The sequence below is a fragment of the Alloalcanivorax mobilis genome (assembly GCF_002864685.1).
GTDB lineage: Bacteria > Pseudomonadota > Gammaproteobacteria > Pseudomonadales > Alcanivoracaceae > Alloalcanivorax > Alloalcanivorax mobilis.
In genome coordinates this window covers 1-56,575 of the sequence record NZ_NMQZ01000017.1, presented here as the reverse complement: position 1 = coordinate 56,575, position 56,575 = coordinate 1, and the positions used below count along the sequence as shown (strand labels likewise).

The following is a 56,575-nucleotide window of genomic DNA, read 5'->3' as shown; positions in this document are numbered from 1 at the left end:
GGATAGAGGGTCAGAAACACCGCTTCCAGTTCATCGTGGTGCGCGTGAATTTCCTCCAGCATGCCCTGGAAACGGTTGGTGAAGCGGATGCGCGCGGCAATCCGGTCCAGCGCCCGGCCAATGCCTTCCAACTCGGCGTAGCGGTTGAACCAGTCGTGCTCGACCATGTGCCGGGTGGTGGCGCGCATGGCTTCCGGCATCAGCGGCGCGCCTGTTAGTAATAAGCGGTAGTTCTCGTCGATCGCCTCCTGCAACGGCCGCTCGTGGAAGCGCGACCAGTGGCGGATCAGAAAATGGTCGAACAGCACATCCAGAGCGACGCCGGCGAACCGCCGGCGCTGGTCGGAGAAGCGCCGCCGGCTGTCGATCACCAGCGGATGGTGGTCGGTAAAGCGGTCCACCAGGCGGTGGTTGTGCAAGCCTTGCCGCACCGGCTCCGGCAACGCCTCCGGCTGCACCCCGCGCATGAAATCCCCCATCAGATTGCCGACCTTGGAGGCGACCGTGGGCTGGGCAAGAGCGAGATGGGCGAAGTAGTTCATCGCCGTCTCAGCGCACGCCGCGCCGCAGCCGGAAATCCAGATTCTGGCGCACCGCCGGCCACTCCAGGTTGATGATCGAAAACACCACCGTGTCCCGATACAGGCCGTCCGCGCTCACCTGATGATTGCGCAGCACGCCGTCCTGCTTGGCGCCGAGGCGGGCAATCGCCGCCCGCGAGGCGCGGTTGTGCCAATGGGTGCGGAACTCCACGGCAATCGCATCCAGCGTTTCAAAGGCGTGGCCGAGCAACAGCCGCTTGCACTCGGTATTCACGGCGCTGCGTTGAAAACGTTCAGCGTACCAGGTGTAGCCGATCTCCAGGCGCCGGTTAGGCTCATCCACGTGGCAGTAACGGGTCGCGCCGATCACCGTGCCACTGGCGTTGTCACGCACCGCGAACGGCATTTCGCCGCCGTGCTCGCGGCCGTGCAGCGCGGTGTCGATGTAGTCGCCCACGGTCTCCGGGCCTGGCACGAAGGTGTACCAGAGCTGATGCAGGTCGCCGTCGACGCAGGCCTCGGCCAGGGCCTCGCGGTGCTGCGCGCCGAGCGGCTCCAGAGTGACGGTGTCGCCGCCCAGGGTGACGGGTTCGATCCAACGGGCCATGCTTGCTCCTGCTCGCCAATGCCGGTTCTTGAGCATACCGGAAAGAGGCCCCGTAACGTCAGCGCAGGCGCACCACATGGCCCTCCCGGGGTGCCCCGCCATCGTCATGCAAGGCGCGGATCACCTGCCCCGCCGCCGAGTAGCCGTGGTGTTCGATCAGCGTCATCCAGCCGTTTCGAGAGTCCGCCACGGCGGCGAGAAAACGCCGCTGGGCCGCGCCAAAGCGCTCCGCCAGTACCGCCGGCCCCCAATCGATGTTGCGCTTACGAATCTGTACCGGCGCGAAATACAGCTTCGGTTCCGGCTGGTAACGGTAACCGGTGGTGAGAAAATCGGTGTTGGTGGCGGAGCCAGCGTAGCAGTCGTAGGTCAGGGCGCTGGCGAAATGCGCGTGGATCTGGCGGCGCAGGGCGTCGTTGCCGGAAAAATCCACGTACAAGGTGGGGATATCGGCGGCCAGCGTATCCAGCTCATGGTAGTCGGCGATCCGGTCGTACAGGCCCAGCCCGCTCACGTAATCGCGGTGATGCCCGGAGGTGAGCGCGATCACGGTGGGCGCCGCGCCGTGCTCCCGCAGGGCGAAGGCGGTGCCGTAGGCGGTTTTGCTGGAGGCACTGGAAATGACGATCTGAGCGGCGCCGAAAAAGGCGTTGTCGGCAAGAAAGTCGGCCAGCATGTAGGAGGTAAAGAACAGCGGGCGCAGCAGCATCTGGAAATCCGCCAGTTCCGGCACGTAGGCGCCGTCGGTGGCGCAACGGGTGTATTGATTGTAGGGCGAAGGCAGCTCGCGGCGGTGCTCGGACATGTCGTAGAAGCCGCGTTCGCTGAGCCGGCCGGGCCGCACCCGCAACTGGCTGGCGATCGGGAAATAACCGTAAAACCGCTCGCCCGGCTCGATGCCGGCCACCGTGGAGGTGCTCACCGTGGCGAACCCCCACACCGGCATCTGCCCCCAGCCCGGCTGGCCGGTGGGAAAGAAATCCCAATAGCGCATGGCGTCACCGAATGCCGCGTAGGTAATGTTGTTGGTGGTCAGTGCGAAGGTGTCGACACGGAGAATGGCTTCGCCGCGCGCCGGCGCGGCGGGCAGTTCACACTGCTCGACGCGAGTATGGCCAAGGTCGTTCTTGTCGGTAAGCAAGCGGGTCAGAGAGACGGACTGGGACATGCTAAACTCCAAGGTTCGAGTGGATTCGTTATCGTCCCCACAAGTTAACAACCCGGGCGGCTGTCCGGGTTCGGATTCCGCCATGCGCACACCCGCTTCCCGCAAACCCCTGCCGCGCCCCCATAAGCGCCCCTCCCAGGCGCGGGCCCTGTTCACCGTGCAGGCGCTTTACGACGGTTTTGTTCGGATTTGGCGCCGCGACGGCCCGGCGGCGGCGACCACCCGCGCCATCGCCGAAGAGAGCGGCTACGCCGTGGGCACTCTGTACGATTATTTCCCCAATCGGGACGCCCTGCTGGCCGGCTACGTGCGCCATTGCCTGGAAGACTTGTGCCAACGACTGCACGAAGCGGACAGCGCGCCCGGGGCCTGGCGCGAACGGCTACGACGGCTGGTGGCGATCACCCTGGATCAGGACGGCCAGGCGCCCTATTTCGACGCCACCATGCTGGCCATGGAAGGCCAGATCGCCAACACCGGCCATCACCGTCGAGCGTTCCAATTGCTGTGCGAAGCGTGGACACAACGGCTGGCGGCCTGGCCGGATTTACCGGCGAGGAACGCGCAAGTGGTGCCGACGCTGGTGTGGACGGTATGGGGGGCGCGGCGCTACGCCGTGCTGCTGGAACGGGACGCGCCCAGCGATGAGGAGGTGGCTCGGATCTCCGTGATGCTCGAGGCGCTGTTGCTGCAACCCCACCCACGATAGACGCGACCGCCGCCTGCCGTGGGGTTATCCGCGCGCGCTATTGTTTGGGTGTTTGCGGGGCATCCAATTGTTTCTGCACCCGCTGCAAAGCGCCGGGAATCGAATCGCAGGCACTGCCGTCGGTGTCGCAGGCCACGCAGGCGACAGCGTCGTTGGCGGCCATGGTCAAATTGACCCGGTACGCCAGCACCGGCAGTTTGGCGGCACGTTCACGCAGGGTGCGCGCCTGCTCCGGCAGGTCGGCGTGTTTCTCCTGGCAGGTTTTCAGCTCGGCTTTTTTTGCCGGGTCCAGGTCCTTATGCAACGCGATCCCGGCGTCGTGCAACTCACGCAGCTCATCCATCATGCCGTGAATCACTTTCGGGTCCTTGGGCGGCACCGCCAGGGCCAGGCCGGCGAATGCGAGCAGGGGCAGAGCAAACACAATCCGCTTCATGGTGTTCTCCTTTTTTATTGTCATGGGGCCGGTGGCGGGAACCGACCGGCTGATGTAGAGAGTCATGGAATCGGCGGGAGTTCCCCGCCCGTCAACCGGCGGTGCCGCTGACGGCGCCAGCCGGGTGTCACGCCACTCAGCCGGGCGGCCAGGAGAATGGGCGGCCACCGAGCACATGCACGTGCAGGTGGAACACGGTCTGGCTGGCGCCGGCGCCGTTATTGACGTTCAGCCGGAAATCCTCAAGGCCTTCCTGGGCGGCGGTTTTATTGGCCACCAGCAGCAGGTGGCCGAGCAGCGCCTGATCGCCCTCGTCGGCGTCGGAGAGCTTGGCGATGGGCTTTTTCGGGATCACCAGAAAATGCACCGGCGCCTGGGCATTAATGTCGCGAAACGCCAGGCAGAGATCGTCCTCATAGATGATGTCCGCCGGGATTTCCCGGTCAATGATCTTGGAAAAAATGGTCTCGCTCATGGTGGCTTCTCGGGCGGCGAAAAATAGGGCGGCCAGGAACGACAAGGGCCCCCGGGCACGTTGTTTCAGGTAGCGCCAACCATAAAACAAGCCGGCCGGGGTTGCCAGACGGCCCTCGCCAGGCGGCGTGAAGATGGCGATAAAGCCGGCGCCACCCGTGCCCCGGTTCACACCTCGCGCAGGAAAGCGCCACAATAGCCGGCCCCGGGGTGAGACCTGAGCGTCCCCGGACTATAATGCCCCGATCTGGAGCAGCCGGCCGGCTCGGCCGGGCAGCGGCATCCACATTCACTTCACATCATAGGACGATATGGCCACCCTCTTTGTTGAAAACCTGACCGTGGTGGATTTTTCCTACCTGCACGCCAAACGCGGCATGGTGGGCGAATCCTGGATTGTGGATCTTGAACTCTCCGGCGACCTCGACGCCCAGGGCATGGTGTTCGATTTCGGTCATATCAAGAAAGGCGTGAAGCGCACCGTCGACGACGAGGTCGATCACCGCCTGCTGATCCCGGCGGACAGCGAGGTGCTGACACTGCGCCAGCGCGACAACGATCAGCACAGCCTGGAGTGGCGTTATCCGGGCGGCGAAATCCGTCTGCTGGCCCCGGCCAGCAGCCTGCTCGCCCTGCCGGGCCTGGAGATTTCCAAGGCCGGGGTCACCCGTTATCTGATCGAGAAGATCCGCGCCTTGCTGCCGGACAACGTCACCGACATTCAGGTGCGCCTGCGTGAAGAGGCCACCGGCACCGCGCCGTTCTATCACTACTCCCATGGCCTGAAAAAACACGACGGCAACTGCCAGCGCATCGCCCACGGCCACCGCTCCGGCATTCAGATTTTCGAGAACGACCGCCGCAGCCGCTACTGGGAAAAGCTCTGGGCGGACCGCTGGGAAGACATCTACATCGGTTCCCGGGACGACCTGGAAGGCACCTACTACGTGGATGAAGTGCCCCATCACCGCTTCCGTTACGACGCGCCGCAGGGCCACTTCGAACTGGTGATCCCCGAGGATCACTGCTACCTGGTGGACACCGACACCACCGTGGAACGGCTCGCCGAACACATCGCCGAGCAATTGGCCCGAGAAGCCCCCGGCAAACAATTTCGCGTGCGCGCCTTCGAAGGCGTCGGCAAAGGCGCCATCGCCAACGCCGGCGAAAACAACCCAGGCCGCAGCCAGGGTGGCTGGTTAACGGGAAATTCGGTGTTGAATTTATAAAAGCGTTGAAAGTTACAGGTTAAAAGTTGAAACGCGACCGGTCGCCTCGCGCGGTGCGAAGCCCTGCCCGCGTTGACAGGAACCGTGGTGTGCGCCGTGTTTTTAACTTTTAACTTTTAACTTTTAACTCTTTTTCAAGGATCTTCCGCCAGTATCCGTTCCGCTTCCTCTTGTATCAGACGGCGCAGCCAGCGGTGGGCGGCGTTGTGGTGCAGCAGCGGTGACCAGGCCATTTTCAATTCAAACTCGGGAATCTCGAACGGCGGCGATTTGATCACCAGGCGCGGGTTTTGCGCTTGCATGCGCGCCACCCGGCTGGGCAGGGTGGCGACCAGGTCGTTGTTCATTGCCAGCAACGCCGGCATTTGATAGTGGCGGGTAAAAATGCTGATTTTCCGGGTGCGCCCAAGTTGCTGAAGGGCGTGGTCGATCCAGCCCAGCCCGCCCAGTTTCTCCGGGTTCATGCCAAAGCCGACACCGAAACCGGTCTTCGACACCCAGATGTGTTGGGCGGACAAATAGCTGTCCAGGTCGAAGTTGATGGCGATGGGGTTGTCGCGATTGAGCAGGCAAGAGAACGCGTCGCGCCACAACGTCACCTGGTGGAACGAGCCGGGAATTTCGTTGAAGCGGTTCACCGCCATGTCCACCCGGCCCTGCTCCATGTCCGGGTAGCTGACGTCCGAGGGAGTCACGAAATCCAGCACCACGTCCGGCGCTTCCTCGCGCAACCGGCGCACGATGTGCGGCACCAGCGTGCCCTCGGCGTAATCGCTGGTCATGATGCGAAACACCCGGCGGCTCTCCGCCGGGCGGAATTCGTCTTCCGGGGTGAACAAGGATTCCGCCTGCGCCATCAACTGACGCACCAGGGGCTGCAACTCCATGGCGCGATCGGTGGCGGTCATGCCTTCGCTGGTGCGGATCAGCAACGGGTCGCCGAATAAATGCCGCAGCCGCTTCAGGCTGTTGCTCATCGCCGGCTGGGTAATGCCGAGCTGCTCGGCGGCCCGGGTGACGTTCTTCTCGCGCAGCAGAACGTCCAGATACTTAAGCAGGTTGAGATCCGCGCTGGCCAGGTTGTTCATCGCATCGTCGCCGGTCACAGGGTCCATGAATGCCGGCAGTATAGCAGCGCTTGGGAAACCGCAGGAAAACACCCTGATCGCCGCGGCTGCCGGTCGCCCGGCCCCGCCCATCCGGTCATGTCTTCAAGAGCAGCGAACCCGCCGTGGGTTTTGCGTGCCGCGTGCTGCGTGCCGCGTGAAAACGCCCCCCCGCTTGTTCTAGTTGTCCTGAACACCGTCGCCGACGCTGCGCCGATTTCAGGCCGATGCGGCGGCGCGTGCCCCAGCACGAGGCATACCGCGCCGCCGGCCGATTTCAGACGATCCTCCACTGATGTGTTGCCACCCCTTTAAAACAAGCGCCGGCGGGATTCTCCCCATCGCTGGTACGGCGCCTGCGTCTGTCTTCCCCGATTTATTCGCCGATTAAGACAACTTCGTGACGAGGAAGCGACCATGAAACACCCTGTTTTTTTACCCGGCCTGCTCGCCGGCCTGACGGCACTGAACGGCATCGCCGCCGCCGCGCCCGCCGAACAGGTGGATAACCTGCGGGACGCGTTCGAGAACGGCAGCGTCAGCGGCACCCTGCGCGCCTACCACAACGTCAAAGCGCCGGAACAGGGCGATACCCTGAACACCTTCGCCGTGGGCGCCAGCCTGCACGCCGAAACCGCGCCCTGGGCGGGCGTCTCCGCCGGCGGCACTTTCTATGCGTCCAACGGCCTGGGACTACAGAACGACGACCCCGCCAAGCGCAACGCCAACCTGCCGGAGAACGCCGATGTGCTTGGCGAGGCCTGGCTGCAATACGCCAACCGCGACAACCGCCTGCGCTTCGGGCGCCAGCAACTGGACACGCCGTTCGCCAACCCCTCGGATGGCTTTTTGATCCCGGTCACTTTCGAAGCACTGGCGTTCACCAACACCAGCGTCGAGGGTCTGACGCTCTCCGGTTACTACCTGCGGCGCATCAAAAGCCGGCCGGACGACGATTTCCAGCGTGTCAGCCAGTTTGCCCTGGACCGCTTCGGCGTTGCCGCCGACAGCGACCAGGGCGCCTGGATCGCCGGCGCCCGCTACCAGCCCGGGCGTACTGCCTGGCAGGGCTGGGCGTTTTCCATGCCGGATCTGTTCAACCTCTATTACGCTCAGGCGGATCGGCCGATCGGCGAGCTGCTCGGCTTCGCGCCCACCCTGGCCGCGCAACTGCTGTACGCCGAAGACAATGGCGACAATCTGCTCGACGACGTCAACGCCCGCGGCGCCGGCGTGAAACTGTCCGCCGCTCGCGGTCCATTCACCCTGGCCCTGGCCTGGAACCATTTCCTGGAAGACCGGGACAGCTACGGCGGTGGCGCCCTGCCCGCTCCCTTCAACTATTCCTCCGGACCGCTGTTCACCAACTCGATGACGCAGACCCTGGAAAACAGCGCCCCCGGCGACGCCTACAAAGTCACTCTGCAACGCCGCTTCGGCAGCCAATGGAGCACGCAGATCAGCTACGCTCAATACCAGCGCCTGGGCGCCGTGGACACCGACGAAACCGATCTGGACATTACCTACGCTTTCGCCGGCAATTTGAAAGGCCTGAGTTTCCGCCTCAGGATCGGCGTGATCGGCGCCGAACAGGCCGACGCCCGCTTCACCGAAATCCGCCCACAGATGCAGTATGTGTTTTGATGCTAGATGCTAGACGCCGGACGCCAGACGCCAGACGCTTAACCCTGTGCTGAGATGATCGGAGTGTTTCCTGCGGGCTCCCGGCATACCGACAGGAAACACTCCATATTCCGCCGTCTCGGGTTTAGCGTCCGGCGTCCGGCGGCCTCCCCTACTGCTCCACAAACGCCCGCTCAATCACATAATCACCGGTCTCGCCCTGATGTGGTGAGGCCTGGAAGCCACGCGCGTCGAGCATGGTGGTGAGTTCGTCGAGCATCGCCGGGCTGCCGCAGAGCATGACCCGGTCGGTGTCCGGGTTAAGGGGCGCCAGGCCCAGGTCATCGGTGAGCCGGTTGCTTTCGATCAGGGTGGTGATGCGGCCTTGATTGCGGAACGGTTCGCGGGTCACGGTGGGGTAGTAAATCAGCTTGTCGCGAATCAGATCACCGAGAAATTCGTGCTCGTGCAGCGCTTCACTGATGTAGTCGTGGTAAGCCAGCTCACTGACATAGCGCACGCCGTGCACCAACACGACCTTGTCAAAGCGCTCGTAGATTTCCGGGTCCTTGATGATGCTCATGAACGGCGCCAGGCCGGTGCCGGTGCCGAGCAGGAACAGGTTCCGGCCCGCGTTCAGATCGTGCACCACCAGCGTGCCCACCGGCTTGCGGCTGACGATCAGCGCATCGCCTTCTTTAAGATGTTGCAAGCGCGACGTGAGCGGACCATCCGGCACCTTGATGCTGAGAAATTCCAAATGCTCTTCGTGATTGGCGCTGGCGATGCTGTAGGCGCGCATCAGCGGTTTGCCTTCCAGCTCCAGCCCGATCATCACAAAGTGGCCGTTCTCGAAACGCAGGGCCTGATCACGGGTGGTGCGGAAGCTGAACAGAGTGTCGTTCCAGTGGTGCACGCTCAGTACGTTTTCCTTTCCTAGGGCTGCCATCGGTATTACCTCCAGTCTATCAACGCAAAAAAATCAGTTGGTTTGGCGGCGCCGCTCAGGCGATCACCGGCAGGGCCGCCACCAGCGCCATGGCGCTGGCCAGAAGCGCCAGGCTCAACCCCACCAGCAACGCCACCGGGCGCCACCCTTGGGCGGCCAGCTCACGCAACGAGGTGCGCGAACCGAGCGCCGCCATGGTCAGTAACAGGCACCAGAACGAAGCCTGGGCAATCAGCGCGCCGAGCGCCGCCGGCAGCAGGCCGGCGCTGTTGGCCATCATCAACGCGGCAAAGCCGAGCAAGAACAGCGGTGCCGGCATGCGCTCGCCGTCACCACGCCGGAACGCCCAGCCCACCGCCATCACCAGTGGCACCAGCAGGCTGACCCGTAGCAGCTTGGTCAGCGTGCTCAGGTGGCCGGCGTTCTCGGAAATCAGATACCCCGACGCCGCCGCCTGCCCGACATCGTGGATGGTGGCGCCCAGCAACACGCCGATCTGCCCATCGGCGAAGCCGAGCGCGCCGGCCAGCGCCGGGTAGACCAGCAGCGCCACCGTGCCCAGCGCCGGCACACTGACCACCACGCTGATCAGGCCGCGCGCCTCCAGCCGTTCACGCGGCAGCGCCGCCGCCACCGCCATCGCCGCGGCCACGCCGCAGATCGCCACCGAGGCGCCCACCACCAGACTCTGGGCGGCCGGCAAACCCAGCGCCCGACCGACGATGATCGCCAGCGCCAACACCAGGGGCACCGTCACCGCGACCACCGTTACCGGCTGTATCCACACGTTCTGGAATTCGCCGAGGCTGATGCGCGCGCCCAGCAGCGCCACACCGATTCGCAACAGCGGGCCGCAGCAAAAGGCGATGCCCGGTTCGGCGCGGCGCTCGCCGTGATGGGGAATAAACACAAAGCCCAGTAACAGCACGATCAACAGCGCCGGGCCACCGTAGTGCTCGGCGAGAAACTGGCCGGCCAGCGCGGTCAGCAAACACAGCGTCACTCCCGGGCCCAGTGCGCCCAGGCGCCGCGCCAGCGAGTGCGCGCCGGCGTCAGTCACCGCCGGCTCCGGACGGCTCGGCCAGATCGCGCAAATACCGCCATGGATAGCGGCCCCGGTTGTGACCATCGGAGAAAAACAACTGCAACGCGCCGACGCCGGCCAGCTCCGCGCCGGTCAGGGTGACACCGGTGCCGGCCACCGTTTCGCCGCGCTGGCGCAACGCCTGGCAGGCGGCGCAACCACAGGCGCCGCGCAGCACATCGCTGTCGATGCGGCTGCGCTGGCCGTGTTGCCAATGCAGTTCCAGCGCGGCGCCACCGCTCAGCAGATGCACTTCTTCCGGTGCCGCCATCGGATCGCTCATGGTGATCTCCCCGGCGCCGCGCCAGGGCCAGTGGCCGGGCGCGGCGCAGCTTGTTATGACAAGTTCATCGACGGGTCAGCGCTGCAGGTACTGCAGCTTGTCCTCCTGACCTTCCCACTGTTCCGCGTCGGGCAACGGCTCGCCGGCTTCGGCGAGCACCGGCCACACTCGCGACAACTCCGCGTTCAGGGCCACGAACGCTTGCTGGCCCTCGGGCACGTCGTTGTCCGCGTAGATCGCCCCGGCCGGACACTCCGGCACGCACAGGGCACAGTCGATGCAGACTTCCGGATCGATCACCAGGAAGTTGTCCCCTTCGTGAAAACAATCCACCGGGCACACTTCCACGCAATCGGTGTATTTGCAGCGAATACAGTTTTCAGTCACCACAAAGGTCATGTTGGTCTCCTTATTCCGGTTGGCCGTTCGGCGCCGCTCAGGCGGCGCTCAAACGGGATTGCGCCCAGCGCGCCAGCTTGCGCACGTCCGGGTCCGGATCGTCGAGGGCCGTTTCGATATAAGGCCGGCACTGCTCATCGGCGATCGCGCCAAGCGCGCCGATGGTGGCCTTGCGCACATTGCTCATCGGATCGCGGCAACACTCGCCCAGGGCGGGCACCCCTTCCACGCGCCGCAGCTTGCCGATCGCGTCGGCCGCCTTTTCGCGCACCTGCCAGGTGGTGTCCCGGCTGGCGGTGATCAGCAGATCCAGCCCCTGTTGATGGTCCAGTTTGCCGATGCTGTTGATCGCCTCGGCGCGCACCTGCCAGTGCTCGTCGGTGACAATGCCGTTGAGCGCCTCGGCCACCGCGGCGGCGTCGGCGTACACCAAAGCGCCCACCGCGGCGCGGCGCACTTCCGGGTCGACGTCGTCGCGGGCGCGCTCGATCAGCATCGGCAGGTTGGCGTCTTCCTTCAGCCAGCCGAGCACCGCCACCGCTTCGCGGCGCACGCGCGGGTCGGCGTGGTCCAGTCGCGCCCGGGCCGGCTCACGGGCGTCGGCATCACGCAGCGGCTTGAGCGCGCGCAGAATGCCGGCCACCACGAACGGGTCACGGCTTTCCTGCAGCGCCGCCAGCAGCGGCGCGGCGGCGGCCGGGTCCTTAAGATCGGAGAGCGCGTGGGCGGCGGCATTGCGCACCACTTCGTCGCTGTCATTGAGCGCGGCGATCAGCGCGTCGGCCATCTGCGCGGATTCGAATTCGTCGACCACCTTGGCGGCTTCCTGGCGCACCAGCGGGTCCGCGTCATTGAGCGCCTGGATCAACAACTCCACCGCTTCCGGCTCCGGGCAATCCACCAGGTCGAGCACCGCCACCCGGCGCAGGCCTGCGTCGTCGGAGGCGAGCCGTTCGGCGAGCTCCTGAAGTTCGGGGTCCTGATATTGCTTCATGGTCACCTCAGCGCAGCAGATAGGGGATGTTGACGGTTACCGCGTCGGTCGGGCAGTCCGCCTCGCAGGGCATGCAGTACCAGCACTCGTCGTATTTCATGTGCGCTTTGCCGGTGGTCTCGTCGATCCACAGCACGTCCAGAGGGCAGACGTCGATGCACACGGTGCAACCCTTGTCGGCGATGCATTTCTCTTCGTCGACCAGCACCGGAACGGAGGTGTGATGGTTGGCTAGGGGCATGGGAATTCTCCTCGCTATCGGGTTCAGGCGTTGGCGGCTTGCTTGACGCGCAACTGGTTGTAGGCGTCTTTCTCTTCGCCCAGGGAGACGATGTACGGCGCTACCGGGCGGGTGCCGTGGGCCATGTTGCCGTTATCGTCCTTGTACAGCCGGCTGTGGCAAAACCAGCGCTGTTCGTCGGTGTCGGGGTGATCGACTCGGTAGTGATACAGCCCCCAGCGCGATTCGGTGCGATACAGCGACGCGCGCGCCGCCATCTCCGCGCAGTCGACGATGGAGTGCACTTCCATGGCACGCATCAACTCATGGGCGTCGTTGGCTTTCAGCAGCTTGAGGTCTTCGCGCACCGCCAGAATCCGTTCCAGGCCGATCTCCATGCGCCGGGTGACCTTGGGCGGTTGCAGGTAGTCGTTGACCAGCCGGCGCACCTTGTACTCCATCTGTTCCGGGGGGATGCCGTCTTGACGTTCCAGCGGCGCGCGCAGGCGCACCAGTTCCTGATCGATGAGGTGACGATCCAGATTGATCTCGCCGCGTTCGCTGGCGAACGCGGCCGCGCTTTCGCCGCAAATCTGGCCGTACACGAACGCACCGAGCATGTAGTTGTGGGGCACCGAAGCCATGTCGCCGGCGCCGTACAGCCCTGGCACCGTGGTCGCGCCGGTTTCATCCACCCACACACCAGACGCGGAGTGGCCGCTGCAAAAGCCGATCTCGGAGATGTGCATCTCCACCATCTGCTGGCGGTAGTTGGTGTGCCGGCCGTCGTGGAAGCGGCCACGGCTGGGCCGCTCGTTGGTGTGCAAAACGGTTTCGATTTCCTGGATGGTTTCTTCCGCCAGGTGATCGAGTTTCAAGAACACCGGCCCTTTGCCGGATTCCAGTTCCTTGAAAAACTCGAGCATCATCTGGCCGGACCAGTAATCGCATTCGATAAAGCGTTCGCCGAACGCGTTGGAGGTGAAGCCACCCAGTGGCCCGGTCACATAGGCGCAGGCCGGGCCGTTGTAATCCTTAAGCAGCGGATTGACCTGATAACACTCCAGGTTGGCCAGGTCGGCGCCGGCGTGATACGCCATGGCGTGGCCATCACCGGAGTTGGCCGGGTTCTCGTAGGTGCCGAACAAGTAGCCCGAATGCGGCAGGCCGATGCGCCCGGCCGCCCCGGTGGCCATGATCACCGCCTTGGCGCGAATAATGATCGGCTCACCGGTGCGGGTGTTGACGCCGATCATGCCGGCGATGTTGCCCTCGGTATCCTTGAGCAACCGGGTGGCCTGATAGCGGTTTTCCACTTTTACCCGATGCCGGCGCAACCGCCGATAAAGAATTTTCTTGACGTTGTGGCCCTCCGGCATGGGCAGCACATAGGTACCCAGGTGGTGAACCTTCTTCATGTCGTAGTCGCCGGTTTCATCCTTCTGAAAATGCACGCCCCAGGCATCCAGTTTCTCGATCATCGGAAAGGAACGCTGGGCGTAGGCCATCAGCGCCGGCTGGTCGACGATGCCATCGTTGGCGATGGTGATTTCACGCACGTACTGTTCCGGCGTGGCGTGGCCGGGAACGATGGCGTTGTTGAGGCCGTCCATGCCCATGGAAATCGCGCCCGAGCGCTTCACATTGGCTTTCTCAAGCAGGATCACATCCAGCTTGGGGTTGTTTTCCTTAACCGTTACCGCCGCCATCGGCCCGGCGGTGCCGCCGCCGATAACCAGCACATCGGTGTCGATGATGGTCAGGTCCTCGATGTTCATAACGCCTCCTGTTTCCGATCCACTCGGAAGTGATATTTGAAAGAATCGCCCCGGAAACTCAGGTACTCGAAATCGATTGGCCGCCCCATTCTGTCGTGGGTCAGCCGTTCGACGCGCAGCACCGGCTCGCCGGGTTGAAGATTGAGATGGTGTTGGGTCTCCTTGTCGGAGAGCGCCGCTTCAATGCGGATGCTGGCTTCGCCCAACGGCGTGGCGAACAGGTTCTCCAGCATCGGAAAAATGTCGCCACTGAGATCCATGCCGAACATGCGCCGGCCGATGTCGAGCGGAAAATAGCTGTGTTCCAGAGACAACGCCTCGCGATTCAGAAAGCGGATTCGCGTCACCTCCACCGTCTCTTCACCGCTTTCCAGACGCAAAGCCGCGGCCACCGCCTTGGGCGCTTTCAATTGCTGAATGCTGAGCAGCCGCGCCGATGCCTCGTAACCCTGGGCACTCATCGCCTCGCCAAAACCCTGCAGGTTGCGCACGCTCTGCACCGCCTTGGGCTTGCTGACGAAAGTGCCCTTGCCCTGGGCGCTGAACACCAGACCTTCGTTGTGCAGATCGCGCAGCGCCTGGCGGATGGTGATGCGGCTGACGCCAAACGCATTCATCAGCTCGTTCTCCGAGGGCAACCGCTCATGGGGCCGGTAATCACCCTCCAGAATGCGGCGCCGCAACTGGTCCTTGATCTGCACGTAAAGCGGCTGCGGCGACCGGTTGGACAGCGGCTGGGTAATGGTCTTGGTCACGGTGTTGCCCCCTTGTTATGACACGTCATGGCATGTGGGAACCTGTGTGTGCGCGGCGCCTCCACGGTTCAGCGCCCGCCGCTGTTTTGCTGTTCGAACGCGCGCAACGTTTCCCGGCGAATCAGGTCCAGGCATTCGCGCTTGAGTTCGATAAAGTCCGGGCTGGTCAGCAGGTCCTGGGTACGCGGGCGCGGCAACGACACCTGGATGTCGGCGATGATGCGCCCCGGGCTGGCGCTCATGATCACGATGCGATCGGACAGAAACACCGCTTCGTCGATGTCGTGGGTCACGAACAACACGGTGTTGCCAAACTCACTCCAGATCTCCAGCAGGCTCTCTTGCATCATGATGCGCGTCTGCGCGTCGAGCGCGCCGAACGGCTCGTCCATCAACAGCACACTGGGATAATTGGCCAGCGCCCGGGCAATACCGACGCGCTGCTGCATGCCGCCAGATAACGTGGCCGGGTAAGCGCTGGCGTGGGCGGACAACCCCACCAGGGAAAGAAAGGTGCGCGCCAGGCTGAGTGCCTCGGTGCGGCCCATGCCCGCCATCAGCGGCCCAAAGGCAACGTTGTCGCGCACCGTTTTCCAGGGAAACAGGGAGTGCTGCTGGAACACCATGCCGCGATCCGGCCCCGGCGCGGTGACCGGCTGACCGTCCACCAGCAGCTCGCCACGGGTGGCGTTGACGAACCCGGCCACGGTGTTCAGCAGGGTCGATTTGCCGCAGCCGGAGGGGCCCAGCAAACAGACGAACTCACCGGGCTTGATCTCCAGATTGGCCCGCTTCACGGCCGCCATCCAATCGCCGTTGCGTTCAAATTCCACCGACACATCGCGGATCTGGATGTGCCCCCGGTCACGGGCTTTGCGAGTGCCGCCCCGTTGCGGGTGTGCTGGCGAGGTTCTCGAAATATCAAGCGCGGAAGTCATGTGATGCTCCTGGCGATACGATGCTGGGATTAAAAGGGGTGCTCAAAGATGCGTTCTTCATGCGTTCTTCCCCTGCGCCTGCCAGCGCAACAACGGCCGGCACGCCATCTTGATCATCAGGGTGCACAAGGTCCCCAGACCGCCGATCATCAACATGCCGATGATGATCTTCGGGTACTCGATCAGGGTGTAGGCGGACCAGGTGAAGTAACCGATGCCGTACTGGCCACTGATGATTTCCCCGGCCAGCAGGGAAAACCAGGCCACCCCCATGCCGATGGCCAACCCGGCGACGATGCTGGGCAAGGCACCGGGCAATACCACATGGCGCAGGATCGCGGCGTTGCTGGCGCCCAGACTGCGCGCCGCGCGCACCAACACCTTGGGGGTCTGCTCGACGCCGTGGACGGTATTGATCACGATCGGAAACAACGCGCCCAGAAAAGTGATGAAGATGATGCTCGACTCCTCGCTGGGCATCATCAGAATCGCCAGCGGAATCCACGCCACCGCCGGAATCGGGCGCAACAGTTCGATGTACGGCGCGATGATGTCCTCGGCCAGCCGCCAGCGGCCCATCAGCACACCCAGCGCCACGCCCAACACCACGGCGATGAGGTAGGCGATGCCGATACGCTGCAGGCTGTACAGAATGTGCACGTAAAAAGTCTTGCTGACGATCTCCTGCATCAGCGCGTTCCACACCACCAGTGGCCCGGGCACGTTTTCGAAATTGATGAACAGGTTAAAGCCGCTGGTCGATGCCCAGTGCCAGATCAGAATCGCCACGATCAGCGCGGTGGCGCGCACCAGGTATCGGTTCACCGCCTCCGGCAGGCGGCGCGCGCGACGCTTCACCGGCGCCGGCCCAGCCACCGCGGTGTCGGTGGCTGGGGTGTCGACCGGGTCGATCACCGGGCTGCCGATCTCGCTCTTTTCCAGACTCATGCTCTTTCTCCTTCCGGGATGGCCGCTATAAAGCCGCGACCGCCCCTTTCACGACCACGGCGGACTGCGCGGTGGCGGACGCTTTCAGGACCTGCTGATAGCTGTAAACGCTGCCTTCACCAGCGAACTCACGGGCATCATCGCGACGCATAAAGGCGGCGTATCCGGTGCCGTCGGCCACGTAAAAGGCGGTTTTGCCAAACAGTTTCAAGCCGCTGGACTTGTCGTAGACGTAGCTGACATTGATGTCATCGGCATCGTGGGTGCCCACCGCTTTGAGCATGGCGGCAATGCTGTCGTAGCTCTTGATGCCTTCGTCGGCGAACCAGATCTGCGCCGCTTCGAGGTGCGGATTATCCGGCGTCGGCTCGACCATGCTGTCCACCGCTTTCTGATAATCCAGGCCGGCGGCGGCATAGGCCTTTTTGATGTAGCTGTCGTCCACCCAGGCGTCGAAATCGAGATCCGGGATCTGCTTTTCTTTCTGCAGCAGTTGGTGGTCGTACTTCATGGCCTCCACCCACTCGGGCTTGACGCTGGCGTCCGTGGCGGTGATGCCGCCGTTGCTGAAGTACAGATACAACACTTCCCTATCGACACCGGTCCACTCGGCCACCTTGACCGCCGCGCGCATCGGGTCGTCACGAATCCATTTCTGCGCTTCCAGGGTGGCCTCAAGCACGGCTTGAACCACTTCCGGGTATTTCTTCGCGTAGTCCTCGCGCACCACGATGCCGTGGAACGTCGGCACGCCGGCCTGGCGACCGTCGTAGATTTTCCGGCCGGTACCACGGAATTCCATGATCTCGGACCAGGGGCAGAAATCCGCGTGCGCATCGATTTTTCCAGCGGCGATGTTGGCGGCACCCACCGGCGGCGATTGGTTGACGATGGTGATTTTGTCGAACAGACCTTCGTCGCGCAGGGCTTTAAGGGTCATGCCCCAGGCGGCGCTGCCCACCGGCGTGGAGATGGATTTTCCGGCCAGGTCCTGCAGGCTCTGCGCATCGGAATCCACCGGTACCACGATGCCGTTGCCAGTGCCTTCACGGTTGTAACCGGTAATCGCGATAAAGCGTGATTGCGCCCGGCCGCTCTGCTGAAACTTGGCGCCGTTGACGATCAGCGGATAATCTCCCATCACACCGAAGTCCAGCTTGCCGGCCATCATCTGGTTGGTGATCGGCGGCCCGGAATCGTAATCCTTGAACACAATGTCGTAGTCCGCGTCGGCGTACTTGCCATCCTTCGGCAGGTATTTCTCGATCAAACCCAGTTTTTCCAGCACCACACCACCAGAGACGGTGTTGGTCACCATGCTCTGGTGGCCAATGCCAATGCGAATATTCTCCGCCCAAGCGGGAGCGGTGATCAGGCTTAAAGCGGCACTCAGGCAGACCGCCAATCCGTATTTACCGTGATTCATGTCCGGCTTCCTCGTTGTGGATTTCACTTGTACTAACAAGACATCACCACTGCCTATAAAACGCATTTGCCGTGCCAGCTTTTTCGGGCAACAAGCTATCTCCATGTTTTTAAAAGGGTTATTTTTTTACGGTAGAAAAAGCTGGTTGAGTAAAACCGCGCGGTTTGCCCCCCGCTGGGGCAAACGCACCGTGCCCGCGCCCGCTCAACGGGCGCTGCCGTGCCCTGGGCTACAACAACTAGAACAAGTGCGGGGCAGGGTTGCGGCGACCGCGTTTTGATCCAGGCGGAAGCCGCCCGATGACGGGTAGGCGTGGGTTTTATCAAGAAATGCAGGAAGGCCACTCTAAATACAGGTGGTTATGACAAGAACTCATTTTTTCGATTTGCTTATTAACAATCCGGGAAAGCACGGTGGCACGGACCGGTCCTGGGCCGCGGCAGGGAGCACACGGCAGCGCCTCGGCGCCGCCCAGATGGCGGCGGCACGGTTATCGCCATCAGCAGCGTGTCAAACAGGCTCTGGCTGTAAAACAGGCGCACCCGGGGCGAGCCCTTGCAGAGCCTGGAAGCGGCTGCCGAGTGGGATCAGGGCGCGATCCCGCCCGGCGGGCGCCAGCAGGCACACGCCAAACGGCAGGCCATTGCCCCGCAACCCCGCCGGCACGGCCAGGGCGCATAGATCCAATAGATTGGCGAAATAAGTGTAATGCCCCATGTGCCGGTTAAGCCGGACCGGATCGGCACGCACCGCATCGATGCGGTAGGCGGTCGCCGCCGTCGGCACCATCAACAAGTCGATGCTGGAGAACGCACGGTCCACCTCGACCTCAAGCTCACGCAGGCGATATTGATAACGCACGAAGTCCACCGCGGTGTAGCCGGACGCCTTCTCGATAATCGCGGCGACCACCGGGTCGCATTGCCGCGCATGGGAACGTACGAAATCGCCGACCGAGGCGAGCCGCTCGGCGAGCGGCGGCCCCTCGAACAACAGATCGCCGGCTTCCTTGAACGGAGCGTAGTCGACATCCACGATGCGCGCGCCAAGCCCCACCATCTGTTCGATGGCGCGCTCAAAGCAACGCTCGGCATCGTCGTCGTCAAAAAAAGTGCGCTGCTCGCCGGTGGGCACTCCGACTATAAAGTCGCGCTCCGCGAGCGGCGGCCGCGACGGCGCCGCCTGGCGCCGTTGGTACGGATCATCAGGATCATCCACCGCCAGCACGTCGAACACGCTCTGCGCGTCCGCGCAATCCAGCGCGAAGATAGGCACACAATCAAACGACCGATTCGCGTATACCATGCCGGCGGTGCTGATCAGACCCGGCGTCGGCTTGAGCCCCACGATGTTGTTAAGCGCGGCGGGAATGCGCCCTGAGCCGCCGGTGTCGCTGCCCAACGCGAAGCTGACCAGCCCGGTGGCGACCGCCACCGCTGAACCGGAACTCGACCCACCGGGAATATACTCGGCGTTGAAACTGTTGACCGGATGTTGCGGTGCGCGAATACCGACCAGACCAGTGGCGAACTGATCCATGGTGTTCTTGCCAATCAGAATCGCCCCGGCCGCTTCCAACAATGCGACCGTGCGCGCGGAACGCGCCGGACGATAGGCGTACGCCGGACAACTCGCGGTGGTATCCAGCCCGGCGGCATCGATGTTGTCCTTGAGCGAGAAAGGAATACCGTAAAGCGGTAACGCCTCGGGGCTTTGATCAGCCAACTCGTGGGCGCGTTGCATCAGCGCTTGTTCCGGCACCAGGGCGGTCCATACGCCATCGCGGCCGCGCGCCTGAATACGGCGGTGGATTTCGCCAATGATGTCGGCGGGAGTGAAGGTTTCGCGGCGATAGGCCCGCGCCAACGCGGCGATGGCCAGCGATTGTCGATGAAGCGGATTCATGGCGTGCTTCCATGGGTTGGTGGAGGAGCGGCGGTCAGTGGTTCCAACGCACTACCCGCTGCGTGAGCCAGCCGAAGATTCGGTCGGTGATAGCCGAGATCAGACCCAATAGAATCAAACCGAACATCATGCGATCGATCTGCATGTTCTGCTGGGTAACGTCCAGGCGATAAGCGATGCCGGCGAAGGCACCGGCCAATTCAGCGGCCACCAGGGTGTAGAACGAAACGCTGATGGCGGTGCGCAAACCCATGAAGATATAAGGCAGAGAGGCGGGCATCAGCACGTCGAAGAGCATCCGCCGGCGCGGCGTGCCAAGGCAACGCGCGGCTCGCAGCAGCGTCTCGTCAACCCGCTGCACACCCAGGTGTGCCGATAGCCAGACGGTGAAAAATACGCCCCAGAACACCAGAAACCATTTGCCGGTCTCACTCAGGCCGAACCAGACGATCACGATCGGCACGAAGGCGATCGGAGGAATCGGACGCAGCATCTGAAAAATCGGCGACAACGCGGCGGAAACAAGCTGGCTGCTGCCTGTCAGCACGCCGACCAGGCTTCCCGCCACGCCGCCCACCACGAAACCGACCGCCACGCGGGAAAGGCTCCACATCAGGTCCTGAACCATCAAACCGGAACGCAGATATTCAAGCCCGGCAAGCGCCACCAGAGACGGCGGCGGAAATAATACGGCGTTGACCACGCCAGAACGGGAGGTCACCTCCCAGATCATCAGCAACAGCGGTATCGACGACCAGCGCAGGGCGACTTCCAGGGTGCGCACATTCAATTCAGATTCTCCCTCAGCGAATCGCGATCTTCACACGGGATGAATCGATTTCGCCCAGAACGTCCGGGAAAATCACCGTGGAGAAGTCAGGCATGGTCGCCCCGGTCGGCGCGTTACCGGTCTCCAGACGCCAGCGCGCGTGCGCGTGCAGTACGTCCAGGGTGCGCTGATCGATGACCACGTTAAAAATGTAGTCCTGCCACACCGAGACAAGATCGTCGACGTTCATCCCCACCGCCCTGGCGATAATCACCGGCGCCTCGTCGGGGTGAGCCTTGATCCAGCCTTCCGCCTCGATCATCGCTTCGAGAAAGCGTGTCACCGTGTCACGGTTCTTTTCAAGGTAGGGTTGCATGGTGACGATATTGAAAGTCTCGGAGTAAATTCCAGCGGTATCGATCTGCCGCACCTGATCACCCAGCGCTTTGCGGGCATTGGTGATATGCGGCTCCCAGATATTAATGGCGTCCACTCCGCCGGCCGCCAACGCGGACACCATGGTTTGCGGCTTGAGGCTGACCAGGCGAACGTCGCCCTTGGTCAGGCCGGCTGCCTTCAGCAGTGCCGACACATACACCTCACTGCCGGTTCCAGTGGCCAGACCAAGGCGTTTGCCCTCAAGATCCTGGATCGTTTCAATGCCGGAGGCGGTGGTTACCAGTGTCTTCAGATCCGAGTACTCCATCCTGGTCAGGAACGCGATCTCCTGGCCCGCCATGGCGGCGGCGGTGACCGGCGCCTCAGCCGTGGTGGCGATGTCGGCGCCGCCACCGATGGTCGCTTCCAGCGCCAACCGGCCGGACGTGAAATTGGATACCACAACGTTTAAGCCGTGTTTCTCGAAAATGCCCCGCTCCTTGGCAACAATCGTGATGCCGGAGATCGGTGACAGATTCTGTGCCAGGCGCACGGTCGTCATCGCAGGCTCGGCAAAAGCCGGGGCAAACAGGCAGGAGGCATACATGCCCGCCGCGATCAGAGCCGTTAGCAAACGGCGAGGCAAACTCTGGATCGGCATTCGGAAACTCCTTGAGGCGAACAAAAAATCGTGACACGACGTCTGCTTCGTGCCCCGCTCACGGGATACGAGAGAGCCGCTTCTCTAAATCCAGGCCCTGGGAAACGCTGGGACAGTTCGCGGCGCCATATCGGTTCTGATTCATACCCGGCGTCCTGGTTGGCAACCTCACTTGTACTAACAAGGCATCACCACCAACTTTAAAACGCATTTCACGTGCCAGCTTTTCGAGCCGCAGCACTATCTTCATGTTTTTAATGGGTATTTTTTTAAACACTGGTTGTCGTCAGCCAAGCGAGTCATCGCCAACCGCCCCGCATTGGAGCGCCCGCGCGACAGCGGCGCCCGATCCGCGTGCGCCGTGGCGACCGACGATAAGACAACTAGAACAAGTGAGCGCCCCGGCACGCAGAGCGCCTTGTATGGCAATCCGGTTTTTCCGAAACAGGCGTCCCTGGCCATCAATGTCCGCAATGGTTACCAGTGTAGATTCAGAAATGATGCGGCCGGAACGATTTCATTCTGATAAAAACATCTTTTTTCCCTATAAGACGCCGGCTGCCCGCGACACGACCCGACGGCCTTTTATCTATTTTTTTTTTGCTTTTTTGCCACTCCAGATAACTTGTCCCATTGCCTCAAGCGTCTGCCGGGCATAAAAGTGATGGGTCGCTTTGTTATCGCCGTATGGAGCTCCACAATGATCTCTCTCTCTCGCGAGCACGTTCAGCATCTTCTTCGTCTTTGGCGCGAGCCTTATCAGCAGCAGGACCTGGTCGCCAGCCGCGCGCTCAAATCGGTGAGCGTCGACAACGGCCGCATCGGTTTGAACATCACCCTGGGGTTTCCCGCCGATGGGTATTTGCGTGAGTGCTCGCGGGCATTGCGTGATTACCTGATGACGCACAGCGGCGCCACCGGAGTGGACATCGCGCTGGACTGGAAAGTCCGGGCCCACGGTGTGCAGGGCACGCTTGAGCCACTGCCGGGAATTCGCAACATCATCGCGGTGGCGTCCGGTAAGGGAGGGGTGGGCAAATCCACCACCAGCGCCAATCTGGCCCTGGCGCTAAGCGCCGAAGGCGCGCGGGTCGGGATTCTCGACGCCGACATTTACGGCCCCAGCCAACCGCGCATGATGGGCGTGACCGGGCGCCCGCACAGCGACGACGGCAAGAAGATGGAGCCGCTGCAGGGCCATGGCATTCAGATCATGTCGGTGGGCTTTCTGGTCGACGAGGACACGCCGGTGATCTGGCGTGGCTCCATGGTCACCAAGGCGTTGACCCAACTGCTGCGCGAGACCCGCTGGCGGGATCTGGACTATCTGATTGTCGATCTGCCACCGGGTACCGGCGATATTCAACTGACCCTGGCCCAGCAGATTCCGGTTAGCGGCGCGGTGATTGTCACCACGCCACAGGATCTGGCGCTGCTGGACGCGCGCAAGGCGCTGCGCATGTTCGAAAAGGTGGAGATTCCGGTGCTCGGCGTGATCGAGAACATGAGCACCCACGTGTGCAGCCAGTGCGGCCATATGGAGCCGATCTTTGGCGAGGGCGGCGGGCAGCGCATGGCCGAAGACTGCCAGGTGGAACTGCTCGGCCAACTGCCCCTGGAGATGGCGATCCGCGCCCAGGCCGACAGCGGCCGACCGACGGTGGTGGCGGCGCCCGAGGGGCCGGCCGCGCGGCTTTACCGCGATCTTGCCCGCCGCACCGCCGCGCGGCTCGCTCGCCGCTCGCTGGACCACCGCGAGCGCTTCCCAAGAATCGTGGTGCAGAACCAATAAAGGCGGCATAGGGACCACGCCGGATGCCGGACCAGGTGCCTGGCGCGCCAGCGTGTTGCCTGTTGCGTGTTGCGGCTCAGCAGTGGCACCGCAAGAGCAAATGTTAACTCCGTCACTGTAGCGATTCACCACTGCCTTCACCTGTCGCTTCATAGAAAAAAAATGCGTATTGTGGCGTTTTGATTTCAAGGTCAGGCAGTACGATGAAGCACGAGGAGAGTGCGAAGGCGGAGAAGTTCGTGGTCCGCTTCCCGCCCGGCATGAGGAACTGGATCGCCGACGCATCGCTGGGCGCCCACCGCAGCATGAATGCGGAAATCATTGCCCGGCTTCAACACAGCATGGACAACTGGCCCTCGACCCTGCCGCTAGGCCAGCCGGCCGTCGCCGCTGGCGACGAAGAACAATTTCTATTGGAGCGGTTCCGCCGCCTGCCGGCGGTGAAGCGTCAGGCCCTGCTGCGTGTGCTGGATTAGCAAGCGGCCGAATAACGCCCGGGCGCGGATCACGGGATTTTAATCCCACCCCCTGTTACCTTAGTCATTGACCCTGGAAGCGCTGCGCGAATAAGCGGACCCGCGCGGTGGCGCCGACCCGTATTTCGCCGTTTTTATCGGGAAACAACAGCCTTGAAGGACAAGCCTCAACGGATGAGTACTTTACCCAGCGGCAGCGATATTCACCTGCCGTGGCATTTGCGATTGCCCGGCTCACTGGAGCGCGATTTCTCGGAGTATTTCCGCAATAGTGTCGCCTCCGTGGCGCCCTGGGCGGCGGGCGTGCTGGTGGTTCTTCTGGTGCTGGCGCTGGCCACCGAATTCCACATTTCCCCCCAGGATGCCGCGCACACCTGGCGCCCGCGCCTGCTGTGCATCATGCTCGCGGTGGCCACCGCCGTTGCCGCCCGCCGCGAGGAATGGCGACGTTTTCTGATGCCGGCCTGCCTGGCGCTGTCGTTCGCCATCGCCCTGACCGGCGACTGGATGGGCCTGACCGTGCGGCACCCTCTGGCCTCCAGCCTGTTCCTGCAAACCCCGCTGGCGATTCTGATGATGTGCGTGCTGCTGCGGGTGCCGTTCTATTGGGCGTCGGCCTCCAGCGTCATCATGATCGCGGTGCTGGCGCTGTGCTTCTTCGCCACCGACCGTGTCGATCCCGATCAGGCCCTGGTGTTGCTGCTGTTGTCGCTGGCCAGCGCCAGCATGAGCCTGTTCGGTCAGTACATTTATGAACGGCTGCTGCGCCAGCACTTTTTGTCCGAGCACGTGCTGTTTCAGCACCGCGATGAACTGCACTCGGCCAACCGCATGCTGGAAAGTCAGGCCACCGTGGATGGCCTTACCGGTTGCCTCAACCGGCGAGGCATGGAAGCGCGTCTGAACGAGGTGCTGCACGGTTTCGTGCGCGGTGGCGGTGAGGAGCGGGTCACGCTGCTGCTGTTCGACATCGATTTTTTCAAGCAGTACAACGACACCTACGGCCATCTGGCCGGTGATGAATGCCTTAAGACGGTCGCCTCGATTCCTCGCTCCATGGCCCAGGGCAACAAGGATTTCGTGGCCCGCTACGGCGGCGAGGAGTTCGTGGTGGTGTTGGCGGACACCAGCCTCAAGGACGCCCTGGTGTTCGCCGAGCGCATGCGCACCCGCATCGAGCAACTGGGCCTGCCGCACACTGGCTCGCGCATCAGCCAGGTGGTCACCATCAGCGTCGGCGTCGCCTGCGTGGGCGGCGGCACCCGCGACACCCTGTCACTGATCAAATGCGCCGACGAGGCGCTTTACCAGGCCAAGGGCGCCGGCCGCAATCGCGCCGCCTACATGAACCCGGAAGGCCGCGTCGTTACCCTGTAGATCCTGCCAGCGGCCGGCGTCAGTAATACGGCGTGGCGTCGTCCACATCGAGCTGCTCCGCATCAAGCGCCTCGCGGCCGTAGTCACGCCATACGCCAGCGTCCAGAAACAACCGATAGAGATCCGGGTCCAGGTGCTGTTCATCGCGCATTCGCTGCATGATGCCAAGCGCCTCGGAGAGCTTCAGCGGCGTCTTGTAAGGGCGCTCACGCGCGGTCAGCGCCTCGAACACGTCGGCGATCGCCATGATGCGCGCGGGAATCGACATCTGTTCCCGGGTCAGCCCGCGCGGGAAGCCGCTGCCGTCCATGCGCTCGTGGTGGCCGCCGGCGTACTCCGGCACGCGCCGCAGCTTACGTGGAAAGGGCAGCGACTCCAGCATGTCGAGAGTGACATCCATATGCCCGTTGATGATGCGCCGCTCCTGCTCGGTCAGCGTCCCGCGCGTGATGCACAGATTGTGCACCTCATCGTCGCTGAGCAGCGGCCGTTGCTGGCCATGGGCGTCGGTCCAGGTGCGCGCCGCCAGCGCCCGCACGCGCAGTTTGTCCCGCTCGGCCATGGTCTCGCCGCCCTTATTGATGCGCTCAAGCAGGGCCAGGTCGTCGGTGAGCCCGGCGATTTCCGCCTCCAGTCGCCGCCGCAACTCCGGCTCACGACGTGGATTGGCCAGGGATTCCCGTTCGTAGCGGCGCTCGCTCTCGCAACGCAACACCGCGAAGCGGGCGGCGACCTGTTCAATGCGGTCATGAAGGGTGTGCAGCTTGGTGGATTTCTCCAGCACCGAATCCGGCGTCGCCAGCTTGCCGCAATCGTGCAGCCAGGCCGCCACCCGCAGCTCATACCAGCCGTCGTCGTCGAGCTGGAAATCGGCGAAATGGCGCCGATCCTCGCAGGCCGCCCGGGCCAGCAGCTCGGTCAGCAACGGCACCCGCTGGCAATGGGCGCTGGTCGCCGAGCTCTTGGCATCGATGGCCTGGGCAATCACCTTGACGAAAGCATCCAGCAGCCCCTTGAGCTCCTCGACCAGCAGCAGATTGTTGACCGCTATACCGGCGAAGCCGGCGAGCGCTTCCAGCAGGTTGCGGGTCGCCACCGGAAACGGGTCGGCGCCAGCGCCGTTGACCAGCTCCAGCACGCCCACCACCGTGCCCTCGTGATTGCGCAGCGGCACCAGGAAGCGGTTCTCTATCCGCGCCACCAGCCGCGGCACCAGCAGGGCCTGGTCCGCCTCATTCAACGGCTCGCCGTCGCTCAGGCACAGTGGCTCACCGGAGCGTACCACCCGCACCGCCGGGCGGTCGGCGCTGGCCTCGTCCAGTATCAGCCGGGGGCCCTCGTGGCGGCCGGCGGCCGGGCCGTCGCGCGCGCCGTGAAGCACGCACTCCAGCCATTCCCGCTCGGCGTCGTCACGGTACAACCACAACACGCCAGCGCGGGCGCCCGCGAGCGCCTGCGCCTGCTCCAGCACGGTCTCGATCAGCGGCGCCAGATCACGCTGGGCGCTGATGCGCCCGGCGACCCGCAACAACGGCGGCAAGCGGCCCTCGGCAAGCTGTTCCAGTTTGCTCATTCACCTTCCTTCTGCCCCGTGGTACCCGGGAAGCCCAAGCATAGGCATGGCTCGCGATCACCGTAAAGCAACCCAGACCGCCTATTTCCTTGAAGCCCATCCGGCTATTGCCTACCATTCGCCGGTTCTGCAACCAATATTTGGAACCCGTGTCACCCATGAGCGTGAGCTACAGACTGCCCGATGGGGCTACCTTGGAGTTCGACCAGCCGGCTTCCGGCGTGGAGATCGCCGAGCGTATCAGCAAGAAACTGGCCAAACAGGCACTGGCGGTGAAGGCCGATGGCCGTCTCACCGACGTGTACCTGCCGCTCACCGATGGCACGGCGGTGGAGATTATCACCCGGGAACACGAAGACGCCCTGGAGCTGATCCGCCACGATGCCGCCCATGTGATGGCCGAGGCCGCCCAGGAGCTGTTTCCCGATATCCAGGTGACCATCGGGCCAACCATCGAGAATGGCTTCTATTACGACTTTCACCGCGAGCAGCCGTTTACCCCGGAAGATCTCACCGCCATCGAAAAGCGCATGCAGGAAATCGTGCGCCGCAATGAAGAGATCCGCCGCGAGGTCTGGGACCGCGACGAAGCGGTGCGCTTCTTCCTGGATAAGGGCGAGAACTTCAAAGCCGAGATCATCGGCGATTTGCCCGCCGACCAGGAGGTCTCGCTGTACCGCCAGGGCGATTTCATCGATCTGTGCCGGGGCCCGCACCTGCCCGCCACCAGCAAGCTCGGCGACGGCTTCAAACTGATGAAGGTGGCCGGCGCCTACTGGCGCGGCAACGCCGACAACGCCCAGTTGCAGCGCATTTATGGCACCGCCTGGCGCGACAAAAAAGAGCTGAACGTCTACCTCAGGCAGCTGGAAGAGGCGGAGAAGCGCGACCACCGCAAACTGGCCCGCGAGATGGGCCTGTTCCACACCCAGCAGGAGGCGGTGGGCAGCATGTTCTGGCACCCCAAGGGCTGGCGAATGCGCAAGAACCTGGAAAACTACATTCGCGCCAAGATGGAAAACGGCGGCTACCAGGAAGTGTCCACCCCGCAAATGATGGACCGCATCCTGTGGGAAAAATCCGGCCACTGGGACAAATACGGCGACGACATGTTCACCGTGTGCACCCACGATCACCGCGAAATGGCGATCAAGCCGATGAACTGCCCGGGCCACGTGCAGATCTTCAAGCAGGGCATCAAGAGCTACCGGGACCTGCCGATCCGCCTGGGCGAGTTCACCGCCCTGTTTCGCAACGAGGCCCACGGCGCCCTGCACGGGCTGATGCGCGCCCGCTCGTTCAGCCAGGACGACGCGCACATTTTCTGTACCGAGGACCAGATCAACGAAGAGACCGCCGGTTTTATTCGCATGCTGCGCGAGGTCTACCGGGATTTCGGCTTCGAATCGTTCCGCATCAAATTCTCCGATCGGCCCGACAATCGCGCTGGCTCGGATGAGACCTGGGACAAAGCCGAGGGCGCCCTGCGCGCGGCGGTGCAATCCCTGGGCCTGGAATGCGAACTGAATCCGGGCGAAGGCGCCTTCTACGGCCCGAAACTGGAATTCGTGCTGCGCGACGCCATCGGCCGGGACTGGCAGTGCGGCACCCTGCAGGTGGATTTCGTGCTGCCCGAACGGCTCGACGCGGAATACGTGGCCGAGGACGGCTCGCGCCAGCGCCCGGTGATGCTGCACCGCGCGGTGCTCGGTTCGCTGGAACGGTTCCTGGGCATTCTGATCGAATCCACCGCCGGCCATTTGCCGCTGTGGATGGCGCCCACCCCGGTGGTGGTGTGCACCATCACCAACGCGGTGGACGACTACGCCGCCGAAGTGGTGGCCCTGCTCAAAGCCAAGGGCATCCCGGCGGAGCTGGACACCCGCAACGAAAAAATCGGCTTCAAGGTGCGCGAGCATTCCAAAGCGAAAACCCCGCGCATCTGGGTGGTCGGCGAAAAAGAGGCCGAGGAGCGCAAGGTGGCGATCCGCAGCCTCGGCTCCAAGGACATGGACGAAGCGCCGCTGGAACAAGCGGTGGAGCAACTGTTTCAGAGCACCCGGGCGCCGGTTTAATAACGCTGGACGCCTGACGCCGGACGCCGGACGCCGGACGCTCAACCCGGCACGCAGAGGATTGGCGTGTTTCCTGGCACGGCGTCACCATGCAGGTCGGCTTGAACGAAGAGAAAGCCGATAAAGCGTCCGGCGTCCGGCGTCCGGCGTCCGGCGTCCGGCGTCCGGCGTCCAACACCAAACATCAGGCTGCGCCCATGTTCAAACAAAACGAACACCAACCCCCCGGCTTCGCCGTCGCGCTCGGCGAGGCGCTGGATGATTTGCAATTCAACGACGCCGGTCTGATTCCGGTGATCGCCCAGCAGCACGACACCGGCGAGGTACTGATGTTCGCCTGGATGAACCGGGAAGCGATTGAAGAAACCCTGGCCACCGGCCGCGTCTGCTATTACTCGCGTTCGCGCCAGACCCTGTGGCGCAAGGGCGAGCGCTCCGGCCAGGTGCAAATGCTCAAGGAGTTGCGCGTCGATTGCGACGGCGATGTACTGCTGGCCCGGGTGGAACAGACCGGGCCGGCCTGCCACACCGGCCGCCGCGATTGTTTCTTCTGGAAACTGGACAACCAAAGGGCGGTGATCGACCAGGCGCCGATGATCGACCCCAAAGACCTGTATAAGGCCTGATACGGCATGCTGAAACTGCACAACACCCTGACCGGCACCAAGGACGAGTTCGTTCCCCTGGACCCGAACCGCATCACGCTCTACGTGTGCGGCCCGACGGTGTACAACTACGTCCACATCGGCAACGCGCGCCCGGTGGTGGTGTTCGACGTGCTCTACCGGCTGCTGTCCCGGCTTTATCCCCAAGTCGTCTACGCCCGCAACATCACCGACATCGACGACAAGATCATCAACGCCTGCGCGCAAACCGGCGAGCCGATGGCGGCACTCACCGAGCGTTTCAGCGCCGCCTTCGCCGAGGACATGGCGGCGCTGAACGCGCTGCCGCCGGTGATCGTGCCGAAGGCCACCGATCACATCGGCGACATGATCGCCATGATCGAAACGCTGGTCGCCAAGGACCACGCTTACGCCGCGGACGGCCATGTGCTGTTCGCGGTGGAATCGATGCCCGATTACGGCAAGCTGTCCGGGCGCAATCTGGAGGACATGCTGGCCGGCGCGCGGGTGGAAGTGGCCGACTACAAACGCCACCCCGGTGATTTCGTGCTGTGGAAACCGAGCAGCGACCACCAGCCCGGCTGGGATTCCCCTTGGGGCCGCGGCCGCCCGGGCTGGCACATCGAATGCTCGGCGATGATCCATAAGCACCTGGGCGACGTGATCGACATCCACGGCGGCGGCCAGGATCTGATCTTCCCGCACCACGAGAACGAGATTGCCCAGGGCTGCTGCGCCCACGGCACCGAGTACGTGCGTTACTGGATGCACAACGGTTACATCAATATCGACGGCGAGAAGATGTCCAAATCCCTGGGCAACTTCCGGCTGGTGCGTGATCTGCTCACCCACTATCCCGGCGAGGTGCTGCGCTTCGCGCTGCTTTCCAGCCACTATCGCTCACCGCTGAATTTCTCCGCCGACGTGCTCGATCAGGCGCGCAAAAGCCTGGACAGCCTCTACTACGCCTTGCTGGGCCGGGGTGAAAACGTCGTTGCCGCCAGCGGCTATCGTCTGCCCGAGGACCACCCGGTGCTGGCCGCCCTGCGCGACGATCTCAACAGCGCCGAGGCAATCAGCGCCTTACACGCCATCGCCGCCCGCCTGAACAAAGCCGGGCCCGGCGACAAACCGGCGCTGAAAGCGGAACTGCTGGCGGGGGCGGAGCTGCTGGGTCTGCTCGGCGAAGACCCCACCGGCTGGTTCCAGGCCGCCGGCGGCGACCACGATCTGGACGCGGCATACATCGATGCCCTGGTGGCGGAGCGCGACCAGGCCAAGAAGAGCCGCGACTTCGCTCGCGCCGACCAGATTCGTGATCAACTCAAGGACGCGGGCGTGCAACTGGAGGACACCCGCGAAGGCACCCGCTGGACCCGTGCCTGATCGGCGTCTCTAACCGGTAACGGCAGCCGCTATTATTCTATTCGCGTTTATTCGCATTTATTCGCGCCCGCGCCCGCGCGCGCGTAGCGGCCGGCCAGTATTGCCCCCACCAGAATCTGGATCTGGTTGTAGCACATGATCGGCAACACGATCATGCCGAACCCGGGGTGCCCCGCGAACAGCACCTTCGCCATGGGCAACCCCGAGGCCAGGCTCTTTTTCGAACCACAAAACACCGCCGCGATTTCATCCTGCCGGGCAAAGCCAAGCCGCCGGGTGAGCAGCACGGTCAGGGTCATCACCAACGCCAGCAGCAGCACGCACAGCACCAGCGCCACGGCGATCGCCGAGACCGGCAAGTGCCGCCACAAGCCCTCCACCACCGATTCGGAAAACGCCACGTAGACGATCAGCAGAATCACCGCCTGATCAAAGCGCGTCGCCAGCGTCTTGCGCCGGTCCAGCCAGGCCGCCAGCCAGGGGCGCAGAACCTGGCCAAGGGCAAACGGCAGCAACAACTGAATCACGATGTCCCGGAATGCGGCGGCCAGATCGAAGCCGCCAGCGCCGCCACTGGACACCAGCAACATCAACAGAAACGGCGTCAGCATCATGCCAAACACATTGGAAGCGGCGGCGCTGCACACCGCCGCGGGCACGTTGCCCCGCGCCAGGGCGGTAAACGCGATTGAGGATGAGACCGCCGAGGGCAGTGCGCCAAGATAAAGAAACCCCAGCGCCAGATCCTCGGGAATCCAGTGCGGCGCCAGCAGGCCGATGGGCAAGACCAGCAACGGAAACAGCACGAAAGTCAGCGCGGTGATCAGCACATGAAGGCGCCAATGCAGCGCCCCGGCGCGCACCTGTTGCCGGGACAACGCCGCGCCATGCACGAAAAACAGCAGCGCCACCGCCACACTGGCAGCCGGTGCCAGCACTTCGGCCAGGGTGCCACGCGCCGGCCACAGCGAGGCCAGCCCAATCGCCGCCATCAGTACCAGGGTAAAACGATCCAGATGTTTCATAGCGGCCGGCTCAATGCGTGCAGCGACGGCGCCAGCATCGCCCGGGCCAGCCGGGCGGCGGCATCGGCATCGCGCAGCTCAATGGCATCGAGCAATTTTTCGTGATCCGCCTGGGACGGTTCGGGCAATTCCGCATCGCGTTCGGTGTGCTCAATGGTGCGCGCCACCGCACTGCTGAAATAGCGGTACAGCGCCAACAGCGCCCGGTTGTGGGCGGCGCGCGCCACCGCCTCGTGGAAACGCTGGTCATGATCAATGCGCCGCGTCAGATCCTCACCGGCGGCGGCCCGCGCCGCCAGGGCCTCGCGCAATTCGCGCAGGTCCGCCGGCTGCCAGCGCAACGCCGCCAGCCGCGCCGCCTCCGACTCCAGCGCGATGCGGGTTTCCAGCTGCTCAAACAGTTCGGCCCGCTCAACGCGCCGCAACGCTTCCGCCGGGTCCAGGCGGGCCCGCACATAGGTGCCATCGCCCTGGCGGGTCTCCAGCAAGCCGGCATGCACCAGCACCCTGACCGCCTCGCGCACGGTATTGCGCCCCACTCCCAGCCGGCCGGCCAATACCGTTTCGTTGGGAATCCGCTCGCCCACCGGCCACTCGCCGTTTTCCACGGTCGCGCGCAATTGGTCCAGAGCCTGGTCCACCAGTGAACGACGGGGCAAAGCGGAGATAGTCATCGTGTCATCCCATGAATATTTGCCCAATCATCCTATGAATTTCACATCAAGGCAAGATGAAAAAAGAACAGGGAACAGGTTGAACTGGGTTCCCTGTTCCTCAGCTTGGGAACCGCTGAAGGCTTTCCTAGCGCTGATGGCTCTGCCCTAGCGCTGATGGCTTTCCTAGCGCTGATGGCTCTTCTACCGCTGATGGCTCTGCGGAAAATCCATCTCCTTCACTGAGTCATAACGGACCATGGCGTCGTCCAGGGTGGCGTCTTTGTAGGGGGCGGCGGTGGCGAGTTTGCGCAGGCCTTGCAGAGTTTCCTTGGGGGCGTTTTTGGAAATGGTGTTGGCGATGCCGGTGACGTTACCGCCCGGGTCGATAAAAGTCTGGAACTCGATCCGGGTCCAGCCATCGTCCAGCGGGGTCAGCACGAACTGGTCGCGCAGGGCCGCCACCCGCACCACGTCCTCGTGTTCCGGCTCACCTTCCACCGCGTGGGAGGCCAGGGTCACCGCTTTGGAGCTTTTATCCTGCGTCACCTTGGTTTGCACCAGAGCGTCGCGGTCCTTGGCGGGCCAGATGCCTTTGAAGCGGAAGTAGGCGCGGTGGTTATCACGCAGTTCCATGGCCTTGCATTGATACAGCCACTGCTCGCAGGCGGAGGCATCGGCCATCACCGCCATCACGCTGACAATCGGTGCCTGCACTTCGGTCACGCCTCGGAAGGCTTTCACATCACTGCCGTCCACGCCGCGCTCGAAGGTGCTGATGTCGGTGCGCGCTTCGCCTTTGTCCACCGGCTGCCATTGAGCCTCGGCGGCGCTGGCGACGCCGCTGGCCAGCGTCGCCGCCAAAGCCAGCGTGCCGATCCATACTCGTGCTGTTTTTTTCATGGTGTCTCCTTGGTCCGTGGGACCTGTCCCTGAAATAGTCACCCGATTTGACCTGTTCTCCGCGCTGGTGTCCCGGCCCCGGTTAGCTTTATCATCCATTTTTACAAGCGCGTTCCTGCGTCTTGTTGCAAACAGCTTGCAAACAGCCTTTCTTTTTACCGTGGGTGTGCCGTTGAAAACCGTTCTGCTCTCCGGTCTGCGTTTCTATCAGGCCGTGTTGAGCCCCTGGGTGGGCAATCAATGCCGTTTCTACCCGACCTGCTCGGAATACGCCCGGCAGGCGGTGGAAACCCATGGCAGCCTGCGCGGCAGCGCCCTGGCGGTACAACGGTTGTGCAAATGCCACCCCTGGCACGCCGGCGGCTTTGATCCGGTGCCGCCACGGCGAGATGCCGATGAATAAACGCCGGGCACACCACCGCCTGCTGCAACGGCTGCTGTTCGCCGGCCTGTTGCTGCTCGCCCAGAGCGTGATGGCCTGGCACGCGCCCTCGCACATCCTTGATCGTCACGACAACGGCTCCACGCTTTCCGCACAGCAGGACTGTGAGCTTTGCGTGCACGGTCATGGGCTGGTGGCCCTGCCCGGCACGCCGCCGCTGCTGGCACCACCGGCCGCGGCGGTCTCCGCTCTGGCGGCGATCAGTGTTGACACCGCCCCCACGTTCCCACCGGCCCACCCGGCCCGCGCCCCTCCCTCGCACCTCTGAAAACGTAATCCGCCCCGCTCCCGAACGCCGGGCATGGCAGGGGCTTATGGCTTTTTCTTGTTTTGTTATGTTATAACGAAACCTTGCTTGCCATTGGGTGGCCCCGGGCCGCTCAAACAGAGGTGTATTTCAATGAAGTTCAATCTCCATCCCCTGGCCGGGGCGATCAGCCTGTTGCTGGCCAGCCAGATATCCACCCCCGCCGTGGCCGCCGACGACGCGCCCACCGACTCCGACAACCACACCCTGGAAGCGGTGCAGGTGTCGGCGTTGCCGATGGGCTCGGACAGCAACCTGACGCCGGCGTCTTTCGATCTTCTCGAAGAAGACCTGCTGTTCCAGCGCAGTGAAGCAACCCTCGGCGACACCCTGGACGGCCTGCCCGGGGTGCACGCGGATACCTTTGGCGGCGGTGCCAGCCGGCCTGTGATTCGTGGCCAGAGCGCGCCGCGGGTCAGCGTGCTCTCCGATGGCGCCTCCCTGTTCGATGCGTCCTCAATCTCTCCGGACCACGCCACCACCGTTGAACCCATGCTGATCCGCAAGGTGGAAGTGCTGCGCGGGCCCTCCACTTTGCTGTACGGCGGTGGCGCCATCGGCGGCGTGGTCAATGTGCTGGATAACCGCATCCCCACGCGCATGCCCGATGGCGCCGTGGACGGCTTTATCGAAGCTCGCGGCAACAGCGTGGCCAACGAGAAAGCCGGCGCCGCCAGCGTCACCGCCCGCGCCGGCGACCATTTCGCGGTGCATGTGGAAGGCTCACGCCGGGACGCGGACAACTACGAGGTCAACGGCTTTACCCAAAAGGAGATCGACGGCAGCTACGCGGAAAGCGACAACGGCAGCGTCGGCGCCTCCTGGATCGGCGATCAGGGCTACCTGGGCCTGGCCTTTACCCGCCGCAGTGACGAATACGGCCTGCCCGGCCACAACCACGAATTCGAGGGCTGCGGCGCCAACGGCTCGCAGCTGGACTGCGGCGACGGCGGCCACGACCACGAACACGGCGAAGAAGAGGCGCCGCCGTATGTGGATCTGGACAGCAGCCGGGTGGATCTGCGCGGCGAGTACCGCCAGCCCCTGGACGGCATCAAAGCGGTACGGCTGCGCTCCGGTTACACCGACTACCGCCACTACGAAATCGAGGACGGCGAGATCGGCACCACTTTCCGCAACCGGGGCTACGACCTGCGCGTGGAAGTGGAACACGAGCCGCTGGCCGGCTGGAGTGGCGTGGTCGGCACTCAATACGCCGACAACGATTTCAGCAGCGAAGGCGAAGAAGCCCTGGTGCCGAAAACCAACACCCGGGTGCTGGGCGTGTTCGCGGTGGAGCGCTACCCGTTCGCCGACAACTGGCAATTGGAACTGGGGGCCCGCCACGAGCAACAAAAACTGAGCCCCGACGACGATGGCCGCGATCTGCCCTCCTCCAGCGAATCCGCTAATTCGCTGTCGGCGGCGCTGACCTGGGCGTTCCTGCCGGACTACAACGTGTCGCTGTCGGTGGCGCGCTCGCAACGCCTGCCCCAGGCCCAGGAGATGTACGCCCGCGGCGTGCACATCGCCACCAACACCTATGAGTGCGGCCTGCTCTCGGACGCCTACACCTGCGGCGGCACCGGCAACGACGCCGACGTGGAAAAGGAAACCTCACACAATATCGGCCTCAACCTGCGCAAGGTCAGCGGCCGCTTCACCTTCGACGTGGGCCTGTTCCAGAACCGGGTGGACAACTACATCTATGCCCGCACCCTGGATCAGATCGAGGAATTCCGCCTGATCAAATACACCCAGGACGACGTCGAGTTCGTCGGCGCCGAAGCGGAGATGAGCTACCAGTGGACCGAACGCCTTTCCACCACCCTGTTCGGCGACACCGTGCGCGGCCAGTTCGACCGGGGCGGCGATGAGCTGCCGCGCATTCCCGCGGATCGCCTGGGCGTGCGGGTCAACACCTTCTGGCGCGCCTTCGATGGTGAGCTGGAATTCTACCGGGTGTTCGCCCAGGACCAGATCGCCGGCTTCGAGAGCCGCACCTCCGGCTACGACATGCTCAACGCCACCCTCGGCTACCGCTTCGGCGGGGCCCAGCGCTACAGCGTTTATCTGCGTGGCAACAATCTGCTCGGCGAGAAGGTCTGGAACCACGCCTCGTTCCTGGCGCGCACCGTGCCGGAGCCGGGCCGCAACCTCACCGTTGGCCTGCGCATGGACTTTTAAGCGCCGCCACAACGACAGCACGTTCATACCAACGTTATGACACCCCCTTTATGACGCACCCCGGGCGCGGCCAGCGCCGGGGTGCAACAGGAGAAACCCCATGCAACACCCTCTGCTTGCCTCATTCACCGCCCTGACCGCCGCCGTGATGTTCGCCGGCTGCAACAATGACACCGGCAGCACCGAGCTGCCCGGCCAGGAAGAAGAGCATGAGCATGAACACACCGACCAACCGGGCCGCCTGGTGATCGGCGAGAGTAACGGCAGCAATTCACGGGTCCATGTCTATGACCTGGAAAGCGCGGCCATGGCCGGCGACTTCGCCCTGACCTACCCGCCCAGCGCCGTGTACAGCAGCCCCGGGCACCGTTACGCGGTGATCGTGCAGCGCGACAACGATCAGGCGCAGCTTCTCGACAGCGGCCTGGCCGTTCACGATGATCATGTGCATGAAGATCCGCCGCAATTGCTGAGCACCACTCTGAACGGCGTCAAACCCACCCACTATCAAAGCCACGAAGGCCAGGCCGCGCTGTTCTTCGACGGCGACGCCGACAACGCGCGAATGGCCAGCTTTCAATTGTTCAGCGACGCCTCCCTGGAGAGCGGCCCACTGCTGGCCAGCCAAACCCTGGCCACCGCCCACCACGGCATCGCTGAACCCTGGGAAGGGTATGTGCTGGCCAGTCACAGCGACAGCAACGGCGGCGCAGCCAGCGGCATCACCCCCTACCAACTGCATGGCGATCACTTCCATGCCAGCGCGCCGCTGGCCACCGCCTGCCCGGGCCTGCATGGCGGCGCCGCCAATCAAACCCACGCCGTGTTCGGCTGCCAGGATGGCGTGCTCTCGGTGGCCTTCACGGAGAACGGTTTCGAGGACAGCAAACTGCCACTGAGTGAGCGCATCACCCAACTGGTCGGCCATCATGAGCTGGCGCAATTCGCCGGTTTCGCCGGCGCCAGCCTGTACGCGGTGAATGCGGCCGCCGGCACCACCACGCTCATCGACTGGGCCGGCGGCGCTGTTGACGGCGACGGCAACCCGGTGGCACCGGCGGCGTTCGATCTGGACGCCCACGGCGAACATCTGGCGGTGCTGGACAACACCGGTACGCTGCATGTGTTGGAAGCCGCCGACTGGAGCCGCAAGGGCCAGGTGACGGTGCTGGACACCGTGGGCAGCGGCGCCAGCGCGCCACGGCTAGCGTTCAGCGGCGTCGACGATCATCTGTTTATCACTGACCCGGCACGACAGTCGGTCATCGTCGTTGATCTGGAAAGCGTGACCGTGGAAGACACCATCGAACTGGACTTCGCCCCCGCCGGCCTCGCCTGGACCGGCTTCAGCGAAGACGGCCACGACCACGAAGAGGAAGAAGACCACGACCACGACCATGAACACTGAAAACTGAAAACTGAAAACTGAAAACTGAAAACCCACGGCCAGCCCAAGCTGGCCGTGCCCCCCGTCGCCTTACTCAACGCTTTTCACTACAATGCGCTCTTCATTCAAACAGCAGTAGCGGGAGAATCCTGATGAAACGATGGCTGTTGGCCGCTTGCCTGGCGCTCCCCTTGAGCGCCGGCGCTGGTGGCTTCGCGGGGCTGGACTACGTCAGCAGCAAGATCGAGCCGGATCACGGTGGCAGCGCCAAACCCAGCGCCCTGCAGTTCAAATTCGGCACCTGGATCAACCGCAACGAAACCCTGGGTGGAGAAGTACGGCTGGGCCTGGGGGTGGGCGATGACAGCCTCGGCGGCGGCACCGACGTGGAAATCGACCGCTACTACGGCGCCTATTTTCGCGGCCAGTTTCCCAACACCCTGCCCATCCGGCCTTACGGTCTGATCGGCCTGACCCGCATGGAAACCACCGAAAGCGGCCCGGGCAACCGGGGCGGCGAAAACTACTCGGACATCTCTTTCGGCCTGGGCGCCGATTTCAGCCTCACCGATGTGGTGTTCGTGAGCCTGGAATACCTGCGCGCCGTGGACGGCGGTGACGGTGAAGTCAGCAACCTGGCGCTCGGTCTGAACGGGCGGTTCTGAGCAGACAGACGGGAAACGTTGAAAGTTAAAGGTTAAAAGTTGAAAGCGCGGATAGGGCCGTGCCAGTCGGCAACAGCTTGCCCGCGTTTTAACCTTTAACTTTCAACTTTCTACTGTTGTGTTGCGCGAGCCAACCTGCACGGCCGCTCTCCCGAGCGGCACTGTCTAATCATCCCGGTCAGGGAATAGGCAGGTAACCGCCGTCCACTTCCTTGGTGACGATCGCCACCGCGTTGTGGGCGTGCAGGCTCTCCAGGTGGTTCACCCGCAGCCAGAAGTCCCGGTAACACTCTTGCGGGTCCAGCGCCTGCTTGAGGCGCCGGGCGGCGTCCTCGCAGAACATCAGGTTCTGGCCATTGAGCAGGGCGAATTCCTGTTCGTCGACCCGCTTCACGGCAGTTTGAACCGGGGTTTTCAACGCGCCTTCAATGGCATCGATCAACGCCGTGATCGGGAACCCTTGGCCACAGGAATCGCCCAGCAATACGCGCACCTGCGCCACCGAACGCTGGCTGTGCGGCGTCGCCACCACACCCTGCTCGGTGCCCAGCCACTCGAACACCGTGTCGGCGTCAACCTTGCCCTCTTTGAAATCGCGACGGAACTGATCCTGAATCAACTGCCGCGCCAGCGCCGCCGAGCACGGGCAGGTGGAGGAATACGGCACTTCCACCGCCAGTTCGATGCGCATGCCCTCGTCACTGAGGGTGCCCTTGATCGTCACCGGGTAGCTCTTCCAGCCCGAATAACTGCTCTTCAGGGCCGGACGACGCATGGAATACTCGAAATCAAACTGCACGAAGCCCCGATCACTCAGGCCATCGTGGGTCTCCAGGAAGTTCTTCAGCAACAGCTCAATGGATTCCGCGCTCACCGAGTGATCGCCAAAGGTCTCCTCCAGCATCAGATACAGGCGTGACATGTGAATGCCCTTGGCATCCGGGTTGCTGAGGTTCACATAAGCCTGAATCGAAGTGCTGATCGGCCGCTCGCCGGCCAGGGTATCGCTGACGCGGGCCGGCAGGTGGATCTCGCTCATGCCCACCCAGTCCAGCGTGCTGTGGATATGATCCACCATCGAATTGGATGCCACATCGGGCATGTTCCGGGTGGTTTCCGCACCGCTATCGCGCTTCATGGAAATCTCCGTAGGGGCGACCCGCGCCGCTGAACGGCGCCGGGAGGGCGAACGCGACAACAGTCCGCCTGGAGTCGCCCGGATCACAAAGGGGACGAGAGTTTATCAGAAAGGCCCCGGCAAATAGACCTTCGAATGGTGTGGGTTTGGCAATCACGCCGAAAGCGGCCCGCTATCGGTGTCCGCCGCTCAGCGACCCTGGCGGGCCGCCTCGGCCTCTTCCTCGTGCAGCCGGCCGGTGATCTCCTTGAATTGATCCAGATCACGCAACGGCACGAACATCTCTTCGGCGCGGGCATGCTGGCGCAGCGCCTCGGAACGGGACACCGCCTGGGCCAGGTCACGCAGGGCGTTGTCGGTCTCGCCGAGCCCGGCCCAGGCGCAGGCGCGCTGGTAAAGCGCGTGGGCGTTGTCCTCGTCCACTTCCAATACCCGGTCACACAGGCTCAGCGCCCAACGCTGCTCGCCCAGCTCCAGGGCCGAATCCGCTTTCCAGGCCAGCGCCTCCGGGTCGTCCGGGCGCAGCTCCAGAATACGGTCATAAAGCTCAATGCGGTCCTTGTAGCTGGATTCCTTGGAGGCCTTCAACCACAGGCTGTGAATCTCGTTGGTGCGCTCGATCTCTTCCTGGTTCTCGGCGATGATCCGCGACTTACGGCGCAGCTCGTTCTCCAGATCCGCCAGGCGCGATTCGTACTCCACGGTCAGCCGCGACATCTCTTTCTCGGCGTACACCCGGATGTTGTCTTTCAGATCACGGATCGTGGACCAGCCCACCAACGCCAGAATCGAGGCGGCGCCGGCGATCAGATAGAAAAAGTACGTCACCGTGTTGGTGGCATACCCCATCGCCTTGTCAGCCACCTCCAGCTCGCGGTCGGTGACGATCCGGTTCATGTCGTTGCGGTACTCCATCATATCCTGACGCAGCGTGCGCAACTCGCCGAGAATCCAGTTCTCCCTGAACTGGGAGATCACCGGCCCTTTCTCGATCTCACTTTGCGCTTCCACCGGGGAGGCGGGCGCCTGCGAGCCCTCCCCGGCCCCACTCTGGGCGGCAACGCTCAAGGGCACACTCAGAGTGCACAACAACAACAACCACGGCAGTGGCGAAACTCGCATCACCTAAGACCTGTTCACACTGAATTTAATGGCCGCGCCGGACACCTCCGCCCACCGGCCGATCACCTGTATCCGCCCGGCGCCCGCGGCGCCCGGCCACATCCGCGCATGGTCTCATTTAGACCGGAGCCGCGCCAGCCGGGCGGGCACGCCCCACGGCGCCATGGCCGGGCCCGCGAAGGTAAACTATTTTGACATCTAAACTTTAAGCCTCTAAAATACCTTCCCTCTTTAAGCAAGGAATATTCTGGAAATGCCGTTGATTTTCAATGAAACCGCTGCTTACAGCTCAAAGTGACCCTGACTTCAATCAGTCACAATAGTTTGCTATCCAGAGAATTAACGGACATGGCCAGACATCAGGAAGTGTTGATCGCTCTCAGGCAGATTATCCGCGCCACCGACCTGTACTCGCGAAAGCTGAGCAAGGTGGCCGGGCTCACCGCACCGCAGTTGCTGATCCTTCAGGCTATCGATGCCCATGGCGAAATGACCATGGGCGACATCGCCACCGAAGTGTCCGTCAGCCAGGCCACGGTGACGGTGATTCTTGATCGGCTCGAAAAACGGGCCCTGATCGAGAGAAAAAGGGGTGAACGCGATAAACGGCGGGTTTATGCTTCTTTAACGCACGCCGGCCGCGACATCATGGAAAGAGCCCCTACGCCCTTGCAGGAGGAGTTCATGGCCCGGTTTTCCCACCTTGAGGATTGGGAGCAGTCCCTGATTCTCAGCTCCCTTCAACGGGTAGCGGCCATGATGAACGCCGGCGACATCGATGCCTCGCCGGTACTGGATCTGGGCGCCATTGACCGTGCCCAGCCCGCCTCCGAGGGCCTGCGCCGCCACGGCAGCAACAACCATTCAACCCAAACCGACCAGAAGTGACCACATGCTTGCAGACAATGACAAGAAGGCGGATTCATCTTCCGCTGACGCCAAAGACGAGATCCTGTTCCGCAAACCGGAAAGCCAGGACGGTGCCCGGGTTCATAAACTGATCGCGGAGTGCAAACCGCTGGACGAGAACTCCGTGTATTGCAATCTGCTGCAGTGCACTCACTTCGCCGACACCTCGGTGGCCGCGGAAATGGACGGAGACCTGGTCGGGTTTATCTCCGGCTATATCCCGCCCAAGCAGCAGAACACCCTTTTTGTCTGGCAGGTGGCCGTGCATCAGAAGGCGCGCGGCAAAGGTCTCGCCAAGCGCATGCTGGCGGAATTGATCGGGCGCGAGGAAACGGCACAGGTGCAGTTTATCGAAACCACCATCACCCCGGACAACGAAGCGTCCTGGGGCATGTTCCGCAGCTTTGCCTACCAGCGCCGGATGCCCACCGAGGAATTCATCTTCTTCGACTCCCGCATCCACTTCAGTGGCGAGCACAACGACGAACATTTGCTGCGCATCGGTCCGTTCAATCGCGACGATGCCTAACACAGTTTCAGAAAAGAGGTAGAGAGAGTCATGGATACGGAAATTTTCGACAACATTGAATCGGAAGTTCAGAGTTACGCGCGCAGCTTCCCGGTGGTTTTCAGCAAAGCCAAAGGCAGCTACCTGTACGACGAGGAAGGGATCGAGTACCTGGACTTCCTGGCCGGCGCCGGCACCTTGAACTATGGGCATAACAACCCGATTCTGAAAAAAGTCCTGCTCGACTACATCGAAAAAGATTCCATTGTTCACGGTCTGGACATGCACACCGTGGCCAAGCGGGAATTTCTTGAGGCCCTGGAGCAGTACATTCTCAAGCCGCGTGAAATGGACCACGTGGTTCAGTTCACCGGCCCCACCGGCACCAACGCGGTGGAAGCGGCGCTGAAAATCGCCCGCAACATCAAAGGCCGCGAGAACATCATCAGCTTCACCAATGGCTTCCACGGCGTCAGCCTGGGCGCGCTCTCCGCCACCGGCAACAGCCACCACCGTGGCGTCGCCGGTGTCACCATGGGCGGCGTCAGCGTAATGCCCTACGATGGCTACCTGGGCGATGCGTTCGACACCACCGAATACCTGGACAAGGTCCTGTGTGATTCCTCCAGCGGCGTGGATCATCCGGCCGCCGTGATCGTCGAAACCGTGCAGGGCGAAGGTGGCATCAACGCCGCCAGCTTCGAGTGGCTGCGCAACCTCGAGCGGGTGTGCCGTAAGCACGACATGCTGCTGATCCTGGACGACATCCAGGCCGGCTGCGGCCGTACCGGCACCTTCTTCAGCTTTGATAACGTGGGCATTAATCCCGACATCATCACCCTGTCCAAATCGCTCAGCGGCTATGGCCTGCCGTTCGCGGTGGTGCTGCTTAAGCCAGAGCTCGATATCTGGAAGCCGGGCGAGCATAACGGTACTTTCCGGGGCCATAACCTGGCTTTCGTCACCGCCGCCGCCGCCCTTGAGCACTTCTGGGCCGACGACAGCTTCGCTAAGGAAGTGCAGAAAAAGGGTGATCTGATCACCGAGCGTTTCCGCGACATCGCCGCCGGGTTCGAGGGCCACTGGTTCTACCTGAACGGCCGCGGCATGATGCAGGGCCTGGTATGCCGGGATGGCCAACTGGCCGAAGAAGTCACCAAAGCGGCGTTCAAGCGCAAACTGGTGATCGAAACCTCCGGCGCCGACGACCAGGTGATCAAGACCCTGTGTCCGCTGACCGTCACCGAGGAAGAGATCAACCACGCCATGGACGTGCTCAAAGAGAGCGTGGAAGAGGTGATGAGGGATCGCATCAAACGCGGAGACGCCCATTCCGTGTCCAGCCTGACCGGCTGATTGCCCGACCTGCCCCGCTCCGGCCCGCCGGCCGGAGCGCCCCTTCTTTTTTTCTTTTTTCCTGTGTTAGGAGGTGTACATGATTGTCCGTAATCTGGCCGAAGCCGAAAAAACCGAGCGCCGTGTGGTCGCTGAAAACGGCAACTGGCAGTCCGTGCGACTGTCATTGAAGGAAGACGGCATGGGCCACTCCTTCAACATCACCACCATCTTTAAAGGCACCAAGACGCACATCAAATACGCCAATCATTTTGAGTCCGTGTACGTGATTTCCGGCAAAGGCAAGGTCGAGCTGATTAAGACCGGTGAAGTGATCGAGTTGGAGCCTGGCATGATCTATCTGCTCAATGAGCACGACGAGCACTATCTCTATGGTGGCGAAAACGAAGACATGGTCGTGGCCTGTGCCTTTACCCCGCCCCTGAGCGGTAAGGAAGTGCACGACGAGAACGGCGTTTACCCCGCCGATCTGGACTAGCCCCCCAACCTTTCGCGCCAGGCGAACGGTGACCAAACGGAGCCCCACGGCTCCGTTTTTTTTGCCGCGCCTTTGAGCCAGAAAACATGTCGACCAAGGTCTAATTTTGAACGGTCGGCGCGATCAGCATACTGGTCACGCAACAATGGCCCACGGCCAACATGACAGAATCCGGTTTTCCGGTGATACCCCATACGGCTCGGGAGAGCTGCACAACCGGGGTGTATAAAACGCATTTCCGTTTGTTTTGAACGGATCGGCACTCCGCGCTGTTTCCATTTTCCACGTCCTTACCTGATGCTGCCCGGCGGGGCAGCGCTTTTTTTGGTTCATCGCGGAATAGCGGGAAGCGAGTTTTCTGGGTCGTGGCTAGTCAGCTCGATTGGGGACGCGAGGCAAGGGCGGCGCCGGTAAGGTTTGGCGTCGATAATTACGCTTGAGAGGCAAACGACCCCACGATGGGCTTAAGGTTAACCTGTCGGATTACCGGGAAAGAGCTTTACTTACAGGCTGCTAGTAGGGCCATCAATGCTCTTGGGTCAAATTCCTCAGCCCGATTCCACCTCTGACGGCCACGGCCCTACCGTACCACTCTGGAGGGCCTCCCCCTTGTTGTGTCGCCGAGTCGCGGGAAATTGATAGGGTCAGTTGGCCAGGGACGGCCAACTGAGGCGGCGGACGACAGGATGTCGTCTCCTCGCCGACCCGGCCATCAATTTCCCGCGACTCGGGTACCCGACGGGCGACACAACGGGGTGTCCTTCTTTGCCTACTTTCTTGGACAAGCAAGAAAGTAGGACGCCCAAACAGGGCGTCAGCGGTGATGGGCGACGTCTCGGTGCAGCCAGATTCCCTCGAATCCGCGAAGAACCTTTTGGGACCCGCCATTCCTGGCGGCCACTTGGGCATCGTTGGCAAGACAGCAAGCCCGCACCGGCGATTTTGTCCGCGGCGGGCGTAGTCAGCGAACTGCCGTTGCGTATAATCGAGCCATGACAAGAATTCTAATCGCCGACGACCACCCGCTTTTTCGCGCCGCTCTGAGGCAGGCAGTGGAGGTCAGTTTCAGCGCCGCCGAGATCATCGAGGCCGATTCCCTTGCCGCCCTGGAAAAACTGGGTGAGCACGCCGTCGCCTTCGATCTGATTCTGCTTGATCTGCACATGCCCGGCACGCACGGCTTTTCCGGCCTGATCTATCTGCGGGAGCTTCACCGGCAGGTGCCCCTGGTGGTGATCTCCGCCAATGAAGAGGTGGATGTAATCCAGCGCTCGCTGCGTTTCGGCGCCGACGGTTTTATCCCCAAATCCGCCTCGGTGGAGGCGATGACCCAGGCGATGACCCGGATCATCGCCGGCGAACGCTGGGTACCGGAAAAAGCACGTCGGCCGTTGCCGCCGGAAATACAGGATTTCACCGCCATGCGCGAGCGGATCACCAGCCTCACGCCCCAGCAGTTCCGGGTCATGGGTATGCTGATGGAGGGGATGCAAAACAAGGTGATCGCCCATCAGCTGGATGTTTCCGAGGCCACCATTAAGGCCCACATGACCGCCATCTTCAGGAAACTGGGCGTGCGCAATCGTACCCAGGCGGTGCTGGCCCTCAAGGATCTGGCCATCGACGCCCCCGGCCTGGCGTAGCACACCCAGTCGCCGAGCACCCACCTCACAATGCCCTCACAATGCCCTCAACACTTCCATCAACGCTTCCTGGCTGACCGGCTTCTGCAAAAAGCCCACGCCCAACTCGCGGGCGCGCTCGCGTATTTCCGGGCGCCGGTCGGCGGTGATCAGCACCGCCGGCACCACGTCATCCCAGCAGCCATCCAGCGCCTCGATCACCTGGAAGCCCTCTTCCTCATCAAGCTGGTAATCCACCAGCAACAGATCCGGGGCAGGCTGGCCTTCGGCGCGAACCAGCGCTTCCCGGCTGGAACCGGCCACCAGCGGCTCGCACCCCAGCGCTCTCAGCAGCGCTTCCAGGCTGGCCAGCAGCGCCGGATCGTTGTCCACGCAGAACACCCGGATGCCGGCCAGGTCCTTTTGGTTGGCGCCGCTGGCCGGCGCCGCCGCCACTGGAGGTGACTGCTCACTGGCCAGCGGCACCGACACGGAGAACACCGTACCGTGCCCCGGGCGCGAGTGCACCGTCAGCGGATGCTCCAGCAAACGGCAAATACGGTCAGCGATCGCCAGCCCCAGCCCCAGCCCCTTCACCTGCCGGCCGCCCTGCTGGGGCAGGCGCAGAAACTCATGGAAGATGCGGCTCTGCTGATCCCTCGGGATGCCGGTGCCGGTGTCCCAGATTTCAATACGCAGGCTGTCACCGCGGCGCCGGCAACCGAACAGAACGCCACCGTGCTCGGTGTAGCGCACCGCATTGGAGAGCAGATTTTGCAGCACCCGGCGCAACAACGCCTCATCGGTGCGCACCTGCAAGTCGCAATAAACGGTGCGCAAGCTCAGCCCCTCGGCACGCGCCAGCACGCCAAACTCCCGCCCCAGCTGTTGCATCAACGGGCGCACCGCCACGGTATCGGGGTGGGCTTGCATGGTGCCGGTGTCCAGGCGGCTGATTTCCAGCAGGGCGGATATAATCTGTTCGGCGGCACGCAATGAGCTGTCGATGTGTCCCACCACCTGCCGCTCATAGCCAAACGCCTCGCCGCCCCCCGGCGCCGGGTCCGGCGCGCCGCTGCGCGCCAGCCGTTGAGACAGCGAAGAGGCAAACAATTGGGCGGCATTGAGCGGCTGCATCAAGTCGTGGCCGGCGGCGGCCAGAAAGCGGGTCTTACCCTCGTTGGCCTGCTCCAGCTGGCTGTTCAGTTCCGATAATCGCCGGGTACGCTCGCTGACCATCTGCTCCAGGTTTTCGTTAATCTGACGCAGCGCCAGTTCATCGCGTTTGCGTTCGGTGATGTCCATGTAGGTGCTGACAAAGCCACCACCCTCCATCGGGCTGCCGCGCACTTCCACCACCACGCCGCTGGGCAATTGCCGCTCAAACCGGTGGGCGCTGCCCTTGTGCAGCAGACGCACCCGTTTGCGCACGTCCTGCTCCAGATCCTCGCCGTCGTAAAAGCCGCGCTCGGCGTTGTAGCGATAGACCTCCTCGATGGAACGGCCCAGCCGGATCAGACCCTCCGGGTAGCCGAACAGATTCACATACGCCTGGTTCCAAGCCACGATATTCAGGTCACGATCCACCACGCAGATGCCCTGGCTGATGGTCTCGATGGTGGTGCGCAGCAGTTCATGATTGAACTGAATAAGCTGCGACGCTTCGTCCATGATGCGCACCATGTCGTCGCGGCGCACGCTCTGCTTGCTGAGCAGCGAACCCATCACGATGCGAGCGGTGGAGGCCCCCATGGCGCCGGCCAGCAGGCGCTCCACATAGCGCACCAGATGCAGCGGCGCCGGCAGTTCAAGATCCTCGGCGATCTGGCGCCGGGCCAGATAGTCGTAAAACAGCGCCCGGGCGCGCGGGTGGCCCAGCCCACGCTCACACACCTGCAGCAATTCAGCGGTGGTGATGAACGGATGGCCCAGACCCTCGCGCCACCAGTCGGTGGGCATGTCCACGAAGCGCGTCGCCTGGGTGTCATCCAGCGGTTGCTGCCCGGCCCGCCGGGAAAAATACACATAGGCGAGCAGATTCAGACTCAGGCTCCAGAACACGCCGTGGGTCAGCGAGCCCAGACCCTCGATGCCGAACATGGCGTGGGGGCGGAGGATGCCCAGGCCCAGCAAGCCGTAGCGATCCAGATGGGTCACCCACTCCACCGGCAGCACCAGCGGCAACAGCAGGCAATACGCCCAGAGGAGGTAACCCAGAATCAAACCCGAGAAGGCGCCGCTTTGATGGCCCCGCCGCCAGTACAGCCCCCCCAATAGGGCCGGCGCCAGCTGCGCCACCGCCGCGAATGAAATCAGACCAATGCGTGCCAGGCCCTCGAAGCGGTCGATCAGGGTGTGGAACAAAAAGGCCAACATCAGCATCACCACGATGCTCAAGCGCCGGAACAGACGCACCTGATTGCTCAGATCGGAGAGCTCTTCCTCGCCCTGAATGCGGTATTGCACCCAGGCCGGCATCAACACTTCATTGGTGAGCATGATAGCCAGCGCCATGGTCGACATGATCACCATGCCGGTGGCCGCGGCGATGCCACCAATAAACGCCAGCAGCATCAGGCCCTCGTTGCCGGCGGCAATCGGCAGCGAGAGCATGTACATGTCCGGCTGCGCGCTGTCTGGCTGGGTAATCACGCCGGCGGCGACGATCGGCAGCACGAACACCGCGAACAGGGTCAGGTACAGGGGCATCACCCGGCGCGCGGTGCGCAGATGGCGCAGGTCGTTGTTCTCCACCACGCCGGCGTGGAACTGCCGTGGCAGGCAGATGATCGCCAGCATCGAGAGCAGCATCGCGGTCACGAAACTCTGTGAAAACAGAGTCGGTTCGAACACCTGGCGCATGTGTGGATGCACCGAAGCCTGGCGCCACAAATCCATCGGGCCATCGAACACCACGAACAGGCAAAACAGACCGATGATGACGAACGCCACCAGCTTGATGAACGATTCGAAACTGACCGCCAGCATCAGGCCCGACTGATGCTCGGTGGCATCGATGTGGCGGGTGCCGAACAACAGCGTAAAGATCGCCATCAGCGCCGACACCGCCAGGGCGATGTCGAACGGCTGCGCCACGCGGGTGCCGACCACATGCTCGAACGACAACGTCACCGCTTTAAGCTGAAGCGCGATGTAGGGCAGCACGCCGACAATCGCCACCACCGTCACCAGCACCGCCAGTTGCCGGGATTTGCCGTAACGGGCGGCGAGGAAATCGGCGATCGAGGTAATGTGGTGCTGCTTGCCCACCGACACCATTTTGTAGATCAGTTCGCCGCCCAACAGCATGGTCAGAATCGGACCCAGATAGATCGGCAGATAGGTCCAGCCGTTCTGAGCCGCCTCGCCAACCGCGCCATAGAAGGTCCATGACGTGCAGTACACGCCCAGCCCCAGGCTGTAGGTCCAGGCGTTGTTGACCACCGGCAGCCCGCGCCGCGCCGCGCGATCGCCCCACCAGGCAATCACGAACAACACCAGCACATAAAGCAGCGCCAACCCACCCAACTGCCACAGGGAAAACACCGTACTCACTCCCACGATGACTAGCAGCCTGCCGGGCTTAACACGGATCGACCGCCAACCCCGGGCTTCCTGTAACGATCACTCAAACCCACCGGCTCCTAGATCAGAAACAAGGCCCGGCAGAAGCGCACCACCACCGCCACGATCAGCAGGGCAATGCCGGCACGCTGCAACTTGAACTCGGCCACTGACAGCACCATGCCGCGAGTCCAGAAACGAACCACGCCAGCGAAATCACCGGTGCGCCAAAGGTAATGACCATAAGCCGTCAGCACCAACACCAGGCCCAGGGCAAGCAGAACACCTTCCAGATACTGCATGGTTGTTATTCCTCTTCCAATCTCTTTCGCGGCGTCGCGTCGGCGGCGCCGGTCATGGTTTTTTCAAGCGCAGATACATCAGCGCCGCCGTGGTGGCGTCTCCCCGGGCGCTGTGGCGGCCGATCACCGGCACGCCGAGACAGCGAGCCGCGCTCTCGAAACGCAGGTCGGGCAGCGCGTCCGGCCGGCGGCGGGCCTGGTGACGGCGGTACAAGTCAGACAGCTCGATCACGGGATTGGGCAGATCGAAGCCGGTATGCCGCCGCGCCACTCGATTGAGCACCGTAAGATCGAAATCCAGACACCAGCCCACCAAAGGCCGGTTGCCGATAAAATCCAGCAACCGCTCCAGCGCCTGTTCGGCCTCCAGGCCGTCTTCCAGATCCACCCCGCGCAGGCGATGAACACGAATCGATTGCGCATCCAGGCTGGCCGGAGTGCGAATGCGAAGATCAAGCGCGGCCCCCGCCTGCACCCGACCTGCACGGATCGGCACCGCCGCCACCGAGACCAGCTCGCAACGCCGCGGGTCCAGGCCGGTGGTTTCACAGTCCAGGGCCATCAGCTCCTGGCCGTCGGGAGCCTGGAACAAATGCCCGAACGGGCCGGCGCCGTGCCGGTGGCGCTGAATCATCCGTTTCAACATCTCAATACTCCAGATGAAAGCGGCGCGAGAGCCGTTTCTTGAACTCATTGACCACCTGCAACGACTCACGCAGCAGGTCCCGCTCCAGGGCCGACAACTGCTCCACCTGGATCTGATTGTGCCCGGCCGCCGGCTGATTGGCATCCAGGCTGGCCAGTTGCTGGCGCAGACGCAATTCGGCGAACAACGCCATCGACTCGCCCAGCTCCTCCGCGAAGCCGGCTTCCAGCACCCCGGCGGCGGCCAGCCGGTCCAGCCTGGCGAAGGTGCCGGTGGCGCCGATGCGCTGCTCCAGGCTCAGAGCCCGCACCCCATGCACCACCGGAAACAAACCACCTTTCTTGATATCGATGCCCTGTTGCGGCTTTTTCAGAGCACCGAACCAGCGCAATGGCGTGGAGAACTGCAGCACCGGGCGGGCAAACCGGGACAGCAGAATCTGATCACCACTGCACCGTTGAAACAGCGCCTCGCGCATCCGTTCCACCAGCTCCACGCGCCCCGCCGCCGGGTGGGCGTCCAGCAGGATCGCCAACCGCATCATCGCCTGCTCGTCGCCCTGCTCCGCCCAGCGCCCGATACGGCGGCGCCAATCCGCCAGCGATCCGACCCAGCGCGGCTGGTTGACCATGATGCCGCCAGGGCAAAGCGGATAACCCAATGCCAGCAAGGTCTCGGTGAAACGGTTCAGGAGCTGATCGCGCTCCGGCCAGTCCCCATCGTCACCCAGGATCAGGCCGTTGTCCTGATCGGTTTTCAAGATCTGTTCGCCCCGCCCTTCGCTGCCCAGCACCATCAGACAAACCCGGTCACGGCGCTCCTCGGCAATCACGAACTGGAACGCCTTACTGATAATGCGGCCGTTCAGCGCCGCCATCAGATCCATGGCGAAGCGCATTTTCACGCCCTGGGCCATCAACGCCTGGACCAACTCCGGCAACCTGGCGCTGGCCAGCGCCAGTGCCTGCAGGTCGTCGGCCTTTTCCACTTCCAGCCCGACCACGTAAGAGCGGCTGGAAAAGAAACTGAGCACGTCGGTCAGCTCCACCACGCCCACCGGCACCGGGCCTTCCATCACCACCACCCGGGCCACTTTATGCCGGGTCATGCGCACCAGGGCGGCAAACAGATACTCCCCCGGGGGCACCGCCACCAGCTCAAAGCTCGCCAATGCCAGCGCCGGAGAGTCCACGCTCATGCCGTCGTGCACCAGGCCGTGCAGCAGGTCGGTTTTGGTAATCATGCCGACCCGTGAGCCGCGCACCACCATCAGGCTATCGCCGCTGTGCGCGTCCAGCGCGCTCACCGCTTCACGAATGCTGCCCTGTTCAGGCAGCAGCACCGGCTGGCGCATGCATTGATCCACCCGCGCCAGCATGAACCCGGCCATGGTGACGCCGCCCTCGCGGCGCTCGGCCAGCATGCGATTCTTGGCCACCAGGCGCTGGCGGAAATACTCGTCGAACTCGCCATGCTGCTGGCACAGATTTTTAAACAGCGCCGCCGGAATCAGATAGCAAAGCGTCTCCTCCTCGGCGACAAACCGATAGCGGCTACGGCCATTGAGCACACTCAAAGCGCCGAACAAAGCACCGGCGCCGTAGACCCCCAGGCGCCCCGCTTGCGGCGGTAAGGTCGGGTCGATTTCAAGTACCGCGCCCTTGTGCACCAGATGCACGAACTCCGCCGCCTTACCCGCCTCCAGGATCACCTGGGCGCCGTCGAACCAGGCCATTTCCATGGCCGCGCCAAGCTGCTCCCGGGCACTGTCATCGAGCAGAGAGAAAGGCAGCTGCGAGAAATCCACGTCGACCATGGCGTTAGCCTCCCACCGGCCACGGCAGCCGGTCGCTGAAACGCACATCGGGGCGGCGCCAAGGCACCACCCCAATGTTTACCTTCGTTTGCCGATGATCAGTGTTGGTGAGCGGCACCCGAGCCACGGGGAACGCGGATGTCCTCGACAATATGCTGAATATGCTCCGGCGGCGGCGCGGTCACGCGGGATACCGCCAGTGCCACCACGAAGTTGAGCACCATGCCCACCGTGCCGATACCTTCCGGCGACACCCCGAACAGCCAGTGCTCCGCGGAGTTGAGATCCGGCGACACGAACTTGAAGTAAACGATGTAGCAGAAGGTGAAGATCAACCCCACCAGCATGCCGGCAATCGCGCCTTCCTTGTTCATGCGCTTATAGAAGATACCCATCAGGATCACCGGGAAGAAGCTCGCCGCCGCCAGGCCGAAGGCAAACGCCACCACCTGCGCCACGAACCCCGGTGGATTGATGCCAAAGTAGCCGGCGATCAGAATCGCCACCACCGCCGCGAGACGCGCCGCCAGCAACTCCTGCTTCTCGGTGATGGTTGGCATCATGGTCTTCTTGAGCAGATCGTGGGACACCGCCGCGGAGATCACCAGCAGCAGCCCGGCCGCCGTGGACAATGCCGCGGCAATACCGCCCGCCGCCACCAGCGCCACCACCCAGGCCGGCAGGTTACCTATCTCCGGGTTCGCCAGCACGATGATGTCACGGTCGATATAAACCTCGGAGGCGTTGTCGGCCGGCGGGTTGGTGACCACGCGCTGCCCGTATTCGCCACTCGCTTCGGCACGGCTGCCGGCGAAGGTCGGTGAGCCTTTGAACGGGTCGCCCGCGGACATCTGTACGCGACCGTCGTTGTTCTTGTCCATCCAGCCGATCAAACCGGAATTTTCCCAGTTATAGAACCACTCAGGCAGCTGCTCGTATTCGGCGTTGTTGACGGTATCGATCAGATTGGTGCGCGCGAAAGCGCCAATCGCCGGCGCGGCGGTGTACAGAAGGGCGATAAAGAACAGAGCCCAACCGGCGCTGACACGAGCGTCGCGAACCGTCGGCACGGTGAAGAAGCGCACGATTACGTGCGGCAGGCCGGCCGTGCCACACATCAGCGCGGCGGTAATAAAGAACACATCAATGGTGGATTTGGAACCGTCGGTATAGGCGCCGAAACCGAGATCCTGAACCACCTGGTCCAGACGTTGCAGCAGATACACGCCGGTGTCGTTACCGGCGGCGTCGAGCATGGTGGCGCCGAACCCGGTTTGCGGCAGGATGTGACCGGTCATCATGATGGAAAGAAACACCGCCGGCACCAGGAACGCGAAAATCAACACGCAGTACTGGGCAACCTGGGTGTAGGTGATGCCTTTCATGCCGCCAAGCACGGCGTAGAAAAACACAATCGCCATGCCGACCACGACACCGGTGTTAACGTCCACTTCCAGAAAACGCGCGAACACGATACCCACGCCGCGCATCTGGCCGGCCACATAGGTAAAGGAAACGAAAATCACGCAGATCACCGCTACGGTACGGGCCACGTTTGAATAGTAACGGTCGCCGATGAAGTCGGGCACGGTGAACTTGCCGAATTTTCTCAGGTATGGCGCCAACAGCATCGCCAGCAGCACATAGCCGCCGGTCCAGCCCATCAGGTATACCGAAGCGTCGTAGCCGGAATACGCGATGATGCCGGCCATCGAAATAAACGATGCCGCCGACATCCAATCGGCCGCCGTGGCGGCGCCGTTGGCGAGCGGCGATACGCCACCGCCGGCGACATAGAAATCCTTGGTGGAGCGGGCCCGCGACCAGATCGCGATGCCGATATAGAGCGCGAACGACACGCCCACGAAGATATACGTTAACAATTGAACATCCATGGCTTTTTCCTCGTTGTTATTGGGCGCCGTTATTCTTCATGCACGTCGAATTTTCTATCCAGCTTGTTCATCGAGCGCGCGTACATAATGATCAGCGCCAGGAACACGTAGATAGAGCCCTGCTGGGCAAACCAGAAACCCAGCTTGAAACCGAAGAAATGGATGTTGTTGAGTGCATCCACCAGCAGGATGCCGCAGCCGTAGGAGACCACGAACCAGATCACCAGATAGGTGAGGATCAATCGCACATTGGCGGCCCAGTAGGCACGGGCGTTTTCTTCTCTCATTGACTTACCCCTTTGCGCACGGACAAGAACTGGCCGTTCCCATGAAGGCCATGTCGCTCAAGAGTAAACAAAGGCCGCAGCCGCCACAGTATGACTTTAGTCGAACGAGGAGGCCGGGGAGCCGGAATCCTCTCCGCGCACCCAATCACGAAACGGCATCACCGCACCGCCCTGCTCCATGGCCTGAATGAAACAATCCTGTAGATTCGCCAGCGCGCCGTTAAGACGTTCAGGCACGATCACGCCGCCGTGGGCGACTTCCAATGCGCCCCATCCGTTGTAGAGGGCGATGGCTTCGAGCCGGCTGTAATCGTGACCGCTGTTAATCGGGTGGCGACAAAACACAATGATCGCGTGTCGCTCACCAATGGGAAAATCCGGCTTATTGCCCTCGCGGGCTTCGCCATAGGCGACAAAGGCGTGCACTTCATACATAGCAGACCGTCCTATACTCAAAACAATGAACAGCCTGCCAGTGAATCATGCGAGGTGCTTTGTCGCAGTGGAAAAAGAGGAAAAGCAGCTTTTCAAAAACTGAGGCTCTGTCCCCTTTTTCGGCGGTTTTGAAGGGAATTCAATGCTGACAAAAGGTTGCGAGGACAGTGCGCGGAAGCACCGGCGCAGCAGGCTCGTGGAGAGAGAGTGGAGAAGCCGGAAACTGGCAGGGAAAGACGGCCCAAAGTACGACAAAAATAAACAAAAAGGGCCATGGAGTTTCCCTTTTTTAACGCTCAGGCGCAATGCCGCTTTTCTTCACCAAGAATCGCCAGCAGGGCCGGCAACCGGGTCTCGCGCTTGAGCGCCTCCATCAGCTCCGCCGCCTGTGGCCAGCGACGCCTTGAGTAACTCAGCCATTGCTTGACCCGGCCACACAGCTGCGCGTCGTTACCGGTGCCGACAATGCCGTCACCGAAGGTGCGCAACACCGCCAACACCTCCGGCCAGTTGGCCGGGACACCACCGCGCACTTCACGAACCAACAGCGGATTGGCCACCGCGCCACGCCCCAGCATCAACGCGTCACAACCGCTTTCCAGCCGGCAGCGGTGGGCGTCTTCCGGGGTCCAGATCTCGCCATTGGCGATCACTGGTATCGCCACCGCCGCGCGAATCTCGCCGATGCGATCCCAATACGCGGGCGGTCGGTAGCCTTGCCGTTTGGTGCGGCCATGCACGGTCAGCCAGGCGGCCCCGGCAGCTTCCACGGCGGCCGCGTTCTCCAGAGCCCGCCCGCCATCTTCATTACCTAAACGCATCTTCACCGAAACCGGTACCGAAGCCGGCACCGCCGCTCGCACCGCCCGCGTCACCTCATGCACCAGTTGTGGCTCGTCCAATAACACCGCGCCGCCACGATGCCGGTTCACGGTTTTCGCCGGGCAGCCAAAGTTCAAATCGATGGCCGGCGCGCCCAATGTCACGGCCATGGCCGCGTTGTCCGCCATGCAGGCCGGATCGGACCCCAGCAATTGCAGATGCACCGGCGTGCCCGAGCGGGTGCGCGCGCCGTCGGCCAACTCCGGGCATAAACGATGAAACACCCGCGCCGGCAGTACTTCGCCGCTAACACGCACGAATTCGCTGACACACCAGTCGTAGTGGCCGATATCGGTCAGGGCCCGGCGCACCCAAAAGTCCGCCAGGCCCTCCATGGGGGCAAGGATTACTGTCATAGCGGCGCATTCTAAGAGCCTGGTGAGGATCTTTACAGCACCGTGTCGGGCCGCGCTCAGGTATTCAGAATCATGCCGCCGTTGGGGTGAATGGTCTGTCCGCTGATGTATGAGGCATCGGCGCTTGCCAGATACACGTAAGCGGGCCCCACTTCGCTGGGCTGGCCGGCCCGGTCCATCGGCACCTGGCCGCCGAAGCGGGCCACCTTGTCTTTATCGAAGCTGGCCGGAATCAAAGGCGTCCAGATTGGCCCCGGAGCCACCGCGTTGACACGGATACCCCGCTCCATCAGGGAAATCGCCAGCGAACGCATCAAGGCCTGCACCGCGCCCTTGGTGGCGGTGTAGTCCAGTAGCGTCGGATTGCCCTTAAAGGCATTAATCGATGAGGTGGCGATGATGCTGTCGCCCTCGCCCAGGTGCGCCAGCGCCGCACGGGCCAGGTAGAAATGGCTGAACACATTGGTCTTGAAGGTGCGTTCGATCTGCTCGTCCGGCAGCTCGGAAAGATCATCCCAGTCGTGCTGCTCGGCGGCGTTGAGCACCAGGACATTAAGGGCACCGAACGCGGCCACGGTCTCCCGCACCGCGTGGCGGCAGAAGTCCGCCTCAGCAACATCGCCTTTGATCAGCCGGCATTGGCGTCCCTCCGCCTCGACCAATCGCTGTGTCTCCCGCGCATCGGTCTCTTCATCCAGGTAGGCGACAGCGCAATCGGCGCCTTCACGGGCAAAGTGCAACGCCACCGACCGGCCGATACCGCTGTCGCCGCCGGTAATCAGTGCCACTTTGCCGGCCAGCTTTTCGCTGCCCCGGTAGCCTTCACGAATGTATTCCGGCTGCGGCGCCATACGATGCTCATCGCCGGGCTGGTGGGCTTGGTGCTGAGGGGGAAAATGACGATCGGCCATGGTTCACTCCTTGAAATCACGCCAGGAATCTCTGAAAAACAGCCTAGGGCCTGTTCACACTACTTGCATTACGCCTGTTGTGGCTAAAAACCC

54 protein-coding genes (1 of these 54 cut by a window edge) are annotated in these 56,575 nt (G+C 62.9%); 19 read left to right on the top strand and 35 right to left on the bottom strand.

Annotated elements, in window-relative coordinates; genetic code table 11:
* The 3 genes in view from CGS25_RS10110 to CGS25_RS10100 are tightly spaced (at most 58 nt apart) and all read right to left on the bottom strand, a layout consistent with a single transcriptional unit that may run on beyond the window.
* A protein-coding gene (locus CGS25_RS10110; RefSeq protein ID WP_101675374.1) for an acyl carrier protein phosphodiesterase crosses the window boundary here: on the bottom strand, positions 1–542 show its 5' portion. Its footprint begins 67 nt before the window's first position; only the first 542 of its 609 coding nucleotides appear in the window; the start codon lies at positions 540–542; its stop codon lies off the left edge, out of view.
* 7 nt (positions 543–549) lie between these two features.
* Positions 550–1,149 (bottom strand): GNAT family N-acetyltransferase, encoded by a 600-nt coding sequence (locus tag CGS25_RS10105; RefSeq protein ID WP_101675373.1) that lies wholly within the window; start codon positions 1,147–1,149, stop codon positions 550–552.
* 58 nt (positions 1,150–1,207) lie between these two features.
* On the bottom strand, positions 1,208–2,317 hold the full coding sequence (locus tag CGS25_RS10100) for a DUF2855 family protein (RefSeq protein WP_089033371.1): 1,110 nt from the start codon (positions 2,315–2,317) through the stop codon (positions 1,208–1,210).
* Positions 2,318–2,399: 82 nt separating this feature from the next.
* On the opposite strand from CGS25_RS10100, the gene CGS25_RS10095 reads away from it, so the two are divergent.
* Complete coding sequence (locus CGS25_RS10095) at positions 2,400–3,026, top strand: TetR/AcrR family transcriptional regulator (protein WP_101675372.1); 627 nt, start codon at positions 2,400–2,402, stop codon at positions 3,024–3,026.
* 37 nt (positions 3,027–3,063) lie between these two features.
* Here CGS25_RS10095 and CGS25_RS10090 read toward each other — a convergent pair whose 3' ends face one another.
* Positions 3,064–3,462 (bottom strand): hypothetical protein, encoded by a 399-nt coding sequence (locus CGS25_RS10090; RefSeq protein ID WP_101675371.1) that lies wholly within the window; start codon positions 3,460–3,462, stop codon positions 3,064–3,066.
* Between the two features lie 136 nt (positions 3,463–3,598).
* Complete coding sequence (locus CGS25_RS10085; RefSeq protein ID WP_101675402.1) at positions 3,599–3,937, bottom strand: histidine triad nucleotide-binding protein; 339 nt, start codon at positions 3,935–3,937, stop codon at positions 3,599–3,601.
* Positions 3,938–4,247: 310 nt separating this feature from the next.
* Here CGS25_RS10085 and CGS25_RS10080 point away from each other — a divergent pair, with 310 nt between their 5' ends.
* A complete protein-coding gene (locus CGS25_RS10080) occupies positions 4,248–5,165 on the top strand; it encodes a 6-carboxytetrahydropterin synthase (protein ID WP_101675370.1) in 918 nt (305 codons plus the stop codon).
* 134 nt (positions 5,166–5,299) lie between these two features.
* On the opposite strand, the gene CGS25_RS10075 is transcribed toward CGS25_RS10080, so the two are convergent.
* The gene (locus tag CGS25_RS10075; protein WP_255406606.1) at positions 5,300–6,280 is read right to left on the bottom strand and encodes a LysR family transcriptional regulator; all 981 of its coding nucleotides are present in this window, start codon (positions 6,278–6,280) and stop codon (positions 5,300–5,302) included.
* Between the two features lie 408 nt (positions 6,281–6,688).
* Here CGS25_RS10075 and CGS25_RS10070 point away from each other — a divergent pair, with 408 nt between their 5' ends.
* The gene (locus CGS25_RS10070) at positions 6,689–7,915 is read left to right on the top strand and encodes an OprD family outer membrane porin (RefSeq protein ID WP_089033376.1); all 1,227 of its coding nucleotides are present in this window, start codon (positions 6,689–6,691) and stop codon (positions 7,913–7,915) included.
* 151 nt (positions 7,916–8,066) lie between these two features.
* Here CGS25_RS10070 and CGS25_RS10065 read toward each other — a convergent pair whose 3' ends face one another.
* The 14 genes from CGS25_RS10065 to CGS25_RS10000 form a co-directional block, all read right to left on the bottom strand.
* Entirely contained in the window at positions 8,067–8,843 is a 777-nt protein-coding gene (locus CGS25_RS10065) for a ferredoxin--NADP reductase (RefSeq protein WP_089033377.1), read from the bottom strand.
* A gap of 55 nt (positions 8,844–8,898) precedes the next feature.
* Positions 8,899–9,903, bottom strand: coding sequence for a YeiH family protein (locus tag CGS25_RS10060; RefSeq protein WP_232802348.1), 1,005 nt, complete (start codon positions 9,901–9,903; stop codon positions 8,899–8,901).
* Positions 9,896–10,210: a gamma-butyrobetaine hydroxylase-like domain-containing protein gene (locus CGS25_RS10055; protein WP_089033379.1), complete on the bottom strand. Its 315-nt coding sequence runs from the start codon at positions 10,208–10,210 to the stop codon at positions 9,896–9,898. Before CGS25_RS10055 ends, CGS25_RS10060 begins: the two co-directional genes overlap by 8 nt.
* Positions 10,211–10,285: 75 nt before the next feature.
* On the bottom strand, positions 10,286–10,609 hold the full coding sequence (gene fdxA / locus CGS25_RS10050; RefSeq protein WP_089033380.1) for a ferredoxin FdxA: 324 nt from the start codon (positions 10,607–10,609) through the stop codon (positions 10,286–10,288).
* A 37-nt stretch (positions 10,610–10,646) separates the two neighbouring features.
* Positions 10,647–11,603, bottom strand: coding sequence for a HEAT repeat domain-containing protein (locus CGS25_RS10045; RefSeq protein ID WP_101675369.1), 957 nt, complete (start codon positions 11,601–11,603; stop codon positions 10,647–10,649).
* 7 nt (positions 11,604–11,610) lie between these two features.
* Positions 11,611–11,844, bottom strand: a complete 234-nt coding sequence (locus tag CGS25_RS10040) for a 4Fe-4S dicluster domain-containing protein (RefSeq protein WP_089033382.1) — start codon at positions 11,842–11,844, stop codon at positions 11,611–11,613.
* Positions 11,845–11,867: 23 nt separating this feature from the next.
* Complete coding sequence (locus CGS25_RS10035) at positions 11,868–13,601, bottom strand: fumarate reductase/succinate dehydrogenase flavoprotein subunit (protein ID WP_089033383.1); 1,734 nt, start codon at positions 13,599–13,601, stop codon at positions 11,868–11,870.
* Positions 13,598–14,356: a GntR family transcriptional regulator gene (locus CGS25_RS10030; RefSeq protein ID WP_101675368.1), complete on the bottom strand. Its 759-nt coding sequence runs from the start codon at positions 14,354–14,356 to the stop codon at positions 13,598–13,600. Before CGS25_RS10030 ends, CGS25_RS10035 begins: the two co-directional genes overlap by 4 nt.
* Before the next feature lie 68 nt (positions 14,357–14,424).
* The gene (locus tag CGS25_RS10025; protein ID WP_089033385.1) at positions 14,425–15,294 is read right to left on the bottom strand and encodes an ABC transporter ATP-binding protein; all 870 of its coding nucleotides are present in this window, start codon (positions 15,292–15,294) and stop codon (positions 14,425–14,427) included.
* 57 nt (positions 15,295–15,351) lie between these two features.
* Positions 15,352–16,242, bottom strand: a complete 891-nt coding sequence (locus CGS25_RS10020; protein WP_101675367.1) for an ABC transporter permease — start codon at positions 16,240–16,242, stop codon at positions 15,352–15,354.
* A 25-nt stretch (positions 16,243–16,267) separates the two neighbouring features.
* Entirely contained in the window at positions 16,268–17,668 is a 1,401-nt protein-coding gene (locus CGS25_RS10015; protein ID WP_101675366.1) for an ABC transporter substrate-binding protein, read from the bottom strand.
* A 510-nt stretch (positions 17,669–18,178) separates the two neighbouring features.
* Complete coding sequence (gene atzF / locus CGS25_RS10010) at positions 18,179–19,573, bottom strand: allophanate hydrolase (RefSeq protein ID WP_101675365.1); 1,395 nt, start codon at positions 19,571–19,573, stop codon at positions 18,179–18,181.
* Between the two features lie 34 nt (positions 19,574–19,607).
* Positions 19,608–20,357 carry an ABC transporter permease gene (locus CGS25_RS10005; protein ID WP_198588749.1) on the bottom strand — a complete coding sequence of 250 codons (750 nt, stop codon included), beginning with the start codon at positions 20,355–20,357 and terminating at the stop codon, positions 19,608–19,610.
* A gap of 19 nt (positions 20,358–20,376) precedes the next feature.
* Positions 20,377–21,381, bottom strand: coding sequence for an ABC transporter substrate-binding protein (locus tag CGS25_RS10000; RefSeq protein WP_198588748.1), 1,005 nt, complete (start codon positions 21,379–21,381; stop codon positions 20,377–20,379).
* A gap of 700 nt (positions 21,382–22,081) precedes the next feature.
* On the opposite strand from CGS25_RS10000, the gene apbC reads away from it, so the two are divergent.
* The 3 genes from apbC (at position 22,082) to CGS25_RS09985 (ending at position 25,026) form a co-directional block, all read left to right on the top strand.
* Positions 22,082–23,173: an iron-sulfur cluster carrier protein ApbC gene (apbC, locus tag CGS25_RS09995; RefSeq protein WP_101675364.1), complete on the top strand. Its 1,092-nt coding sequence runs from the start codon at positions 22,082–22,084 to the stop codon at positions 23,171–23,173.
* Between the two features lie 203 nt (positions 23,174–23,376).
* Positions 23,377–23,649: an Arc family DNA-binding protein gene (locus CGS25_RS09990; RefSeq protein WP_089033390.1), complete on the top strand. Its 273-nt coding sequence runs from the start codon at positions 23,377–23,379 to the stop codon at positions 23,647–23,649.
* Positions 23,650–23,823: 174 nt separating this feature from the next.
* The gene (locus CGS25_RS09985) at positions 23,824–25,026 is read left to right on the top strand and encodes a GGDEF domain-containing protein (protein ID WP_101675363.1); all 1,203 of its coding nucleotides are present in this window, start codon (positions 23,824–23,826) and stop codon (positions 25,024–25,026) included.
* 19 nt (positions 25,027–25,045) lie between these two features.
* On the opposite strand, the gene CGS25_RS09980 is transcribed toward CGS25_RS09985, so the two are convergent.
* Entirely contained in the window at positions 25,046–26,599 is a 1,554-nt protein-coding gene (locus CGS25_RS09980) for an HD-GYP domain-containing protein (RefSeq protein ID WP_089033392.1), read from the bottom strand.
* A 158-nt stretch (positions 26,600–26,757) separates the two neighbouring features.
* On the opposite strand from CGS25_RS09980, the gene thrS reads away from it, so the two are divergent.
* The 3 genes from thrS to cysS all read left to right on the top strand — a co-directional run bounded on the left by thrS (position 26,758) and on the right by cysS (position 30,686).
* Complete coding sequence (thrS, locus tag CGS25_RS09975; protein ID WP_101675362.1) at positions 26,758–28,674, top strand: threonine--tRNA ligase; 1,917 nt, start codon at positions 26,758–26,760, stop codon at positions 28,672–28,674.
* A 197-nt stretch (positions 28,675–28,871) separates the two neighbouring features.
* Positions 28,872–29,300, top strand: a complete 429-nt coding sequence (gene hisI, locus CGS25_RS09970; protein ID WP_089034595.1) for a phosphoribosyl-AMP cyclohydrolase — start codon at positions 28,872–28,874, stop codon at positions 29,298–29,300.
* 6 nt (positions 29,301–29,306) lie between these two features.
* A complete protein-coding gene (cysS, locus tag CGS25_RS09965; RefSeq protein ID WP_089033394.1) occupies positions 29,307–30,686 on the top strand; it encodes a cysteine--tRNA ligase in 1,380 nt (459 codons plus the stop codon).
* Positions 30,687–30,733: 47 nt separating this feature from the next.
* On the opposite strand, the gene CGS25_RS09960 is transcribed toward cysS, so the two are convergent.
* The 3 genes from CGS25_RS09960 to CGS25_RS09950 all read right to left on the bottom strand — a co-directional run bounded on the left by CGS25_RS09960 (position 30,734) and on the right by CGS25_RS09950 (position 33,267).
* Positions 30,734–31,711 carry a bile acid:sodium symporter family protein gene (locus CGS25_RS09960; protein ID WP_089033395.1) on the bottom strand — a complete coding sequence of 326 codons (978 nt, stop codon included), beginning with the start codon at positions 31,709–31,711 and terminating at the stop codon, positions 30,734–30,736.
* Entirely contained in the window at positions 31,708–32,385 is a 678-nt protein-coding gene (locus CGS25_RS09955) for a FadR/GntR family transcriptional regulator (protein ID WP_089033396.1), read from the bottom strand. The genes CGS25_RS09960 and CGS25_RS09955 overlap by 4 nt, the downstream gene beginning before the upstream one ends.
* Positions 32,386–32,568: 183 nt before the next feature.
* On the bottom strand, positions 32,569–33,267 hold the full coding sequence (locus tag CGS25_RS09950) for an START domain-containing protein (RefSeq protein ID WP_089033397.1): 699 nt from the start codon (positions 33,265–33,267) through the stop codon (positions 32,569–32,571).
* 172 nt (positions 33,268–33,439) lie between these two features.
* Here CGS25_RS09950 and yidD point away from each other — a divergent pair, with 172 nt between their 5' ends.
* From yidD to CGS25_RS09925, 5 genes are all read left to right on the top strand, one after another.
* The gene (gene yidD, locus CGS25_RS09945) at positions 33,440–33,670 is read left to right on the top strand and encodes a membrane protein insertion efficiency factor YidD (protein ID WP_101675399.1); all 231 of its coding nucleotides are present in this window, start codon (positions 33,440–33,442) and stop codon (positions 33,668–33,670) included.
* Entirely contained in the window at positions 33,663–33,977 is a 315-nt protein-coding gene (locus CGS25_RS09940; protein WP_101675361.1) for a DUF2946 family protein, read from the top strand. Before yidD ends, CGS25_RS09940 begins: the two co-directional genes overlap by 8 nt.
* 132 nt (positions 33,978–34,109) lie before the next feature.
* Positions 34,110–36,203: a TonB-dependent receptor domain-containing protein gene (locus CGS25_RS09935; protein WP_101675360.1), complete on the top strand. Its 2,094-nt coding sequence runs from the start codon at positions 34,110–34,112 to the stop codon at positions 36,201–36,203.
* Positions 36,204–36,303: 100 nt separating this feature from the next.
* A complete protein-coding gene (locus CGS25_RS09930) occupies positions 36,304–37,611 on the top strand; it encodes a hypothetical protein (RefSeq protein WP_101675359.1) in 1,308 nt (435 codons plus the stop codon).
* A 131-nt stretch (positions 37,612–37,742) separates the two neighbouring features.
* Positions 37,743–38,255: an outer membrane beta-barrel protein gene (locus tag CGS25_RS09925; protein ID WP_198588747.1), complete on the top strand. Its 513-nt coding sequence runs from the start codon at positions 37,743–37,745 to the stop codon at positions 38,253–38,255.
* Between the two features lie 178 nt (positions 38,256–38,433).
* On the opposite strand, the gene folE2 is transcribed toward CGS25_RS09925, so the two are convergent.
* Both folE2 and CGS25_RS09915 read right to left on the bottom strand, forming a co-directional pair.
* Complete coding sequence (gene folE2 / locus CGS25_RS09920; protein WP_089033402.1) at positions 38,434–39,393, bottom strand: GTP cyclohydrolase FolE2; 960 nt, start codon at positions 39,391–39,393, stop codon at positions 38,434–38,436.
* Positions 39,394–39,582: 189 nt separating this feature from the next.
* On the bottom strand, positions 39,583–40,515 hold the full coding sequence (locus tag CGS25_RS09915; protein ID WP_089033403.1) for a tetratricopeptide repeat protein: 933 nt from the start codon (positions 40,513–40,515) through the stop codon (positions 39,583–39,585).
* A 348-nt stretch (positions 40,516–40,863) separates the two neighbouring features.
* On the opposite strand from CGS25_RS09915, the gene CGS25_RS09910 reads away from it, so the two are divergent.
* From CGS25_RS09910 to CGS25_RS09890, 5 genes are all read left to right on the top strand, one after another.
* Positions 40,864–41,403 (top strand): MarR family winged helix-turn-helix transcriptional regulator, encoded by a 540-nt coding sequence (locus tag CGS25_RS09910; protein ID WP_089033404.1) that lies wholly within the window; start codon positions 40,864–40,866, stop codon positions 41,401–41,403.
* 4 nt (positions 41,404–41,407) lie between these two features.
* On the top strand, positions 41,408–41,953 hold the full coding sequence (ectA, locus tag CGS25_RS09905) for a diaminobutyrate acetyltransferase (RefSeq protein ID WP_198588746.1): 546 nt from the start codon (positions 41,408–41,410) through the stop codon (positions 41,951–41,953).
* Between the two features lie 30 nt (positions 41,954–41,983).
* The gene (gene ectB, locus CGS25_RS09900) at positions 41,984–43,288 is read left to right on the top strand and encodes a diaminobutyrate--2-oxoglutarate transaminase (RefSeq protein WP_101675358.1); all 1,305 of its coding nucleotides are present in this window, start codon (positions 41,984–41,986) and stop codon (positions 43,286–43,288) included.
* Positions 43,289–43,367: 79 nt separating this feature from the next.
* Positions 43,368–43,766, top strand: a complete 399-nt coding sequence (locus CGS25_RS09895; protein WP_089033406.1) for an ectoine synthase — start codon at positions 43,368–43,370, stop codon at positions 43,764–43,766.
* Between the two features lie 992 nt (positions 43,767–44,758).
* On the top strand, positions 44,759–45,409 hold the full coding sequence (locus CGS25_RS09890; RefSeq protein WP_089033407.1) for a response regulator: 651 nt from the start codon (positions 44,759–44,761) through the stop codon (positions 45,407–45,409).
* Positions 45,410–45,445: 36 nt separating this feature from the next.
* Here CGS25_RS09890 and CGS25_RS09885 read toward each other — a convergent pair whose 3' ends face one another.
* From CGS25_RS09885 to CGS25_RS09845, 9 genes are all read right to left on the bottom strand, one after another.
* The gene (locus tag CGS25_RS09885; protein ID WP_101675357.1) at positions 45,446–48,934 is read right to left on the bottom strand and encodes a hybrid sensor histidine kinase/response regulator; all 3,489 of its coding nucleotides are present in this window, start codon (positions 48,932–48,934) and stop codon (positions 45,446–45,448) included.
* Positions 48,935–49,032: 98 nt separating this feature from the next.
* Entirely contained in the window at positions 49,033–49,254 is a 222-nt protein-coding gene (locus CGS25_RS09880; RefSeq protein ID WP_089033409.1) for a hypothetical protein, read from the bottom strand.
* Between the two features lie 52 nt (positions 49,255–49,306).
* A complete protein-coding gene (locus CGS25_RS09875; protein ID WP_232802347.1) occupies positions 49,307–49,900 on the bottom strand; it encodes a 3'-5' exonuclease in 594 nt (197 codons plus the stop codon).
* Between the two features lies 1 nt (position 49,901).
* Complete coding sequence (locus CGS25_RS09870; RefSeq protein ID WP_101675356.1) at positions 49,902–51,716, bottom strand: DUF294 nucleotidyltransferase-like domain-containing protein; 1,815 nt, start codon at positions 51,714–51,716, stop codon at positions 49,902–49,904.
* A gap of 98 nt (positions 51,717–51,814) precedes the next feature.
* Positions 51,815–53,611 (bottom strand): sodium:solute symporter family protein, encoded by a 1,797-nt coding sequence (locus CGS25_RS09865; protein WP_101675355.1) that lies wholly within the window; start codon positions 53,609–53,611, stop codon positions 51,815–51,817.
* Between the two features lie 29 nt (positions 53,612–53,640).
* The gene (locus CGS25_RS09860) at positions 53,641–53,898 is read right to left on the bottom strand and encodes a DUF4212 domain-containing protein (protein WP_089033413.1); all 258 of its coding nucleotides are present in this window, start codon (positions 53,896–53,898) and stop codon (positions 53,641–53,643) included.
* 96 nt (positions 53,899–53,994) lie between these two features.
* Positions 53,995–54,333 (bottom strand): hypothetical protein, encoded by a 339-nt coding sequence (locus CGS25_RS09855; protein WP_089033414.1) that lies wholly within the window; start codon positions 54,331–54,333, stop codon positions 53,995–53,997.
* A gap of 296 nt (positions 54,334–54,629) precedes the next feature.
* A complete protein-coding gene (locus CGS25_RS09850) occupies positions 54,630–55,571 on the bottom strand; it encodes a tRNA dihydrouridine synthase (RefSeq protein ID WP_089033415.1) in 942 nt (313 codons plus the stop codon).
* A 56-nt stretch (positions 55,572–55,627) separates the two neighbouring features.
* Complete coding sequence (locus tag CGS25_RS09845) at positions 55,628–56,482, bottom strand: SDR family oxidoreductase (RefSeq protein ID WP_101675354.1); 855 nt, start codon at positions 56,480–56,482, stop codon at positions 55,628–55,630.
* Between the last annotated feature and the right edge of the window lie 93 nt (positions 56,483–56,575).

Bases quoted from the DNA above. Each gene is read 5' to 3' on its own strand.
- folE2 (WP_089033402.1), bottom strand. From the start codon at position 39,393: ATGAAGCGCGATAGCGGTGCGGAAACCACCCGGAACATGCCCGATGTG.
- CGS25_RS09895 (WP_089033406.1), top strand. From the start codon at position 43,368: ATGATTGTCCGTAATCTGGCCGAAGCCGAAAAAACCGAGCGCCGTGTG.
- CGS25_RS09855 (WP_089033414.1), bottom strand. From the start codon at position 54,333: ATGTATGAAGTGCACGCCTTTGTCGCCTATGGCGAAGCCCGCGAGGGC.
- CGS25_RS10040 (WP_089033382.1), bottom strand. From the start codon at position 11,844: ATGCCCCTAGCCAACCATCACACCTCCGTTCCGGTGCTGGTCGACGAA.
- CGS25_RS10070 (WP_089033376.1), top strand. From the start codon at position 6,689: ATGAAACACCCTGTTTTTTTACCCGGCCTGCTCGCCGGCCTGACGGCA.
- CGS25_RS10020 (WP_101675367.1), bottom strand. From the start codon at position 16,242: ATGAGTCTGGAAAAGAGCGAGATCGGCAGCCCGGTGATCGACCCGGTC.
- CGS25_RS09865 (WP_101675355.1), bottom strand. From the start codon at position 53,611: ATGGATGTTCAATTGTTAACGTATATCTTCGTGGGCGTGTCGTTCGCG.
- CGS25_RS10000 (WP_198588748.1), bottom strand. From the start codon at position 21,381: ATGCCGATCCAGAGTTTGCCTCGCCGTTTGCTAACGGCTCTGATCGCG.
- CGS25_RS09850 (WP_089033415.1), bottom strand. From the start codon at position 55,571: ATGACAGTAATCCTTGCCCCCATGGAGGGCCTGGCGGACTTTTGGGTG.
- CGS25_RS10015 (WP_101675366.1), bottom strand. From the start codon at position 17,668: ATGAATCACGGTAAATACGGATTGGCGGTCTGCCTGAGTGCCGCTTTA.
- CGS25_RS09990 (WP_089033390.1), top strand. From the start codon at position 23,377: ATGAAGCACGAGGAGAGTGCGAAGGCGGAGAAGTTCGTGGTCCGCTTC.
- CGS25_RS09875 (WP_232802347.1), bottom strand. From the start codon at position 49,900: ATGTTGAAACGGATGATTCAGCGCCACCGGCACGGCGCCGGCCCGTTC.
- CGS25_RS09960 (WP_089033395.1), bottom strand. From the start codon at position 31,711: ATGAAACATCTGGATCGTTTTACCCTGGTACTGATGGCGGCGATTGGG.
- CGS25_RS10075 (WP_255406606.1), bottom strand. From the start codon at position 6,280: ATGGACCCTGTGACCGGCGACGATGCGATGAACAACCTGGCCAGCGCG.
- CGS25_RS10055 (WP_089033379.1), bottom strand. From the start codon at position 10,210: ATGAGCGATCCGATGGCGGCACCGGAAGAAGTGCATCTGCTGAGCGGT.
- CGS25_RS10045 (WP_101675369.1), bottom strand. From the start codon at position 11,603: ATGAAGCAATATCAGGACCCCGAACTTCAGGAGCTCGCCGAACGGCTC.
- CGS25_RS09860 (WP_089033413.1), bottom strand. From the start codon at position 53,898: ATGAGAGAAGAAAACGCCCGTGCCTACTGGGCCGCCAATGTGCGATTG.
- ectB (WP_101675358.1), top strand. From the start codon at position 41,984: ATGGATACGGAAATTTTCGACAACATTGAATCGGAAGTTCAGAGTTAC.
- CGS25_RS09935 (WP_101675360.1), top strand. From the start codon at position 34,110: ATGAAGTTCAATCTCCATCCCCTGGCCGGGGCGATCAGCCTGTTGCTG.
- CGS25_RS09915 (WP_089033403.1), bottom strand. From the start codon at position 40,515: ATGCGAGTTTCGCCACTGCCGTGGTTGTTGTTGTTGTGCACTCTGAGT.
- CGS25_RS09870 (WP_101675356.1), bottom strand. From the start codon at position 51,716: ATGGTCGACGTGGATTTCTCGCAGCTGCCTTTCTCTCTGCTCGATGAC.
- CGS25_RS09890 (WP_089033407.1), top strand. From the start codon at position 44,759: ATGACAAGAATTCTAATCGCCGACGACCACCCGCTTTTTCGCGCCGCT.
- CGS25_RS10085 (WP_101675402.1), bottom strand. From the start codon at position 3,937: ATGAGCGAGACCATTTTTTCCAAGATCATTGACCGGGAAATCCCGGCG.
- CGS25_RS09980 (WP_089033392.1), bottom strand. From the start codon at position 26,599: ATGAGCAAACTGGAACAGCTTGCCGAGGGCCGCTTGCCGCCGTTGTTG.
- atzF (WP_101675365.1), bottom strand. From the start codon at position 19,573: ATGAATCCGCTTCATCGACAATCGCTGGCCATCGCCGCGTTGGCGCGG.
- CGS25_RS10095 (WP_101675372.1), top strand. From the start codon at position 2,400: ATGCGCACACCCGCTTCCCGCAAACCCCTGCCGCGCCCCCATAAGCGC.
- CGS25_RS10035 (WP_089033383.1), bottom strand. From the start codon at position 13,601: ATGAACATCGAGGACCTGACCATCATCGACACCGATGTGCTGGTTATC.
- ectA (WP_198588746.1), top strand. From the start codon at position 41,408: ATGCTTGCAGACAATGACAAGAAGGCGGATTCATCTTCCGCTGACGCC.
- CGS25_RS10065 (WP_089033377.1), bottom strand. From the start codon at position 8,843: ATGGCAGCCCTAGGAAAGGAAAACGTACTGAGCGTGCACCACTGGAAC.
- CGS25_RS10100 (WP_089033371.1), bottom strand. From the start codon at position 2,317: ATGTCCCAGTCCGTCTCTCTGACCCGCTTGCTTACCGACAAGAACGAC.
- CGS25_RS09955 (WP_089033396.1), bottom strand. From the start codon at position 32,385: ATGACTATCTCCGCTTTGCCCCGTCGTTCACTGGTGGACCAGGCTCTG.
- CGS25_RS09880 (WP_089033409.1), bottom strand. From the start codon at position 49,254: ATGCAGTATCTGGAAGGTGTTCTGCTTGCCCTGGGCCTGGTGTTGGTG.
- CGS25_RS09845 (WP_101675354.1), bottom strand. From the start codon at position 56,482: ATGGCCGATCGTCATTTTCCCCCTCAGCACCAAGCCCACCAGCCCGGC.
- CGS25_RS09985 (WP_101675363.1), top strand. From the start codon at position 23,824: ATGAGTACTTTACCCAGCGGCAGCGATATTCACCTGCCGTGGCATTTG.
- CGS25_RS09930 (WP_101675359.1), top strand. From the start codon at position 36,304: ATGCAACACCCTCTGCTTGCCTCATTCACCGCCCTGACCGCCGCCGTG.
- thrS (WP_101675362.1), top strand. From the start codon at position 26,758: ATGAGCGTGAGCTACAGACTGCCCGATGGGGCTACCTTGGAGTTCGAC.
- apbC (WP_101675364.1), top strand. From the start codon at position 22,082: ATGATCTCTCTCTCTCGCGAGCACGTTCAGCATCTTCTTCGTCTTTGG.
- CGS25_RS09950 (WP_089033397.1), bottom strand. From the start codon at position 33,267: ATGAAAAAAACAGCACGAGTATGGATCGGCACGCTGGCTTTGGCGGCG.
- CGS25_RS10080 (WP_101675370.1), top strand. From the start codon at position 4,248: ATGGCCACCCTCTTTGTTGAAAACCTGACCGTGGTGGATTTTTCCTAC.
- cysS (WP_089033394.1), top strand. From the start codon at position 29,307: ATGCTGAAACTGCACAACACCCTGACCGGCACCAAGGACGAGTTCGTT.
- CGS25_RS09940 (WP_101675361.1), top strand. From the start codon at position 33,663: ATGAATAAACGCCGGGCACACCACCGCCTGCTGCAACGGCTGCTGTTC.
- CGS25_RS10025 (WP_089033385.1), bottom strand. From the start codon at position 15,294: ATGACTTCCGCGCTTGATATTTCGAGAACCTCGCCAGCACACCCGCAA.
- fdxA (WP_089033380.1), bottom strand. From the start codon at position 10,609: ATGACCTTTGTGGTGACTGAAAACTGTATTCGCTGCAAATACACCGAT.
- CGS25_RS10105 (WP_101675373.1), bottom strand. From the start codon at position 1,149: ATGGCCCGTTGGATCGAACCCGTCACCCTGGGCGGCGACACCGTCACT.
- CGS25_RS09925 (WP_198588747.1), top strand. From the start codon at position 37,743: ATGAAACGATGGCTGTTGGCCGCTTGCCTGGCGCTCCCCTTGAGCGCC.
- CGS25_RS10090 (WP_101675371.1), bottom strand. From the start codon at position 3,462: ATGAAGCGGATTGTGTTTGCTCTGCCCCTGCTCGCATTCGCCGGCCTG.
- CGS25_RS09910 (WP_089033404.1), top strand. From the start codon at position 40,864: ATGGCCAGACATCAGGAAGTGTTGATCGCTCTCAGGCAGATTATCCGC.
- hisI (WP_089034595.1), top strand. From the start codon at position 28,872: ATGTTCAAACAAAACGAACACCAACCCCCCGGCTTCGCCGTCGCGCTC.